At 71.5% G+C, this 47,788-nt stretch carries 47 protein-coding genes; 24 read left to right on the forward strand and 23 right to left on the reverse strand.

The annotated features are described in order from the left end of the window. The first annotated feature begins 397 nt into the window (after positions 1-397). Positions 398-1,612: a phosphoserine phosphatase SerB gene (gene serB, locus ACZ5PB_RS27440; RefSeq protein WP_468694589.1), complete on the forward strand. Its 1,215-nt coding sequence runs from the start codon at positions 398-400 to the stop codon at positions 1,610-1,612. 109 nt (positions 1,613-1,721) lie between these two features. Here serB and ACZ5PB_RS27445 read toward each other — a convergent pair whose 3' ends face one another. From ACZ5PB_RS27445 to ACZ5PB_RS27460, 4 genes are all read right to left on the reverse strand, one after another. Continuing rightward, positions 1,722-2,240, reverse strand: a complete 519-nt coding sequence (locus ACZ5PB_RS27445) for a SixA phosphatase family protein (RefSeq protein WP_468694591.1) — start codon at positions 2,238-2,240, stop codon at positions 1,722-1,724. A gap of 77 nt (positions 2,241-2,317) precedes the next feature. After that, entirely contained in the window at positions 2,318-2,524 is a 207-nt protein-coding gene (locus ACZ5PB_RS27450; protein WP_468694592.1) for a hypothetical protein, read from the reverse strand. Positions 2,525-2,690: 166 nt separating this feature from the next. Next, positions 2,691-2,807 (reverse strand): SGM_5486 family transporter-associated protein, encoded by a 117-nt coding sequence (locus ACZ5PB_RS27455; RefSeq protein WP_468694594.1) that lies wholly within the window; start codon positions 2,805-2,807, stop codon positions 2,691-2,693. A gap of 62 nt (positions 2,808-2,869) precedes the next feature. Then, positions 2,870-4,231: a CynX/NimT family MFS transporter gene (locus tag ACZ5PB_RS27460; RefSeq protein WP_468694596.1), complete on the reverse strand. Its 1,362-nt coding sequence runs from the start codon at positions 4,229-4,231 to the stop codon at positions 2,870-2,872. A gap of 78 nt (positions 4,232-4,309) precedes the next feature. Here ACZ5PB_RS27460 and ACZ5PB_RS27465 point away from each other — a divergent pair, with 78 nt between their 5' ends. Further along, positions 4,310-5,008 (forward strand): FadR/GntR family transcriptional regulator, encoded by a 699-nt coding sequence (locus tag ACZ5PB_RS27465; protein WP_468694598.1) that lies wholly within the window; start codon positions 4,310-4,312, stop codon positions 5,006-5,008. On the opposite strand, the gene ACZ5PB_RS27470 is transcribed toward ACZ5PB_RS27465, so the two are convergent. Further along, entirely contained in the window at positions 4,986-5,408 is a 423-nt protein-coding gene (locus tag ACZ5PB_RS27470) for a hypothetical protein (RefSeq protein ID WP_468694599.1), read from the reverse strand. The two genes, ACZ5PB_RS27465 and ACZ5PB_RS27470, sit on opposite strands and share 23 nt — an antisense overlap. A gap of 215 nt (positions 5,409-5,623) precedes the next feature. On the opposite strand from ACZ5PB_RS27470, the gene ACZ5PB_RS27475 reads away from it, so the two are divergent. The 10 genes from ACZ5PB_RS27475 (at position 5,624) to ACZ5PB_RS27520 (ending at position 19,643) form a co-directional block, all read left to right on the forward strand. Then, on the forward strand, positions 5,624-7,036 hold the full coding sequence (locus tag ACZ5PB_RS27475; protein ID WP_468694601.1) for an amidohydrolase family protein: 1,413 nt from the start codon (positions 5,624-5,626) through the stop codon (positions 7,034-7,036). 180 nt (positions 7,037-7,216) lie between these two features. After that, a complete protein-coding gene (locus tag ACZ5PB_RS27480) occupies positions 7,217-8,659 on the forward strand; it encodes a nucleobase:cation symporter-2 family protein (RefSeq protein WP_468694603.1) in 1,443 nt (480 codons plus the stop codon). A gap of 46 nt (positions 8,660-8,705) precedes the next feature. Continuing rightward, positions 8,706-9,452: a GntR family transcriptional regulator gene (locus ACZ5PB_RS27485; RefSeq protein WP_468694605.1), complete on the forward strand. Its 747-nt coding sequence runs from the start codon at positions 8,706-8,708 to the stop codon at positions 9,450-9,452. Positions 9,453-9,558: 106 nt separating this feature from the next. Next, complete coding sequence (locus tag ACZ5PB_RS27490) at positions 9,559-11,799, forward strand: molybdopterin cofactor-binding domain-containing protein (RefSeq protein WP_468694607.1); 2,241 nt, start codon at positions 9,559-9,561, stop codon at positions 11,797-11,799. A gap of 89 nt (positions 11,800-11,888) precedes the next feature. Then, positions 11,889-12,839, forward strand: coding sequence for an amidohydrolase family protein (locus ACZ5PB_RS27495; protein ID WP_468694608.1), 951 nt, complete (start codon positions 11,889-11,891; stop codon positions 12,837-12,839). A 116-nt stretch (positions 12,840-12,955) separates the two neighbouring features. Then, positions 12,956-13,702, forward strand: coding sequence for an aspartate racemase/maleate isomerase family protein (locus ACZ5PB_RS27500; RefSeq protein WP_468694610.1), 747 nt, complete (start codon positions 12,956-12,958; stop codon positions 13,700-13,702). Further along, positions 13,689-15,065: a UbiD family decarboxylase gene (locus tag ACZ5PB_RS27505; RefSeq protein ID WP_468694613.1), complete on the forward strand. Its 1,377-nt coding sequence runs from the start codon at positions 13,689-13,691 to the stop codon at positions 15,063-15,065. Before ACZ5PB_RS27500 ends, ACZ5PB_RS27505 begins: the two co-directional genes overlap by 14 nt. 90 nt (positions 15,066-15,155) lie before the next feature. Continuing rightward, entirely contained in the window at positions 15,156-15,905 is a 750-nt protein-coding gene (locus ACZ5PB_RS27510) for a 3-hydroxybutyrate dehydrogenase (RefSeq protein WP_468694616.1), read from the forward strand. Positions 15,906-15,974: 69 nt separating this feature from the next. Continuing rightward, positions 15,975-17,390 (forward strand): MFS transporter, encoded by a 1,416-nt coding sequence (locus ACZ5PB_RS27515; RefSeq protein WP_468694617.1) that lies wholly within the window; start codon positions 15,975-15,977, stop codon positions 17,388-17,390. 303 nt (positions 17,391-17,693) lie between these two features. Further along, a complete protein-coding gene (locus tag ACZ5PB_RS27520; RefSeq protein WP_468694619.1) occupies positions 17,694-19,643 on the forward strand; it encodes a helix-turn-helix domain-containing protein in 1,950 nt (649 codons plus the stop codon). A 79-nt stretch (positions 19,644-19,722) separates the two neighbouring features. Here the strand turns inward: ACZ5PB_RS27520 and fabI are convergent, their stop codons facing one another. Next, positions 19,723-20,484 carry an enoyl-ACP reductase FabI gene (gene fabI, locus ACZ5PB_RS27525; protein WP_468694620.1) on the reverse strand — a complete coding sequence of 254 codons (762 nt, stop codon included), beginning with the start codon at positions 20,482-20,484 and terminating at the stop codon, positions 19,723-19,725. A 5-nt stretch (positions 20,485-20,489) separates the two neighbouring features. Further along, on the reverse strand, positions 20,490-21,206 hold the full coding sequence (fabG, locus tag ACZ5PB_RS27530) for a 3-oxoacyl-[acyl-carrier-protein] reductase (RefSeq protein ID WP_468694621.1): 717 nt from the start codon (positions 21,204-21,206) through the stop codon (positions 20,490-20,492). A gap of 186 nt (positions 21,207-21,392) precedes the next feature. Here fabG and ACZ5PB_RS27535 point away from each other — a divergent pair, with 186 nt between their 5' ends. The 3 genes from ACZ5PB_RS27535 to tyrS all read left to right on the forward strand — a co-directional run bounded on the left by ACZ5PB_RS27535 (position 21,393) and on the right by tyrS (position 25,717). After that, positions 21,393-22,946 (forward strand): TldD/PmbA family protein, encoded by a 1,554-nt coding sequence (locus ACZ5PB_RS27535; RefSeq protein WP_468694622.1) that lies wholly within the window; start codon positions 21,393-21,395, stop codon positions 22,944-22,946. Further along, positions 22,943-24,337, forward strand: a complete 1,395-nt coding sequence (locus ACZ5PB_RS27540) for a metallopeptidase TldD-related protein (protein ID WP_468694624.1) — start codon at positions 22,943-22,945, stop codon at positions 24,335-24,337. Before ACZ5PB_RS27535 ends, ACZ5PB_RS27540 begins: the two co-directional genes overlap by 4 nt. A 111-nt stretch (positions 24,338-24,448) precedes the next feature. Further along, positions 24,449-25,717 carry a tyrosine--tRNA ligase gene (tyrS, locus tag ACZ5PB_RS27545; RefSeq protein WP_468694626.1) on the forward strand — a complete coding sequence of 423 codons (1,269 nt, stop codon included), beginning with the start codon at positions 24,449-24,451 and terminating at the stop codon, positions 25,715-25,717. A 275-nt stretch (positions 25,718-25,992) separates the two neighbouring features. On the opposite strand, the gene ACZ5PB_RS27550 is transcribed toward tyrS, so the two are convergent. Further along, the gene (locus ACZ5PB_RS27550; RefSeq protein ID WP_468694627.1) at positions 25,993-26,271 is read right to left on the reverse strand and encodes a GlsB/YeaQ/YmgE family stress response membrane protein; all 279 of its coding nucleotides are present in this window, start codon (positions 26,269-26,271) and stop codon (positions 25,993-25,995) included. A gap of 213 nt (positions 26,272-26,484) precedes the next feature. Here ACZ5PB_RS27550 and ACZ5PB_RS27555 point away from each other — a divergent pair, with 213 nt between their 5' ends. Both ACZ5PB_RS27555 and ACZ5PB_RS27560 read left to right on the forward strand, forming a co-directional pair. Further along, positions 26,485-26,850, forward strand: a complete 366-nt coding sequence (locus ACZ5PB_RS27555; protein ID WP_468694915.1) for a DUF3099 domain-containing protein — start codon at positions 26,485-26,487, stop codon at positions 26,848-26,850. 198 nt (positions 26,851-27,048) lie between these two features. Further along, positions 27,049-27,276: a hypothetical protein gene (locus ACZ5PB_RS27560; RefSeq protein WP_468694629.1), complete on the forward strand. Its 228-nt coding sequence runs from the start codon at positions 27,049-27,051 to the stop codon at positions 27,274-27,276. Here ACZ5PB_RS27560 and moaA read toward each other — a convergent pair. The 3 genes from moaA to ACZ5PB_RS27575 all read right to left on the reverse strand — a co-directional run bounded on the left by moaA (position 27,273) and on the right by ACZ5PB_RS27575 (position 30,450). Next, positions 27,273-28,262 carry a GTP 3',8-cyclase MoaA gene (gene moaA, locus ACZ5PB_RS27565; protein WP_468694631.1) on the reverse strand — a complete coding sequence of 330 codons (990 nt, stop codon included), beginning with the start codon at positions 28,260-28,262 and terminating at the stop codon, positions 27,273-27,275. The two genes, ACZ5PB_RS27560 and moaA, sit on opposite strands and share 4 nt — an antisense overlap. 161 nt (positions 28,263-28,423) lie before the next feature. Then, positions 28,424-30,088 (reverse strand): solute symporter family protein, encoded by a 1,665-nt coding sequence (locus ACZ5PB_RS27570; protein WP_468694633.1) that lies wholly within the window; start codon positions 30,086-30,088, stop codon positions 28,424-28,426. After that, complete coding sequence (locus ACZ5PB_RS27575) at positions 30,085-30,450, reverse strand: DUF485 domain-containing protein (protein ID WP_468694635.1); 366 nt, start codon at positions 30,448-30,450, stop codon at positions 30,085-30,087. The genes ACZ5PB_RS27570 and ACZ5PB_RS27575 overlap by 4 nt, the downstream gene beginning before the upstream one ends. 243 nt (positions 30,451-30,693) lie before the next feature. On the opposite strand from ACZ5PB_RS27575, the gene ACZ5PB_RS27580 reads away from it, so the two are divergent. Then, positions 30,694-32,223, forward strand: coding sequence for a S8 family serine peptidase (locus tag ACZ5PB_RS27580; RefSeq protein ID WP_468694637.1), 1,530 nt, complete (start codon positions 30,694-30,696; stop codon positions 32,221-32,223). A gap of 68 nt (positions 32,224-32,291) precedes the next feature. On the opposite strand, the gene ACZ5PB_RS27585 is transcribed toward ACZ5PB_RS27580, so the two are convergent. From ACZ5PB_RS27585 to ACZ5PB_RS27625, 9 genes are all read right to left on the reverse strand, one after another. After that, positions 32,292-33,335, reverse strand: a complete 1,044-nt coding sequence (locus ACZ5PB_RS27585; protein WP_468694639.1) for a zinc-dependent alcohol dehydrogenase family protein — start codon at positions 33,333-33,335, stop codon at positions 32,292-32,294. Between the two features lie 18 nt (positions 33,336-33,353). Beyond that, the gene (locus tag ACZ5PB_RS27590) at positions 33,354-34,091 is read right to left on the reverse strand and encodes a lysoplasmalogenase (protein ID WP_468694641.1); all 738 of its coding nucleotides are present in this window, start codon (positions 34,089-34,091) and stop codon (positions 33,354-33,356) included. Then, positions 34,088-35,002 (reverse strand): sterol desaturase family protein, encoded by a 915-nt coding sequence (locus ACZ5PB_RS27595; protein WP_468694642.1) that lies wholly within the window; start codon positions 35,000-35,002, stop codon positions 34,088-34,090. Before ACZ5PB_RS27595 ends, ACZ5PB_RS27590 begins: the two co-directional genes overlap by 4 nt. A 70-nt stretch (positions 35,003-35,072) precedes the next feature. Continuing rightward, positions 35,073-35,345, reverse strand: coding sequence for a Clp protease N-terminal domain-containing protein (locus ACZ5PB_RS27600; protein WP_468694644.1), 273 nt, complete (start codon positions 35,343-35,345; stop codon positions 35,073-35,075). 75 nt (positions 35,346-35,420) lie between these two features. Next, positions 35,421-36,146 carry a VIT1/CCC1 transporter family protein gene (locus tag ACZ5PB_RS27605; RefSeq protein WP_468694646.1) on the reverse strand — a complete coding sequence of 242 codons (726 nt, stop codon included), beginning with the start codon at positions 36,144-36,146 and terminating at the stop codon, positions 35,421-35,423. 25 nt (positions 36,147-36,171) lie between these two features. Continuing rightward, entirely contained in the window at positions 36,172-37,422 is a 1,251-nt protein-coding gene (locus ACZ5PB_RS27610) for an amidohydrolase family protein (protein ID WP_468694648.1), read from the reverse strand. Beyond that, positions 37,422-38,723, reverse strand: a complete 1,302-nt coding sequence (locus ACZ5PB_RS27615) for an amidohydrolase family protein (protein WP_468694650.1) — start codon at positions 38,721-38,723, stop codon at positions 37,422-37,424. The genes ACZ5PB_RS27610 and ACZ5PB_RS27615 overlap by 1 nt, the downstream gene beginning before the upstream one ends. A 21-nt stretch (positions 38,724-38,744) precedes the next feature. Beyond that, the gene (locus ACZ5PB_RS27620) at positions 38,745-39,629 is read right to left on the reverse strand and encodes an SDR family NAD(P)-dependent oxidoreductase (protein WP_468694652.1); all 885 of its coding nucleotides are present in this window, start codon (positions 39,627-39,629) and stop codon (positions 38,745-38,747) included. Next, positions 39,629-40,429 (reverse strand): acetoacetate decarboxylase family protein, encoded by an 801-nt coding sequence (locus ACZ5PB_RS27625; protein WP_468694654.1) that lies wholly within the window; start codon positions 40,427-40,429, stop codon positions 39,629-39,631. The genes ACZ5PB_RS27620 and ACZ5PB_RS27625 overlap by 1 nt, the downstream gene beginning before the upstream one ends. Before the next feature lie 116 nt (positions 40,430-40,545). Between ACZ5PB_RS27625 and ACZ5PB_RS27630 the strand changes: the two genes are divergently transcribed. From ACZ5PB_RS27630 to ACZ5PB_RS27655, 6 genes are all read left to right on the forward strand, one after another. Next, the gene (locus tag ACZ5PB_RS27630; RefSeq protein WP_468694656.1) at positions 40,546-41,190 is read left to right on the forward strand and encodes a TetR/AcrR family transcriptional regulator; all 645 of its coding nucleotides are present in this window, start codon (positions 40,546-40,548) and stop codon (positions 41,188-41,190) included. A 73-nt stretch (positions 41,191-41,263) separates the two neighbouring features. Then, on the forward strand, positions 41,264-42,289 hold the full coding sequence (locus ACZ5PB_RS27635; RefSeq protein ID WP_468694658.1) for a DEDDh family exonuclease: 1,026 nt from the start codon (positions 41,264-41,266) through the stop codon (positions 42,287-42,289). A gap of 65 nt (positions 42,290-42,354) precedes the next feature. Then, positions 42,355-42,588, forward strand: coding sequence for a hypothetical protein (locus ACZ5PB_RS27640; RefSeq protein WP_468694659.1), 234 nt, complete (start codon positions 42,355-42,357; stop codon positions 42,586-42,588). A gap of 89 nt (positions 42,589-42,677) precedes the next feature. Next, on the forward strand, positions 42,678-43,493 hold the full coding sequence (locus tag ACZ5PB_RS27645) for an SURF1 family cytochrome oxidase biogenesis protein (protein WP_468694660.1): 816 nt from the start codon (positions 42,678-42,680) through the stop codon (positions 43,491-43,493). Between the two features lie 101 nt (positions 43,494-43,594). Then, the gene (locus ACZ5PB_RS27650; protein WP_468694662.1) at positions 43,595-45,439 is read left to right on the forward strand and encodes a glycoside hydrolase family 15 protein; all 1,845 of its coding nucleotides are present in this window, start codon (positions 43,595-43,597) and stop codon (positions 45,437-45,439) included. Between the two features lie 4 nt (positions 45,440-45,443). After that, on the forward strand, positions 45,444-46,199 hold the full coding sequence (locus ACZ5PB_RS27655; RefSeq protein ID WP_468694664.1) for an SDR family oxidoreductase: 756 nt from the start codon (positions 45,444-45,446) through the stop codon (positions 46,197-46,199). Positions 46,200-46,265: 66 nt separating this feature from the next. Here the strand turns inward: ACZ5PB_RS27655 and amaP are convergent, their stop codons facing one another. The 3 genes from amaP to ACZ5PB_RS27670 are packed head-to-tail and all read right to left on the reverse strand — an operon-like array spanning position 46,266 to position 47,672. Then, positions 46,266-46,844 (reverse strand): alkaline shock response membrane anchor protein AmaP, encoded by a 579-nt coding sequence (gene amaP / locus ACZ5PB_RS27660; RefSeq protein WP_468694665.1) that lies wholly within the window; start codon positions 46,842-46,844, stop codon positions 46,266-46,268. A 16-nt stretch (positions 46,845-46,860) separates the two neighbouring features. Further along, positions 46,861-47,481 carry a DUF6286 domain-containing protein gene (locus tag ACZ5PB_RS27665; RefSeq protein ID WP_468694667.1) on the reverse strand — a complete coding sequence of 207 codons (621 nt, stop codon included), beginning with the start codon at positions 47,479-47,481 and terminating at the stop codon, positions 46,861-46,863. Next, entirely contained in the window at positions 47,478-47,672 is a 195-nt protein-coding gene (locus tag ACZ5PB_RS27670) for a hypothetical protein (RefSeq protein WP_468694669.1), read from the reverse strand. The genes ACZ5PB_RS27665 and ACZ5PB_RS27670 overlap by 4 nt, the downstream gene beginning before the upstream one ends. Between the last annotated feature and the right edge of the window lie 116 nt (positions 47,673-47,788).

The raw sequence follows: 47,788 nt of genomic DNA on the forward strand, positions 1-47,788 counted from the left end.
TGCCCCTCCCCGCCCCTTCCCTAAACCGCTCCGCGGGGCCAGGGGTTGTTAGCAGCGGGTCGAGTGTGGTTGCTCGCGCAGTTCCCCGCGCCCCTAACTACGAGTACTCAGGGGCGCGGGGAACTGCGCGGCCAGCCACGCACACACCCGCACATGACCACCGGCCGTGGCCGGGCCCGCCACCTGCCCAACCCCGGGGGCCGGCAGCCCACCCACCCCCGCCCGGCCGCACGGGCCGGGGTCTGGGGCAGCGCCCCCACGCGGCGGAGCCGCAAATGTCACAGCCGGGAAGGGGCGGGGAGGGGAAAAGCCCCGCGCAGCGGAGCCTCGTTCCGGGTGTCCGGTGGGCGGGACGGTGGGTGAAGGTACGGGTGGGGGCCGATACGGTGGGGGCACCATGAGCGTATTGCCGAATGCCGACGTCCCCACCCTTCTCGTCAAGATCTTCGGGAAGGACCGCCCCGGGATCACCGCCGGGCTCTTCGACACCCTCGCCGCCTACTCCGTCGATGTCGTCGACATCGAGCAGGTCGTCACCCGTGGCCGCATCGTCCTGTGCGTCCTCGTCACCGAGCCCACCGTCGCGGCCGCCGGTGAACTCCGGGCGACCGTGCACAGCTGGGCCGATTCGATGAAGCTCCAGACCGAGATCATCTCGGGTACGGGCGACAACCGGCCCCGTGGCAGCGGCCGTTCGCACGTCACCGTGCTCGGGCACCCGCTGACCGCCGAGTCGACGGCCGCCATAGCGGCCAGGATCACCGACACCGGCGGCAACATCGACCGTATCTTCCGCCTCGCCAAGTACCCGGTCACCGCCGTGGAGTTCGCGGTGTCGGGTGCCGAGACCGAGCCCCTGCGGACCGCGCTCGCCACCGAGGCCGCGGAGATCGGGGTCGATGTGGCCGTGGTCTCCGCCGGGCTGCACCGGCGGGCGCGGCGGCTGGTGGTGATGGACGTGGACTCGACGCTCATCCAGGACGAGGTCATCGAGCTGTTCGCCGCGCACGCCGGGTGCGAGGCGGAGGTCGCCGCCGTCACCGAGCAGGCCATGCGCGGCGAGCTGGACTTCGAGCAGTCGCTCCACGCGCGCGTGGCGCTGCTGGCCGGGCTGGACGCCGCCGTAGTGGAGAAGGTGCGCGCCGAGGTGCGGATGACGCCCGGCGCCAGGACCCTCGTACGTACGCTCAAGCGGCTCGGGTACCAAGTGGGGGTCGTGTCCGGAGGGTTCACCCAGGTCACCGACGCGCTCAAGGACGAGCTGGCGCTCGACTTCGCCTCCGCCAACACGCTGGAGATCGTGGACGGCAAGCTCACCGGGCGGGTGGTCGGCGAGATCGTGGACCGGGCGGGCAAGGCGCGGCTGCTGCGCCGGTTCGCCTCGGAGGCCGGTGTTCCGCTCGATCAGACGGTGGCGATCGGCGACGGGGCGAACGACCTCGACATGCTCAACGCGGCGGGTCTGGGTGTCGCGTTCAACGCAAAGCCGGTGGTCAGGCAGGCTGCCGACACCGCCGTCAACGTGCCCTTCCTGGACACCGTCCTCTATCTCCTCGGGATCACTCGTGAAGAGGTCGAGGCCGCGGACGGGGATGTCGTTCATCTGCACTGAGTGAGTGCGAGTGAGTGAGCGAGTGAGTGAGTGGGTCAGGGCCCCGGCTGCGTACGCTGCCGGGGCCCTTGCTGGTTCCTGGTTCGGTGCGTGCCTGCGTGCCTGCGTGCTAGTCGTGCGGTGCCCAGTAGTCCGTCAGCCTGCCCACTCCGTGCTCCACGGACTTCCACGATCCGGTGAACTCGATCACCGCATACGTCGCCGTGGGGAAGCCGCTCTTGGTCATCCGGGCCAGTGCGTCGGGGTCCGCCTTGCCTGCGAGGGCGTCGGCGACCGCGTGCATTCCGGGGTTGTGGCCGATGACCAGGAGGTCGGCGACCTCGTCGGGCACCTCGTTGAGCAGGGCGAGGATCTCGCCGAGGGATGCCTCGTACAGCCGGTCCTCGTAGACGGTCTTGGGGCGTTCCGGCATCTCCTGCACGGCCAGCTTCCAGGTCTCGCGGGTCCTGGTGGCCGTCGAGCACAGGGCCAGGCCGAAGGGGATGCCGGTGTCCGCCAGTTTGCGGCCTGCGGTGGCGGCGTCCCTGCGGCCCCGGTCGGCGAGCGGCCGGTCGTGGTCGGACACCTGCGGCCAGTCGGCTTTGGCGTGCCGGAGAAGGACGATCCTGCGGGGTGTATCGACGCTCATGCATCCCAGCTTCGCACGAAATGCACTCGGGGGCCCGGGGTGTTGGCGGGCTCCCCCGGCACGGGTGAATAGGGGGATCAGAGGGAGAGGACCGCGAGGATCCGGTCCAGGAGGTACGCGACGCCCGGGGCGTGCGCCGGACCCGCCGAGGCGCTGGCCTGACCCGAACCTGCCATCAGGACGAACAGCGCGACGAAGGCGACGACCGGCAGCGCGACCGCCCACCACGGCAGGCGCTTGCCCGCTTCGGTGGTGCGGTGTGCGGTGTGCATGGGGGCCGACATGGCCGCCTCCGAGGGTGAGCGGTATCCGAACGGGACACTTCGAACCTACGGAGTCCGGACGCTCGGGCCCATCCGGTGAACTCCCCACTTGACCCTGATCCCAGCCCCCTAGGGGATGGTGGGGACAACCCCACCCCCACGCCCGTCCCCGGGGCCGGGGCCTGGTCTACGGAGAGGCCAGCATCGCGATCACGGCGATGATCACGGTGACGGCGAGCATCGCGCCGAGCACGATCAGGAGCTTCTTGTGGCCGTTCTGGGGGTTCGGGTCGAGCACAGGCATGGGGTCAGTCTTGCACCCTTTGCCCCAGCCCGTGCCGAGCCCGCCCCCCCTGTTCCCCGGGGTCAGGCGGCGAGTTCCGCCTCGATCGTGCGGTTGCGGCCGGCCAGCACGCCGACCACCATCTGCGGCACCATCAGCGCCGCCATCAGCGCGATCGGTACGCCCCAGCCGCCGGTGGCGTCGTGCAGCACGCCGATGAGCAGCGGGCCCGGGATGGAGAGCAGGTAGCCGACGCTCTGCGCGAAGGCGGACAGCTTGACCACGCCCTGGTGGCTCTTGGCGCGCAGCCCGATCATGGTGAGCGCGAGGGGGAAGGCGCAGTTGGAGACGCCGAGCAGGAGTGCCCAGGCCCAGGAGCCGCCCGCCGGGGCGAAGTAGAGACCCGCGTATCCGGTCAGTCCGCACAGTCCGAGGACCAGGACGACCGGGCCCTGGTTCGGGAGCCGGGTGGCGACGCGGGGGATGACGAAGGCGAGCGGGATGCCCATCGCCATGGTGAGGGCCAGCAGGACGCCCGACGTACCGGCGGAGATGCCGGCGTCACGGAAGATCTGCGGCATCCAGCCCATGGTGATGTACGCGGCGGTGGCCTGGAGGCCGAAGAAGAAGGCGAGCGCCCAGGCGGTGCGGCTGCGGACCATGGACAGGGCCGGTGCGGCGGTACGGGCCGGGGTCTCGGCAGCCGATTCGATGGCCTCGACGTCGGGGGTCTCGGCCTCCGCCTTCCTGCCCGCGGCACGCTTGTCACGGCCGTGCCGCAGCGCCAGCGGCAGCCAGGCGCAGAGTGCGAGCGCCGCGAGGCTGCCCCAGACGGCGAGGCCGGTCTGCCAACTGCCGCCCAGCGCCTTGGTCATGGGCACGGTGGTGAGTGCGGCCAGCGAGGTGCCGATGGCGAGGGCCATCGAGTAGAGGCCCGTCATCGTGGAGACCCGGTCGGGGAACCACTGCTTGACGATGGCCGGCAGCAGGATGTTGCTGACGGCTATGCCGACGAGGGCGAGGGCGCTGGCGGCGAGGAAGCCCGCCGTGCCGCCGGCGAAGGGGCGCAGGACCAGGCCGATCGCGATCGCGGCCATGCCCGCGCAGACGATGGACGCCGGGCCGAAGCGCCGGGCCAGCCGGGGGGCCATGATCCCGAAGACCGCGAAACAGACGGACGGTACGGAGGTGAGCAGGCCTGCGACGGTGCCGCTCATCCCGAGCCCCTTGCGGACCTCTTCGAGGAGGGGGCCGAGGCTGGTGATGGCGGGGCGGAGGTTCAGCGCGGCGAGCACCAGGCCGACGACCATGAGCCGGACGAGCCAGACGGACTGCGGGGCCGTCTTCTTCTCGTTCTGGCGCACGGCTGCGGCTGCGGGGGCGGTGCGGGGCTTCTGTGCGGTGCTGGGCTCTGGGCTCAGGGTCCGGGTTTCGTCGACAGGCATGGAACCATCATAGAATCATGGGATGATTGGTTGTCCAATCGGAAACCGGTCACAGATCACCACCGAACGAGGAGCACCATGACGCTGACCTCTCCCCGGCGTTCCGCACTCTCCGACCAGGTCATCAGCGCCCTGCGCAACCAGATCACCTCCGGCGAGTGGCCCGTGGGGTCACGGATCCCGACCGAGCCCGAGCTGGTCGAGCAGCTGGGTGTGGCGCGGAACACGGTCCGCGAGGCGGTGCGCGCGCTCGCGCACAACGGGCTCCTGGACATCCGGCAGGGCTCGGGGACCTACGTACTGGCGACGAGCGAGCTGGCGGGGGTGATGCACCGCAGGTTCGCGGACGCCGATCCGCTGCACATCGCCGAGCTGCGTTCCACGCTGGAGTCGTCGGCCGGGCGGCTGGCCGCGCAGCGGCGCACCGAGAAGGACGTGCGGCAGCTGGACGCGCTGCTCGCGCGGCGCGAGGAGGCGTGGGCCTCGGGGAACACGGAGCAGTTCGTCACGGCGGACGCCTCGCTGCACCTGGCGGTGGTGGCCGCCTCGCACAACGACGTACTGATCGGGCTCTACGCCGACCTCGGTGACCTGCTGCGGGACTGGCTGCGCGTCGACATCGGGCACGAGCTGCGGCCGGAGGAGCACATGGACCACAGCCGGCTGATCGAGGCGATCCGGGCCGGGGACGCGGAGACCGCGGCGTCCGAGGCGGCCGGGTACTCGCTGAAGTGCCTGGCCGACCGCGGGGTCCTCACCGAGGCCGCTCGGGACTGAGGCCGTGCGCGGGCCCCTTGCCCGGTGTCGCCGGGGTGCGGGAGTGGCTGACCCAGGTGCTGCCGATCTCCTTCCAGCAGCGGCCGGTCAGCCGTACGGTCTGGGCGGGGCCCACTTCCTTGTGGGCGGAGTCGCTGTCGATGTCCCACCAGCGGGTGCACTCGGTGTGCAGCTGGACGTGGTCGGGCTCGGGGTACGGGTTGTGGCAGTACGAGACGACCTGCGAGCCCTCCACCGAGGTCCGGCAGCTGGAGCCGAACGGGGCGGGGGCCGGTGCCTCGGCCCGGGGTCCGGGGTCGCGCTCGCCGGGAAGCGCCGCGTAGGAGGCCGCCCCGGCGAGGGCGACCGCCAGGACCGAGGACACCACGAGCGCCGCGCCCCTCCTGCCGTGACCGGACACCGTGCCCCACCTCCTCCCCTGCGCACCGCGTAGCGGCCGGGATGATCCCGGTTTGCTCAGTCTGCGGTGATTGCGTGGGGTTTTCGACTTGGAGGGCTCCTGACGAGCACGTTCCGTCGGAGAGGGTTGACAGGCCGACTGGCCTGAATACGTTACATGCAACATTGAGCATGTCGCCGACCTCTCGGAGGACCTCCATGCGTCCCACACGCCCCGTGGCTCACTCAAGCCCCCTGGAATGCGATCTGCTGCTGTCGGGCGGGCGGGTGCTGACCGTCGACGGGCGGCGGTCCGTGTACGAGCCGGGCTCGGTGGCGATCGCGGGCGGCCGGGTGGTGGCGGTCGGCCCGGCGGCCGAGACCGACGCCCAGTGGCGGGCGCGGCGGACCGTGGACTGCCGGGGCCGGGCGGTGCTGCCGGGGTTCGTCGACGGGCACTCGCACCTGTTCCAGGCGCTGGCCCGCGGGATGGGCGAAGGGCTCTCCATCTGGCCCTGGCTCTGCGAGTTCATGTGGCCGTACTCGATAGCCGTGGACCCCGAGGACGCCCGGGTGGCGGCCACGCTCGGGGCGGTGGAGGCGGTGCGTTCGGGCATCACCACCGTGATCGACAACCACTACGCGCCGACCGACCCGGACACCGTCCTGGCGGTCGCGCGGGCCGTCGAGGCGGTGGGGCTGCGGGGCGCGATCGCGCGCGGCATGCTCGGCCGCAAGACCGGGGTCGCCGTGTCGCGCGGCCTCCCGGACGCGCTGTACCGCTACTCCACGCAGGAGGAGCTGGACATCACCCGGGATTGCATGCAGAGCCGCCCGCCGCGGACCTCGATGGTCGAGATCTGGCCCGCGCCGCTCAATCTGAGTTACGTGGACCAGGACCTGGTCCGCGGGGCGGTGGAGCTCGCCGCCGAGTTCGGCACCCGCTGGCACACACACTGCTCGGAGGGGGCCAAGGACCCGGCGAGCTATCTGGAGGCGTACGGGGTGCGGCCGGTGGAGTGGCTGGCCAGGGAGGGGCTGCTCGACGAACGGGCCACCCTGGCGCACGCCGTCTGGCTGGACGACGCCGAGGTCAAGCACGTCGGCGAGCGCAGGGCCGGGGTGTCCCACAACCCCACGTCGAACGCCTATCTGGCCTCCGGGGTGATGCGGCTGCGCGCACTGCGGGACGCGGGCGCGGTGGTGTCGCTGGGCACCGACGGGCCGAGCGCGGGGCACCGGCAGGACATGTTCGAGGTGATGAAGCAGACCCTCTTCGGCCAGCGGCAGCACCATCTCGACCCGGCGTCGGCACGCTGCGAGGAAGCCCTCGAACTGGCCACCCGCGAGGGCGGCAGGTACGCCGGTACGGGCACCGGCACGCTGTCCGTGGGCGCGGCGGCCGATGTCGTGGTCGTGGACCTGGACCGGCCGCACCTGCGCCCCGTCCACCGCACGGTCGCCACCCTCGTCTACTCGGCGCGCGGCAGCGACGTGGAGATGACGATCGTCGACGGGCGGGTGGTCTTCGAGGAGGGCCGCTGCACCCTCGTCGACGAGTCCGCGCTGCTCGAAGAGGCGCAGGAGCGGGCCGAACGGCTGGTCTCCCGCGCCGGGTTCGACGCACTGCGCAGTTCCTGGCGGCACTGAGTCCTTCCGTAACTCCTGCCCCCCCCACAGCCCACCGGCCACCTCCCGGGCCCCACAGACCTCCCGAGCACCACAGCCTCCCGAGATTCGCAGGACCCACGGCTGCCCGTCCGCGGCCACCGTACGTGCGCATACAAGGACCCCTGCCGTCACGGGCGGCAGGTGGAGGGAGAACGCACAATGTCCCGCACCACAGCACAGGGCTCATCGGAACAGGAGTGGACGGACGACCGGTCCGCCGACCCGGTGGAGGCAGTGCCCTCCGCCTGGCGGCTCGCCGTCTACGGGTTGCAGCACGTGCTCGCCTTCTACGCCGGCGCGGTCGTCATGCCGCTGCTGGTCGCGCAGGGAGTCGGCCTGCCGGACAAGGACATCGGGATGCTGGTCAACGCGTCACTGCTGACCTGCGGCATCGCCACGCTGATGCAGGCGGTGGGCTTCAAGGGGGTCGGCATCAAACTGCCGATCGTGCAGGGCACCTCGACCACGGCGGTGCCCTCGCTGGTCTCGGTGGGGCTGGCGGCCGGCGGCGCGAAGGCCGGGATGCCGACCGTACTGGGAGCGGTGATCGCGGCGGGGCTCGCCCTGTTCGTGATCGCGCCGGTCTTCAGCAAGCTGGTGAAGTTCTTCCCGCCGCTGGTCACGGGCACCATCGTGACGATCGTCGGGATCACCCTGCTCGCGGTGGCCGCACGCCAGGTGGGCGGCGGCGACCCGAGCGCGAAGACCTTCGGCTCGCCGGCGCAGCTGGGTCTCGCGGCGGTGACGTTCGTGGTCATTCTGCTGCTGTACAAGTTCTCGCGCGGCTTCATGGCCACCATCGCCGTCCTGGCGGGTCTGGTCATCGGCACCGCGGTCGCCGCGATCCTGGGGAAGACGGACTTCTCGAAGATCGGTGACGCCTCCTGGTTCGGCATGGCCGCACCGCTGCACTACGGCGTCGAGTTCGACAGCCTCGCGATCCTGGCCATCTTCATGGTGATGATCATCGTGGCGGTGGAGTCCATCGGGCAGTTCTTCGCGGTCGGCGAGATCGTCGGCCGTGAGGTGGACGGCAAGGGCGTCACCCGGGCGCTGCGGGCGGACGGGCTGGCCACGGCGATCGCCGGTGTCCTCAACTCGTTCCCCAGCACCGTCTATTCGCAGAACATCGGGCTGATCCGGCTCACCCGGGTCAAGAGCCGCTGGATCATCGCGTCGGCCGGCGTGATCATGATTCTCTTCGGGCTGGTGCCCAAGATCGGGGCGATCGTGGCCTCGATGCCCGCCTCCGTGCTCGGCGGCGCCACGATCGTGCTCTTCGCGACCATCGGCGTCGTCGGCATCCAGATCCTGCTCCAGGCGGACCTCACCGACCAGCGGAACACCATCCTGGTGGCCGCGAGCCTGGGCATCGGGTTCCTGCCGACCGCGTTCCCGCAGTTCGCCGAGCAGATGCCGACCAGGCAGCTGCATGCACTCTTCGAGAGCGGCATCATCCTCGGCACCCTCACCGCTGTCCTGCTGAACCTCTTCTTCCACCATCTGCGGCTGCCGGGAAGGAGGAAGGAGGCTGCCGGACCCGTTGACCCACCGGAACATTACATGCAACATGAAGACCGCACGGAGAAAGACCCCGTGTAGCACCGACCGACACAGGACCGACTGACACAGGGATGGGGAGGCGAGGATGGCGACCGACAAGGCGATGAACCAGGCGATGAGCCAGGCAGTGAATCCGGTCGCGGCCGGGAGTCTGCTGGCGGACCGTGCGTACGACGAGCTGAAGGCCGCCGTGCTGGCGAACCGCCTCCGGCCCGGCGACGCGCTGTCCGTCCCGGCACTCGCCACGCAGATGGGCATCAGCCGCAGCCCCGTCAGGGAAGCCGTGCAGCGGCTGATCCACGACGGACTCGCCTCCCACGTCCCGCACCGGGGCGCCGTGGTCTCCACCGTCGACCTGGAGGACGTACGTCAGCTGTACGTGGTCCGCGAGGTCATGGAGGGACTGGCGGCGCGCCTGGCCACCGAGCGGCTCGACGCCACCAAGGTCGGCGAGCTGCGCGAACTCCTCGAACAGCACGAGCGCGTGGTCACCTCCGACTACGACGAGCGCGCCCACATCGAGATGGACATGGCGTACCACCGGCTGATCCGCGAGGTGGCCGGAAACACCCACCTCACCTCCGCCCTCGACACCATCCAGGGCAAGGCGCACCTGGCGCTGCACTCGCTGTGGCGCAGCCCGGAGGCGCCGAGGCTGGCCGTGGCCGAGCACCGCAGGATCTTCGAGGCGATGACGGCCGGCGATCCGGACGCGGCGGAGCTGGCGGCCCGCGAGCACATCAGACGGCTGCGCATCCGGCTCTCCCAGGCGGTGGCCGCGGGCCCCGACCAGGACGGCACGACCGGGCCGGACATCCACCCGGTCGCGTAACACGCACCACAAGAACGCACCACAGAGCGCACCACCCGCACTACGCACCACACGCACCACATCGCACCACCCCAACCCCCATGACGTGGAAGGGAAGTGACGAAACGTGCGCACCGCAACCGGAATCCGGAACGGGGTGGGCGAAAGCGTCCGGCGGCCCGACGGGCGGCTGAAGGTGAAGGGGGACTTCGCGTACTCCTCCGACCTGCACGCGGACAACATGGTGTGGGGCGCGACCCTGCGCAGCCCGCACCCGTCGGCCCGGATCGTACGGTTCGACGCGAGCAGGGCACTCAAGTTGCCCGGGGTCGTCGCCGTCCTCACCCACGAGGACGTGCCGGGCCATCCGCTGTACGGCATGAAGGTCGCCGACCAGCCCGTCCTGGCCAAGGACGTGGTCCGCTACCAGGGCGAGCCGGTGGCCCTGGTGGCCGCCGACCATCCGGAGACCGCCCGCCGCGCCCTGCGCCTCATCGAGGTCGAGTACGAGATACGGACCCCGCTGACCGTCCCGGAACTGGCGGTCACCGGGGAGGGCCCGCGCGTGCACGAGCGGCGGGTGGACGGCAAGGACGAGCTGGGCAACGTCGTACGTCACGTGCGCATCCGGCACGGTGACATGGCCGAGGCCGAACGGCTCGCCGAGGTGGTCGTCTCGGGCACGTACGACGTGGGCATGCAGGACCAGGCGTTCCTAGGCCCGGAGTCGGGGCTCGCGATACCCGCCGAGGACGGCGGCGTCGACGTCTACGTGTCGACCCAGTGGCTGTACGACGACCAGCACCAGATGTGCTCGGCGCTCGGGCTCCCCCCGGAGAAGGTGCGGCTGACCATGTCGGGCGTGGGCGGCGCCTTCGGGGGCCGCGAGGACGTCTCCGTACAGATCCACTCGGCGCTCCTCGCCCTGCACACCGGCCGCCCGGTGAAGATGAGCTACAACCGCGAGGAGTCCTTCTTCGGGCACGTGCACCGCCACCCGGCGAAGATGTGGTTCGAGCACGGGGCGACGCGCGACGGCAGAATCGTCTACGTCAAGGCGCGGCTGGTCTTCGACGGCGGCGCGTACACCTCCACCTCGCAGGTCGTCATCGCCAACGGCTCGTACTTCGCGGCCGGGGCGTACGAGGTCCCGCACGTGGAGATCGACGGGTACTCCGTCTACACCAACAACCCGCCCTGCGGGGCGATGCGCGGCTTCGGTGCCGTCCAGTCCTGTTACGGCGTGGAGTCCAACCTCGACAAGCTGGCCCGTGAACTGGGCATCGAGCCGGTCGAGTTGCGGATACGGAACGCCATGACGACCGGGACGATGCTGCCGACCGGGCAGGAGGTGGACGGCCCGGCGCCCGCGGCGGAACTGCTGGAGCGCCTGCGCGACCGGCCCCTCCCGCCGTCCGGCGAGGGCGTCTTCGGCCTCCCCGGCGGGCTCAACAACACCACCCACGGCGAGGGCATCAAGCGCGGTGTCGGCTACGCGATCGGCGTCAAGGCGATCGGCTTCTCGGGCGGTGTCGACGACCGGTCGGTGGCCCGGGTCAGGCTGTCCCTCGCGGACGGCGAGCCGGTGGCGCAGGTGCACACCTCGGCGGCCGAGTGCGGCCAGGGCATCGTCACCATCCAGGCACAGATCGTACGGACCGAACTAGGCGTCCAGCAGGTCACCGTCCTCCCCGCGGACACCCGGGTCGGCGACGCCGGCTCCTCGTCCGCCTCGCGCATCAGCTGGATGAGCGGCGGCGCGGTGCAGGGGGCGTGCAAGGCCCTCAAGGAGCGGATCACCGAGCTGGGCGGCGACGGCGATCTCGCACAACTCCTGGCCGCGCACGGGTCGTTGGAGGAGGAGTACGAGTACTCCCACCGGCGGACGTATCCCGTCGACCCGGAGTTCGGGCAGGGCCGGGCGCACATCGCCTTCGCGTTCGCCGCGCACCGGGCCGTCGTCGAGGTCGACACCGACCTCGGGCTGGTGAAGGTGGTGGAGCTGGCCACCGCCCAGGACGTCGGCAAGGCGATGAACCCGCTCGCCGTGGAGGGACAGATCGAGGGCGGCAGCGCCCAGGGGCTGGGGCTGGCCCTGATGGAGGAGCTGCACGTGAAGGACGGCAAGGTGCGCAATCCCTCCTTCACCGACTACCTCATCCCCACCATCGCGGACATGCCGTCCGTCCCCATAGACCTTCTCGAACTGCCGCACCCCGACTCGCCGTACGGCCTGAACGGGGTGGGCGAGCCGCCGACCCTGTCCTCCACGCCCGCCATCGCGAACGCCCTGCGCGACGCGACGGGGCTGGAGCTGGCCAGGGTGCCGGTGCGGCCCGACGACTTCATCCACAGCGAAGGGAGGTGAGGCGGGCCCTGCCCTGGGTCCCCCAACGGTTCACCGAGGTCCACACAGGCGCCACGTACGACCAGAACCAGCAGGGAAGGAACAGCACCTTGATCATCGACACCCACATGCACCCCACCAACATCGTCGACCAGGCATGGAGGCACGACGGCACGCCGTTCACCGGCGAGCGCACCCTGGAGATGATGGACGGCCCCTACATGATCAACGGGAAGCCGCGCCGGATCGACATGGGCTGCATCATGCCCCCGCCGGGCAACTCGGTGTGGCAGGACGGGATGCGCGGTGGGCGCGAGGGCATCCGGGACTACATGGCGTACATCACCCACCTGGTGACGACGTACCCGGACCGCTTCATCGGCAACTTCATGTACAACCCGCGCTTCGGCCCGGAGAACGGCGCGGCGGAGCTGCGTCACCACGTCAAGGAATACGGCTACAAGATGGTCAAGCTGCATGCCAACATGCACGCTTACCGCCCGGACCGGGCGCTGGACTGGCTGCGTCCGGTGCTGAAGGTCTGCGACGAGCTCGGCATTCTCGTCCTGATCCACACCGGTGACGGGCCGTACTCGATTCCGACGCAGTTCTACCCGATCATCCGCGAGTTCCCGAACGTCAACTTCATCCTCGGCCACTTCGGTGTGCAGACGGGTGGCGTGTACTGCTTCGAGGCGCTCTACATGATCCTCGACTCGCCGAACGTGTACGGCGAGTCCGGCTGGCTCCTCCAGTCGCGCATCGTGGAGTTCGCGCAGCAGATGGAGAAGCACCAGCTGGTCTTCGGGACCGACTCGCCGCCCAACGAGCCCGGCATGTGGGCCCGTGAGCTGGAGGTCCTGATGGGCCCGCCGCCGCAGGGCATGAACCTCTCCGAGGAGCACCTGGAGGGGTACCTCGGCAACAACGTGGCGAAGCTGCTGGGCATCGACCCGACGCCGCCGCCGCGGGACGTGGAGGAGGCGCAGCTGCGCCTGAAGAGCTCGTTCGCGACGCTGGAGAATCCGTCGGCCAAGTCGGCCGCGGAGATGCGTCCGTAGCTCCCGGGACCGGGGCGGCTCCGATGCTCGGGAGGCTCGGGGCCGCCCCTTCTCCGTACAACTCTCCTTGTCGGTACGTAGCTCCCTCTTCTTCGCCTGAGAAAAGTGGTGTCGCCATGCAGCAGCGCATCGGTCATCTCGTTCCCTCCACCAGCGTCGGCGTCGAGCGCTGGGTGGCCCAGATCTGCAAGCCGGTCTCCATCGAGGTGACCCATCCGATCGCCCGCGCCTCGCTCCCGGAAGTGCTGAGCGGCCCGGCGATCGCCCCGGCGCAGTCCGGTGAACTGACGCGCGCGGCCTCACAGTTGGCGGATGCCGGGGTGAGCGCGGTGGTGTGGGGCGGCAGCTCGGCGGACCTGCACGGGGCGGCACACGGGCGGGCGATGGCACGCTGGGTGGAGGAGGTCACGGGGGTACGGGCCTCGACGGTCACGCTCGGCCAGATCGATCTGCTGTCGCGGCGGGACATCGTGTCGCTGGCACTGGTGTCGGCGGGCAACGAGCAGACGGCGGGGCGGCTGGCGGACACGTATCTCGCGGCCGGGTTCAAGATCGCGTCGGTGACGGCGCTGGGTCTGGCGACCGCACGGGAGGCGGCTGAGCTGCCGGTGTCGCGGGTGCGCAGGGCGCTGAAGGAAGCGGACTCGCTGGACGCGCAGTGCATCGTGGTCGCGGGGACGGAGCTGCCGGTGGCACCCGTGGCGGCCCTGGTGGAGCGGGAGTTGGGAAAGCCGGTGTACGACGGGGCGCGGGTGGCGATCCGTACCGGACTGGAGCTGCTGGGGCTTGTCGTCGTGGCACCCGAGTGGGGCGAGATGTTCGGCGCGGAGAAGCCGGCCGGGGTGTGCTGTGACACGCACTGAGGTCTCGCAGGACCTGCGGGAGTTCCTGCGTACGTACGAGGCGGAGCACCCGGAAGACGTCCTGACCGTCGAGGAGAAGCTGGACGGCGAGGACGTGGCGGCGCTGGCCATGGAGCTGGCGGCACGGGGGCGGGAGGAACTGCTGGTCTGCCGGGACGTGGCGGGGCTGGACACCCCGGTCGTCACCAACGTCTTCGCCTCGCGGCGGCGCGTCGCCCGGCTGCTCGGTACGGACCCGGCGGGGTTGCACGCGGCGTACCAGGCGGCTTCGGCGCGGGCCTGCGAGCCGAAGGTGGTGGCGGACGGTCCCGTCCTGGAGGTGGTCGAGTCCGGCGACGACGTCGACCTCGCCGCGCTGCCGCTGATCCGGCACTTCGCGTCGGACCGGGCCCCGTACATCACCAGCGGGATCATCGCGGCGGAGGCCCCCTCCTACGCGCCGCCCGGCCGCGCGGGCAATCTGAGCTACCACCGCTCGATGGTGCACGGCCGCGACGAACTGGCGACGAGCCTGCACTCGCGCGGCCACCTGTGGCAGTTGCTGCGGATGGCCGAGGAGCGCGGGGAGCGGCTGCCGGTGGCGCTGGTGCTGGGCGGGCATCCGCTGTTCATGCTGGCGGCGTCGGCGCGGCTGGGGGCGGACCAGGACGAACGGGACGTGGCGGGCGGGCTGTTCGGCGCGCCGCTGGAGGTCGTACGGACGCCGGAGTACGGGATACGGGTGCCGGCGAGCGCGGAGATCGTCCTGGAGGGGTACCTCGATCCGGCGCGGCACGCGGAGGAGGGGCCCTTCGGGGAGTTCTCGGGGTACTCCTCCGACCGGTCGACCAATGACGTGCTGACGGTGCGGACGGTGCTGCGGCGGGCCGACCCCCTGCTGATGGACGTGGTCGGCGGGAACACGGACGAGCATCTCAACCTGGCCCGCATTCCGCGCGAGTCGGAGATGGCGCAGAAGCTGCGGGAGCGGTTTCCCGAGGTCACGGCGTTGTACTACCCGACGTCGGGGACGCACTTCCATGCGTATGTGGCGATGCGGGCCTCGCGCCCCGGGCAGGCCAGGCAGATCATGCTGGGGCTGCTGGGCTGGGACCCGTATCTGAAGACGGTCGTGGCGGTGGACGAGGACGTGGACGTCACCCAGGACGCGCAGGTGCTGTGGGCGATGGCCACGCATCTGCAGCCGCACCGCGACGTGTTCGTGGTCGACGGCCTTCCCGGGAGCCCGCTCGACCCGTCGTCGACGGCGAACGGGACCACCTCGCGGATGGCGCTGGACGCGACGCGCGGCCCGGACTTCCACGGCGTACGGATCCGGGTCGCGGAGGAACGGGTGGCCACGGCACGGAGGCTGCTCGGGTAGAGGCCTGGTGCCTGCCGCCATACCGCGCCCCGTCATTGTGGGGTGCCGCACCATGGGAGGCGGTCTGGGGCGCCCCTACTGTTTCCGGCCATGACGAGCATATTCAGCGGCCGGAGTGCCCTGGTGACCGGTGGTGGCAGTGGCATCGGCCGGGCCTGTGCCCTCGCCCTCTCGCGGGCGGGGGCACATGTGCACGTGGTCGACCGGGACGCCGAAGCGGCGAAGGCGGCCGCCGCCGAGTGCGGCGGGTCCGCCCACGTGGTGGACCTCGCGGACCCCCGGGCGATCGAGACCCTCCCCGCCGAGGTCGACATCCTGGTCAACAACGCCGGGCTGCAGCACGTCGCACCGCTCACCGAATTCCCGCCCGAGCGCTTCGAGTTGATCCAGCGGGTGATGGTCACCGCGCCCTTCCTGCTGCTGCGCCGGGTGCTGCCGCACATGTACGGGGCCGGCTGGGGGCGGGTGGTGAACATCTCCAGCGTGCACGGCCTGCGCGCCAGCCCGTACAAGAGCGCCTACGTCACCGCCAAGCACGCCCTGGAGGGCCTGAGCAAGGTGACCGCCCTGGAGGGGGCGCCGCACGGGGTGACCAGCAACTGCGTCAGCCCCGGCTATGTGCGTACCCCCCTGGTCGAGGGCCAGATCCGCGACCAGGCGACGGCGCACGGCATCAGCCCCGACGAGGTGCTCTCCGACGTGCTCCTGGCCCGCACCCCCGTGAAACGGCTGCTCGACACGGCGGAGGTGGCGGCGGCGGTGCTGTGGCTGTGCGGGCCCGACTCCGGTTTCGTCAACGGGACTTCACTGCCGATGGACGGCGGCTGGACCGCCGGCTGAGTACCTGAGCTCCACACCCTCTCGCTCCCCTCCCCGCCTACTGGCCCACTGCGAAATCCGGTGACTTCCATGACTGACGCCACGACCGCCCCGGCACCCGCCGGGCGCGGCGGCATCGCCCGTATCGTCGGCGCGAGCCTGATCGGCACCACCATCGAGTGGTACGACTTCTTCCTCTACGGGTCGGCCGCCGCCCTGGTGTTCAACACCCTGTTCTTCCCGACCTCCGACCCCCTGGTCGGCACCCTGATCGCCTTCGTGACGTACGCGATCGGCTTCGCCGCCCGGCCGCTCGGCGGGATCGTCTTCGGGCACTTCGGCGACCGGATCGGCCGTAAGAAACTGCTGGTCGTCAGCCTGCTGCTGATGGGCGGCGCGACCTTCGCGATGGGTCTGCTGCCGACGTACGGGTCCATCGGCGTCGGCGCCCCGGTCCTGCTGACCGTGCTCCGGCTGGTGCAGGGCTTCGCGCTCGGCGGCGAGTGGGGCGGGGCGGTGCTGATCGTCTCCGAGCACGGCGGCGACAAGCACCGTGGTTTCTGGGCGAGTTGGCCGCAGGCCGGAGCGCCCGGCGGCAACCTCCTGGCGACCGGTGTGCTGGCGCTGCTGGCGGCCGTGCAGTCGGAGGAGGCGTTCCTGTCGTGGGGGTGGCGGATTCCGTTCCTGCTGTCCGGGGTGCTGGTGGTGATCGGGCTGTGGATACGGGTGTCCGTGTCGGAGTCGCCGGTCTTCCTGGCCGCGAAGGCGGAGGCGGACGCACGGGCCGCGCGCGGTGAGGCGGTCGAGGAGAAGGCGCCGGTGGTCGAGGTGTTCCGGCGCAGCTGGCGCGAGGTGCTGGCGGCGATCGGGGTCCGCTTCGGCGAGAACATCTCGTACTACCTCCTCACCTCCTTCCTCCTGGTGTACGTCACCACCCACCTCGGGCTCCCCAAGAGCACCGCCCTCAACGCGGTCCTGATCGGCTCGGCCGTGCACTTCGTGACGATCCCGTTGTGGGGCGCGCTGTCGGACCGGATCGGGCGGCGGCCGGTGACGCTGATCGGTTCGGTGGGGATGGCCGCCTGGGCGTTCGCCTTCTTCGCGCTGCTGGACAGCAGGTCGTTCCTGGTGATCACGGTGTCGGTGACGGTCGGACTGCTGCTGCACGGCGCGATGTACGGGCCGCAGGCGGCGTTCATCTCGGAGATGTTCGACACCAAGGTGCGGTACTCGGGGGCGTCGATGGGCTCCCAGCTGGCGTCGATCGTGGCGGGGGCGCTGGCGCCGATCATCGCGGTCGAGCTGCTGAAGGACTTCGGCTCCTCGGTGCCGCTGAGCCTGTACCTGTGTGCGGCGGCGGTGGTGACGACGGTGACGGTGGCGGTGATACGGGAGACCAGGGGGCGGGACCTGACGCGGGACGCGGCCGGTGCGGGTGGCGGTGCCGGGAGGAAGGTCGTGCCGGATTCCGCCGCGGTGAGCGCCACCGCCTCCGAGCGCACCTGACCGCGGGGGATTCTTCCCGGACCCGGACCCGGACCCGGGCGCGGGCGCGGCCACGGACCCCCGGGCACGCGCACGGGCACGGCCCCCCGGGCAGGGGCCCGGCCCCGGACTCGGGCACGGCCCGGACTCGGGCACGGACTTCGGGCCCGGGCACGGACTTCGGGCCCGGGCACGGGCCCGGATCGGAGCCGGACCGGACCCCGGTCTGCCGCTCGCGGGCGGAAGACGGCAGGCTGGGGCCGTCCGGGCCGGATCCGCCGGGCCGAGTCTCCGGGCGCCGACCACTGAGGAGAGCCCCGCGCCATGTCCGACCGCCCCTCCCCCGACGCCCCCGCGCCAGGTGCGCCCCCGCCCGGTTCTCCCGCCGCCGTCCTGCGCGAGCTGCTGGAGCTGCTCGCGGCCGGGGCCCCCGCCGAGCTCCTCGCCGGGCCCGCCGCGCGGGCCGTGCCCGGCACTCCCGCGGAGTCGGCCTGGCTCGCCGACGCGACCGGCACCGCCGTGTCCATCCGCCGCACCCTCGACCAGCACCTGCGGCGCGAGGCGGAACTGGCCGCCCTGTTCGACACGGCGGGGGACCTCGCGGCGCTGCGCGACCCGGACGCGGTGCTGCGCGCCATCGTGCGGCGGGCCAGGACCCTGCTGCGTACGGACGTCGCGTACCTGACGCTCAACGACCCGGCGGCGCACGACACTTACATGCGCGTCACCGACGGCTCCGTCTCCGCGGCCTTCCAGCAGCTGCGGCTCGGCATGGGCGACGGTCTCGGCGGGCTGGTCGCGCAGACCGCCCGCCCGTACGCCAGCCGGGACTACCGCACCGACCACCGCTTCCGGCACACCGACGCCATCGACCACGGGGTCGGCGAGGAGGGGCTGCGCGGCATCCTCGGAGTGCCGCTGCGGCTGGGCGCGCAGGTGATCGGGGTGCTGTTCGCCGCCGACCGGGCGCCGCGCGACTTCACCCCGGACGCCATCGCGCTGCTCGGCTCGCTCGCCGACCACGCGGCGGTCGCCATCGACGGGGCGCGGCTGATGGAGGAGACCAGGGCGGCCCTGGTCGGTCTGGAGGCGGCGAACGCGACCGCCCGCGCCCACAGCGAGGCCCTGCGCCGGGCGTCCGACGCCCACGACCGGCTGACCGAACTGGTGCTGCGCGGCGGCGAGGTGGGCGAGGTCGCGGCGGCCATCGCGGCGCTCCTGGAGGGCGGGCTCAGCATCCACGACACGGACGGCAGCGAACTGGCCCGGGTGGGCGAGGGCCCGGCCGCCCCGCCCGTTCGGGGCCTCGCCGAATCCCGCACCCACGGCCGTGCGGTGTACGCGGAGGGCGCCTGGACCTGTGCGGTCCTCGCCGGTGCGGAGCTCCTGGGCAGCCTGGTTCTGACGGGCCGCACCACTCCCCTCTCCGACGCCGACCTCCGCCTCTTCGAGCGGGCCGGGCTCGTCACCGCGCTGCTCCTGCTGCTGCACCGTTCGGTCGCGGAGACCGAGGACCGGGTGCGCGGCGAGCTGCTCGACGACCTGCTGTCCGAGTCCCCGCCCGGCGGGCGGACCGGCGCCGGTCTCGCGCTGCGCGCCAAGCGGCTCGGCGTCGACCCGGCGGCGCCCCACGCGGTGGCCGTACTGGACTGCGATCCGCCGGTGCGTTCCCGGCTGGCGGCGGACGTCGCACGGCGGGCCCGCGCACTGGGCGGACTGGCCGGGACGCGGGACGGTCTGGTGGTGCTGGTCGCGCCCGCCGGACCCGGGACACCGGCCCGCGAGCTGGCCGGGGAGCTGACGACGGCGCTGGGCACGCCCGTCACCGTGGGGGCGGCCGGGCCCGTCACCGGCGTACGGGAGCTCCCCCGCGCACACTTGGAGGCGCGCCGCTGTCTGCGCGCCCTGCACGCCCTGGGGCGTACCGGCGACGGCGCCGACCTGGCCGAACTGGGCTTCCTGGGCGTGCTGTTGGGCGACCGCGCGGACGTAGCGGCGTACACCGCGCGCGTGCTGGGCCCCGTACGGGACTACGACACGGAACGCGGCACCGAGCTGCTGCGCACCCTGGACGCGTACTTCGCGCACGACGGGAGTCCGTCCCGGGCCAAGGACGCGCTGCACGTGCACGTGAACACGGTGGTGCAGCGGCTGGAGCGGATCGGGCGGCTGCTCGGCCCGGACTGGAACAGCCCGGCGCGCGCCCTGGAGATCCAGCTGGCGCTGCGCCTGCACCGGCTGGCGGCGGGGGACGGGGAGCATGCCGGGCAGTAGCCGGACGCGGCCGTGGCCCGGCCCCCGCCCCGTACGGGGGAGGAGGACCGGGCCACGGCCGTACGACAGGGGTTGTCGCTCAGGCGCCCATGATGTGCACGCCGCCGTCGACGTGGATGATCTCGCCCGTCGTCTTCGGGAAGAAGTCCGACAGCAGGGCGACGATGCCCTTGCCGGCCGGCTCCGGGTCACCCATGTCCCAGTTCAGCGGGGAGCGGGTGTTCCAGATGTCCGCGAGTTCGTTGAAGCCCGGGATGGACTTGGCGGCCATGGAGCCGAGCGGGCCCGCGGAGATCAGGTTGCAGCGGATCTCCTCCTTGCCCAGGTCACGGGCGAGGTAGCGGCTGGTGGCCTCCAGCGCGGCCTTGGCCGGGCCCATCCAGTCGTACTTCGGCCAGGCGAACTGCGCGTCGAAGGTGAGACCGACGACCGAGGCGCCGTCGCTGAACAGCGGGCGGCAGGCCATCGTGAGCGACTTCAGGGAGTACGCGGAGACGTGCATCGCCGTCGACACGTCCTCGAAGGTGGCCTCCAGGAAGTTGAAGGCGCCCGGCGGGGCGAAGCCGATGGAGTGGACGATGCCGTCCAGTCCGCCGAGCTCCTCGCGGACGAGGCCCTCCAGACGGTCCAGGTGCTCCTGGTTGGTCACGTCCAGCTCGATGACCTTCGCCGGCTTCGGCAGTTTCTTGGCGATGCGCTCGGTCAGCGTCGGGCGGGGCCAGGCGGTCAGGATGACGTTGGCACCCTGCTCCTGTGCCACCTTGGCCGCGTGAAAGGCGATGGAGGACTCCATCAGGACACCCGTGATGAGGATGTTCTTGCCTTCGAGGATTCCGCTCATGGCGATCAGTGACCCATGCCCAATCCGCCGTCAACCGGGATGACGGCTCCAGTGATGTACGACGCGTTGTCGGAGGCGAGGAACTGCACCGCCGCGGCGATCTCCTCCGGCTTCGCGTAACGGCCGAGCGGCACCTGGGCGACGATGCCCTTGCGCTGCTCCTCCGAGAGAACCTGGGTCATGTCGGTGTCGACGAACCCGGGCGCGACTACGTTGAACGTGATGTTGCGCGAACCCAGCTCGCGGGCGAGCGAGCGCGCGAAACCGACCAGACCGGCCTTGGACGCGGCGTAGTTCGCCTGCCCGGCGGAGCCCAGCAGGCCCACCACCGAGGAGATCAGCACGACACGGCCCTTCTTGGCGCGCAGCATGCCGCGGTTGGCCCGCTTCACGACGCGGAAGGTACCGGTGAGGTTGGTGTCGAGGACGGACGTGAAGTCCTCCTCGGACATGCGCATCAGGAGCTGGTCCTTGGTGACGCCGGCGTTGGCGACCAGCACCTCCACGGGACCGTGCTTCTCCTCGATCTCCTTGTAGGCCTGCTCCACCTGCTCGGTGTCGGTGATGTCGCACTTGACGGCGAGGAAGCCCGCCTTCTCAAGGTCCGACGGATCACCCGAGCGGTACGTGATCGCGACCCTGTCGCCGTTGTCGGCGAAAGCGCGGGCGATGGCGAGGCCGATGCCCCGGTTGCCTCCGGTGACGAGAACCGAGCGGCTCAACGGATCACCCTTTCGATAGCGGTCTGGTCCTGATCGAAACTATCGGTATCCGGGCTCATACGGGGAATCGGCCCCTGACAGCGCCACCAGCCGACCGCTGTCGGGTCCCTACAGAAAGGCGCTGGGCATACCGGGCCCCGGCAGGACATGATCGGGTCGACCTCGTCTCGACGACAGGAGACATCCGTGCCGCTCCATTCGCCCCACCCCTCGCAGTCCCCCCACGACATCGACCCCTCGTTCCTCGCGCTGCCGCTGCGCGCCCTCGCCGACGCCGCGCTCGCGCGGGCCCGTGCGCTGGGGGCCGAGCACGCCGACTTCCGGTTCGAGCGGGTGCGCAGCGCCTCCTGGCGGCTGCGGGACGCCAAACCCTCCGGGTCATCGGACTCGACCGATCTCGGGTACGCGGTGCGGGTGGTGCACGGCGGGGCCTGGGGGTTCGCGTCGGGTGTCGACCTGTCGATGGACGCCGCGGCGCGGGTGGCCGGGCAGGCCGTGGCGATGGCGAAGCTGTCCGCGAAGGTGCTGAAGGCGGCGGGCTCCGACGAGCGCGTGGAGCTGGCGGACGAGCCGGTGCACGAGGACCGCACCTGGGTCTCCTCGTACGAGATCAACCCCTTCGACGTGCCGGGCGAGGAGAAGTCGGCGCTGCTCGCCGACTGGAGCGCCCGGCTGCTGCGGGCGGACGGGGTGGCGCACGTCGACGCGTCGCTGCTGACCGTGCAGGAGAACAAGTTCTACGCCGACACGGCGGGGACGGTGACGACGCAGCAACGGGTGCGGCTGCACCCGCAGTTGACGGCGGTGGCGGTGGACGGTTCGTCCGGCGAGTTCGACTCGATGCGGACGATCGCCCCGCCGGCCGGGCGCGGCTGGGAGTACCTGACGGGCACCGGCTGGGACTGGGACGGCGAGCTGGAGGAGATCCCCTCGCTGCTCGCCGCGAAGATGCGGGCGCCGAGCGTGCAGGCAGGGGCGTACGACCTGGTCGTGGACCCGTCGAACCTGTGGCTGACCATCCACGAGTCGATCGGGCACGCCACCGAGCTCGACCGGGCACTGGGGTACGAGGCCGCCTACGCGGGGACCTCCTTCGCGACCTTCGACCAGCTCGGCAAGCTGGCGTACGGCTCGAACATCATGAACGTCACCGGTGACCGCACCGTCGAGCACGGCCTCGCGACGATCGGGTACGACGACGAGGGCGTGGCCGCGCAGTCCTGGGACCTGGTGAAGGACGGCACCCTGGTCGGCTTCCAGCTCGACCGCAGGATCGCCAGGCTGACCGGCTTCGAGCGGTCCAACGGCTGCGCCTACGCCGACTCCCCCGGGCACGTCCCGGTGCAGCGGATGGCGAACGTGTCGCTGCAGCCCGACCCGGGCGGTCTGGCGACGGAGGACCTGATCGGCGGGGTGGAGCGCGGGATCTACGTGGTCGGCGACCGGTCGTGGTCGATCGACATGCAGCGCTTCAATTTCCAGTTCACCGGTCAGCGTTTCTTCCGCATCGAGAACGGGAAGCTGGCGGGCCAGCTGCGCGATGTGGCCTACCAGGCGACGACCACCGACTTCTGGGGCTCCATGGAGCAGGTCGGCGGCCCGCAGACGTACGTCCTGGGCGGTGCCTTCAACTGCGGCAAGGCCCAGCCGGGTCAGGTCGCGGCGGTCTCGCACGGCTGCCCCTCCGCCCTGTTCCGGGGCGTCAACATTCTGAACACCACGCAGGAGGCCGGGCGATGAGCCGCGCGAGCAGCAAGCCGTACGAGATCGTCGAGCGGGCGCTGGAGCTGTCCAGCACCGACGGGTGCGTGGTGATCGCCGACGAGGAGTCGTCGGCCAATCTGCGCTGGGCGGGCAACGCGCTCACCACGAACGGGGTGACCCGGGGCCGGTCCCTCACCGTGATCGCGACCGTCGACGGGGCGCAGGGCACCGCGTCGGGCGTGATCTCCCGGTCGGCGGTGACGGCGGACGAGCTGGAGCCGCTGGTGCGGGCCGCCGAGGCGGCCGCCAGGGCGGCCGGTCCGGCGGAGGACGCGCAGCCGCTGGTGTCGGGGGTGCCGGTGTCGGCGGACTTCCGGGACGCGCCCGGCGAGACGTCCTCGGCGGTCTTCGACGCGTTCGCGCCCGCGCTCGGCGAGGCCTTCGCCCGCGCCAGGGCCGGTGGCCGGGAGCTGTACGGCTTCGCGAACCACGAGATGACCACCAGCTACCTCGGTACGTCGACCGGTGTGCGGCTGCGCCACGACCAGCCGAACGGCACCCTGGAGCTGAACGCCAAGTCGCCCGACCGCACCAGGTCGGCGTGGGCGGGCCGCTCCACCCGGGACTTCAAGGACGTCGACCCGGCGGTCCTGGACGAGGAGCTGGCGCGCCGCCTGCGGTGGGCCGAGCGGCGGATCGACCTGCCCGCCGGGCGGTACGAGACGCTGCTGCCGCCCAGCGCGGTCGCCGACCTGCTGGTCTACCAGCAGTGGTCGTCGGGGGCGCGGGACGCGGTGGAGGGCCGGACGGTGTTCTCCCGGCCCGGCGGGAAGACCCGGCTCGGCGACACCCTTTCCGAGCTGCCGCTGACGCTGCGCAGCGACCCGGACGAGCCCGGTCTGGAGTCCGCGCCGTTCGTGCTGGCGCACTCCTCGGGCGGCGACTCCTCCGTCTTCGACAACGGGCTGCCGCTGGCCGCGACCGACTGGATCAAGGACGGCAGGCTGGAGCGGCTGATCAGCACCCGGCACTCGGCGGCCCTCACCGGGCTGCCGGTGGCGCCGGACGTCGGGAACCTGGTCCTGGAGGCGGGCGGCACCAAATCGCTGGAGGAGATGGTCGCCTCCACCGAGCGCGGACTGCTGCTGACCTGCCTGTGGTACATCCGCGAGGTCGATCCGGCGACGCTGCTGCTGACCGGTCTGACCAGGGACGGCGTCTATCTCGTCGAGAACGGCGAGGTGGTCGGTGAGGTGAACAACTTCCGCTTCAACGAGTCCCCGGTGGACCTGCTGTCCCGTGCTTCGGAGGCGGGGCGCACCGAGAAGACGCTGCCGCGCGAGTGGGCCGACTACTTCACCAGGGCGGCGATGCCCGCCCTGCGGGTGCCGGACTTCAACATGAGTTCGGTCAGCCGGGGCGTGTAGCGGCCGACGGTTCCTCCGGTCCTGGGGCCGTATCGCCGCGAGGCGTACGGCCCCGGTCGGCTAACCTCGGTCAGCGAAGCAATACGTACATCTTGAGGAGATACGAGAACCGTGACGGACATCGTCGACGAGCTGAAGTGGCGCGGCCTTTTCGCCCAGTCCACGGACGAAGACGCACTGCGCAAGGCGCTCGCGGACGGCCCCGTCACGTTCTATTGCGGCTTCGACCCGACCGCCGCGAGCCTGCACGTCGGGCACCTGGTGCAGGTGCTCACCATGCGCAGGCTCCAGCAGGCGGGTCTGCGCCCGCTGGCGCTGGTGGGCGGGGCGACCGGGCAGATCGGTGACCCCCGGCCGACGGCCGAGCGCACGCTGAACGACCCGGAGACCATCAAGGAGTGGGTGAACCGGCTGCGCTCGCAGATCGAGCCGTTCCTCGACTTCGAGGGCGACAACCCGGCCACGATGGTGAACAACCTGGACTGGACCGCCGGTCTGTCGGCGATCGAGTTCCTGCGGGACATCGGCAAGCACTTCCGGGTCAACAAGATGCTCACCAAGGACTCGGTGGCCCGCCGTCTGGAGTCCGAACAGGGCATCAGCTACACGGAGTTCAGCTACCAGCTGCTCCAGGGCATGGACTTCCTGGAGCTCTACCGCCGGCACGGCTGCACCCTCCAGCAGGGCGGCAGCGACCAGTGGGGCAACCTCACCGCCGGTCTCGACCTGATCCACCGGGTGGAGCCCGAGGCGGTCGTGCACGCGCTGGCGACCCCGCTGATGACGAAGGCGGACGGCACCAAGTTCGGCAAGACCGAGGGCGGGGCCGTCTGGCTGGACCCGGAGATGACGACGCCGTACGCGTTCTACCAGTTCTGGCTGAACGTGGACGACCGGGACGTCTCCAAGTACATGCGGATCCTCAGCTTCCGCAGCCAGGCGGAGCTGACGGAGCTGGAGCAGCAGACCGAGGAGCGCCCGCAGGCACGGGCCGCGCAGCGGGCGCTGGCCGAGGAGCTGACGACGCTGGTGCACGGCGCCGACCAGTGCGCCGCGGTGATCGCCGCGTCCAAGGCCCTCTTCGGGCAGGGCGAGCTGACCGACCTCGACGAGCCGACGCTGAAGGCGGCGCTCTCCGAGCTGCCGCACGCGCAGGTCGCCGGGCCCGGGCAGGTGGTGGACCTGCTGATCGCGGCGGGCCTGGCGCCCAGCAAGGGCGGCGCCCGGCGCACCATCAAGGAGGGCGGCGCCTACGTGAACAACGTCAAGGTGACCGCCGAGGACGCCGAGGTCACCGCCGACCAGCTGCTGCACGGCCGCTGGCTGGTGCTGCGCAGGGGCAAGAAGAACCTGGCGGCCATCGAGGTCACCGGCGCCTGACCCCGGCGCCTGACCCAACCCCGGACGCACGCGGCCGTGGGGGGGGGGGAGGGGGGGGGAGGGGGGGACGGAGCGATACCACGCGGACAGAGAGGGTGGGGTTGATGTGTTTTTTTTTTTGTTTTTGCGTCTTCCGCGAGGCTCCCCCCCCCCCCCCCCTACCCCCCCCCCCCCCCCCCCCCCCCCCCCCCCCCCCCCCCCCCCCCCTCCCCCCCCCCCCACCCCCCCCCCTCCCCCCCCCCCCCCCCCCACGGCCGTGAGTACGGGGCGGGTGCTCAGGTGGTTCTGCGTTTGCCGCCGCGCAGCGATGCGTAGATCGCATCGCCGACCCCGACCACGACCACGGCTCCGACCAGCTGGAGGGCGTGCCGGCCCCAGTCGACGCCCCGGGTCTCGTTGATGCCGAACTTGGTCGCCAGCCAGTTGCCGACCACGGCTCCGATGATGCCGAAGACGGTCGTCAGCCAGAGCGGGATCTGCTGTTTGCCCGGGATGATCGCCTTGGCGATCAGGCCGAGCACCAGCCCGACGATGATTGCCCACAACCAACTCATGTCGCCTCCTCGTAGCGGCGCGGATGTGCGCTGTGATCAAGTCTGGGGGCGTCCCCCGTACGGCGCATGTCGGACACCGCCGTACGCGGTACGCCGGTCCACGTCCGGTCGCACCGGGCCGCCCCCGCTCTGCCGCGCGTCGGAGCACGGGCGTACGGTGGACCAGGTCCGGACCGGGGAGTGTCCGGCGGGAAAAATCGGGTGGTGGATCGTATGCGGAAGCTGCGCGGAGCCGAGGTCGTCCGGATCACCGGGGCACGGCAGGGACTCGCCGATGACGTGCGGGGCAGGCAGCGCCGCTACATCATCTCGATGGGGATCAGGACCGTCGCGGTCATCGCCGCCGCGGTGCTGTGGAACGTGGAACGGCATGTGGCGATCGTGGCGCTCGCGCTGGGCGTGCTGCTGCCGTACGTCGCGGTGGTGATCGCGAACGCCGGACGGGAGACCGTGAAGGCGCTGCCCTCGACCTTCGTTCCCGCTCCCGTACGACCTGCGCTGGGGCCGCCGCTGGAGGGCCGGATCATGGACCCGGAGCCCGCCGAGTCGGTCAACGAGCCCCAGGGGCGGACTACTTAGCTCCACCCAAGCTCAAGAAAAGCTCAGATCAATCATGAAGTTCCGGTGCACGACACCCCGCACCCCGTGACATACTTCGTAGGCGCTCCGCATCCCCCGTCGGAGCGACGGACCGACGCCGGGCAGCTCCCCCCGTGGCTGCTCGGCGTCGCCTTTGTGAGGGCCCTTTTTCCGGTGGCCCCTGTTGGGAAATCTGCTGTGAGTGACGAAACCCCCATCTGTTCCGGCAAGGGCTGCCGTGCGCCCGCGGTCTGGGTGCTGGCCTGGAACAACCCGAAGCTGCACACCCCGGAGCGGCGCAAGACGTGGCTCGCGTGCGAGGAGCACCGCGAGCACCTGTCGCACTTCCTGGACCTGCGGGGCTTCCTGAAGGACGTCGTGCCGTTCGCCGAGTGGGAGCAGCCCGAGGGCTCTGAGAAGCCCTAGCCGCCGATCGCCGACATCGGGCGGTCGGGCTGGAGGAACGTCGGGTCGTCGAGGCCCGAGCCCGCCTTCTTGCCCCACATGGCCGTCTTCCACAGCTCGGCGATGTCCCCGTCGGTGGCGTCCGAGCGCAGGGCCGCCCGCAGGTCGGACTCCTCGCGGGCGAAGAGGCAGGTGCGGACCTGGCCGTCGGCCGTGAGCCTGGTGCGGTCGCAGGCCCCGCAGAACGGGCGGGTCACCGAGGCGATCACACCGACCCGGTGCGGCCCGCCGTCCACCACCCAGCGCTCGGCGGGTGCGGAGCCACGCTCGCGCTCGCCCTCCTCGGTGAGGGTGAAGCGGGTGCGCAGCGAGGCCAGGATGTCACCGGCGGTGATCATTCCGTCGCGCTTCCAGCCGTGCTGGGCATCCAGCGGCATCTGCTCGATGAAACGCAGCTCGTAGTCGTTCGCCACGGCCCAGGCGAGGAGGTCGGGGGCCTCGTCGTCGTTGAGCCCGGGCATCAGTACGGCGTTGACCTTGACCGGGGTGAGGCCCGCCTCGCGGGCGGCGGCCATGCCGTCCAGGACGTCCTGGTGGCGGTCACGGCGGGTGAGGGTCTTGAAGACGTCGGGGCGCAGGGTGTCCAGGGAGACGTTCACCCGGTCCAGGCCGGCCGCCTTGAGGGCGCCGGCGGTGCGCTTGAGGCCGATGCCGTTGGTGGTCAGCGACATCCTCGGGCGGGGCTCCAGGGCGGCGCAGCGCTCGACGATCCCGACCAGGCCGGGACGGAGCAGCGGTTCGCCGCCGGTGAAGCGGACCTCGGTGATGCCCAGGTCGGTGACGGCGATGCGGATCAGGCGCACGATCTCGTCGTCGGAGAGCAGCTCCTGCTTGCCGAGCCACTGGAGGCCCTCTTCGGGCATGCAGTACGTACAGCGCAGGTTGCACTTGTCCGTGAGTGAAACGCGCAGGTCGGTGGCGACCCGGCCGTAGGTGTCGATGAGCACTTCTGGCCCCCTCCCCGATAGGTGACTGTTGCTTTCGACACTACGCGACCGCACTGACAACGTTCGTGGGCCGATTGCCACGAGGCACCAGTGGGCCGCGTCGTAGGACTCTACGACGCGGCCCTGGAGGAGACGTACGAGAGACGTACGAACGGATCCGGTCAGTGCGCCCCGGTTCCGGTGAGGGACTTGACCTCCAGCTCGGCGTACTTGCCCTTGTCGGCGGTTTCCTTGGAGAGGACCGAGCCGAGCCAGCCGAGCAGGAAGCCCAGCGGGATCGAGATCAGGCCCGGGTTCTCCAGCGGGAACCAGGCGAAGTCGACGCCCTTGAACATCGAGGTCGGCTTGCCGGAGACGACCGGCGAGAAGAGCACCAGGAAGACCGAGGCGAAGAGACCGCCGTAGATCGACCACAGGGCGCCCTGGGTGGTGAACTTCTTCCAGAACAGGCTGTAGAGGATCGTCGGCAGGTTGGCGGAGGCGGCGACCGCGAAGGCCAGCGCGACCAGGCCGGCCACGTTGAGGTCGCGGGCGAGCGCGCCCAGGGCGATGGAGACGATGCCGATCAGGACGGTGGCCCAGCGGGCCGCCTTCATCTCCTCCTTCTCGGTGGCCTTGCCGCGCCGGATGACGTTCGCGTAGATGTCGTGCGCGAACGAGGACGACGAGGCGAGGGTGAGTCCGGCGACGACCGCGAGGATCGTCGCGAAGGCGACCGCCGAGATCACGGCGAGCAGGATCGCACCGCCGGTGGAGCCCGAGCCGCCGCCGATCTCCAGGGCGGCGAGCGGGGCGGCGGTGTTGCCCGCCTTGTTGGAGGCGGTGATGTCGCCCGGCTTGAGCAGGGCGGCGGCGCCGAAGCCCAGCACGATCGTCATCAGGTAGAAGGCGCCGATGATGCCGATCGCCCAGTTCACGGACTTACGGGCGGCCTGGGAGGTGGGCACCGTGTAGAAGCGGATCAGGATGTGCGGCAGTCCGGCGGTGCCCAGGACCAGGGCGATGCCGAGCGAGAGGAAGTCCAGCTTGGACATCCCGCTGACGCCGTACTTCAGCCCCGGCTCCAGGAAGGCGGCGCCCTTGCCGCTGTTGGTGGCGGCGGCGCCGAGCAGCTCGGAGACGTTGAAGTTGAACTTCAGCAGGATCAGGAAGGTGATCAGCACGGTGCCCGCGATCAGCAGCACCGCCTTGACCATCTGCACCCAGGTGGTGCCCTTCATGCCGCCGATGGTGACGTAGACGATCATCAGGACGCCGACCAGGGCGACGATGGCGATCTTGCCGCCGTCGCTGGTGATGCCCAGCAGCAGCGAGACGAGGACGCCCGCGCCCGCCATCTGGGCCAGCAGGTAGAAGATCGACACGACGATGGTGGAGGTGCCCGCCGCCGTGCGGACCGGGCGCTGCTTCATCCGGTACGCGAGGACGTCGCCCATCGTGTAGCGGCCGGAGTTGCGCAGCGGTTCGGCGACCAGGAGCAGCGCGACCAGCCAGGCGACCAGGAAGCCGATGGAGTAGAGGAAGCCGTCGTAGCCGAAGAGGGCGATGGATCCGGCGATGCCGAGGAACGACGCGGCGGACATGTAGTCGCCGGAGATCGCCAGACCGTTCTGGAAGCCGGTGAACTGCCGGCCGCCCGCGTAGAAGTCGGACGCGCTCTTGGTCTGCTTGCCCGCCCAGACGGTGATGACGAGGGTCGCGACGACGAACAGCCCGAAGAGGGTCATGATCAGGCCGCGGTGCTCGCCGGCCCCGCCGTCGGCGGCCAGCTGCCAGAGCGTGCCGTCCGGGGCGATGACCTGCCGGCCGATGTTCTGCGTGCTCATTCTCCGGCCTCCAGGCGCGACTTGATCGCTGCGGCCTTCGGGTCCAGCTTGGTCGCCGCGTGCCGCGAGTAGAACCAGGCGATGAGGAAGGTCGTCAGGAACTGGGCGAGTCCGAAGACGAGCGCCACGTTGATGTTGCCGAAGAGCTTGGTGCCCATGAAGCCGCCGGCGTAGTTCGACATCAGTACGTACAGCAGGTACCAGGCGATGAACGCGATGGTGAGGGGGAAGGCGAAGGAGCGGTGGGCACGGCGCAGTTCGCCGAATTCCGCGCTCTCCTGCACCTCGACGAACTGCTCCGTCGTGGGCCCGGCCGGGCTGGTCTCCGGGCCGCCCTGGGGCGGTGGTGCATCGCTGGTCACGGACTCTCCTCGCGACGTGGGTGTGGTGGTGGGGCTCGGCAAAATGACCTCACTGGAAGGGGTGGATGGTGCTGCCTCCCCCTGACAACGGCACGGCGCGCGCGGCGACTCGGTTCAGCCGACGCGTTTTCTTTTCCGAACTCATTGATGCGGTGCCCTGATCAGAGATAACTTCGCTGGTCATGTACCCGTCCAACCGCAGCTGTGCGGTGGGACGTTCGGCACGGATGATGTGGAGAACCCATGGCTCATCTGGGAACCAGACGGTCGCGCGCACTGGCGCTGCCCGTCGGTCTGGCACTGACTGCCTCGCTCGGCTTCCTGCCGATGACCTCGGCGACGGCCGCGCCCGCGGCGGACGCCCCGTCCGCCGCTCCCGCGCCCCGGGCCGACGGCCCGAAGCTGTCGTACGTCGTGAACGTCGAGGGCGGCTCGGCGAAGTCGGTCAAGAAGGCGATAGCCAAGGCCGGCGGCACCATCGTGATCAGCTACGACAAGATAGGCGTCATCGTCGCCACCTCCCAGAACCCGGAGTTCGGGAAGCAGATCCGCCAGGTACGGGGCGTGGAGTCGGCGGGCGCGACCCGCACCAAGCCGATGACGGTGGCCGCCACCACCGACGAGGGCGCCACCGACCGCCTGACGGCGAGCGAGGCGCAGGCCGCGGCCAAGAAGGCCACCAGGGCCGAGGATCCGCTGGAGCCGCTGCTGTGGGCGCTGCCCGCGATCCGCGCGGACAAGGCCCACCAGAAGACGCTGGGCAGCAAGAAGGTCAACGTCACGGTCATCGACACCGGCGTGGACGACACCCACCCGGACCTGGCGCCGAACTTCGACGCCAAGGGCTCCGCGAACTGCGTCGGCGGCGTCGCGGACACCACCCCCGGCACCTGGCGCCCGAAGACCGGCGAGTCCGACCACGGCACCCACGTGGCGGGCACCATCGCCGCCGCGAAGAACGGTGTCGGCGTCACCGGCGTGGCCCCGAACGTCCGGGTCTCCGGCATCAAGGTCGCCGACGCGAGCGGCTCGTTCTACACCGAGGCCGTCGTCTGTGCCTTCATGTACGCCGCCGAGCACGGTGCGGACGTCACGAACAACAGCTACTTCGTCGACCCGTGGATGTTCAACTGCAAGGACGACCCGGACCAGGGCGCCCTGGTGGACGCCGTCGACCGCGCCCAGCGGTACGCGTACAAGAAGGGCACCATCTCGGTCGCCTCGGCGGGCAACTCGAACTTCGACCTCGACAAGGAGTTCGTCGACAAGTCGAGCCCCAACGACGGGACGCCGGTCCCCCGGACCATCGACCCGAAGAAGTGCCTCGACATCCCGATGCAGCTCGATGACGTGGTGACGGTCTCGGCGACCGGCGCCAAGGGCATCAAGTCGTCGTACTCCAACTACGGCAAGGGCGTCGTCGACATCACCGCCCCGGGCGGCGACCAGACCAAGTACCAGGCGCCGGAAGGCCCCGCGGTCGACGGCAACATCCTGTCGACCCTGCCGGGCGGCGGCTACGGCTACAAGCGCGGCACCTCGATGGCGTCCCCGCACGTCTCGGGCGTCCTGGCGCTGCTGAAGTCGACGCACCCGAACGCCACCCCGCGCCAGCTGGAGCGGATGCTGACGACGCAGGCCGAGAGCGTGCCGTGCGGTGAGCCGTACGACATCAACAAGGACGGCAAGATCGACGCCGTCTGCGACGGCTCGACCAACGACAACGGCTTCTACGGAGCCGGCATCATCGACGCCCTGCGCGCGGTCCGCTAGGCGGTATCAGCAGGAAGAGGGGCCGACCGGCAGCACGCCGGCCGGCCCCTCCCTCGTCCCTCCGCGGGCTACGGCTTGACCAGCACCTTGAGTGCGGTCCGTGTGTCCATCGCCTTGTAGCCGTCCGGCACTCCGTCGAGGCCGACGGTGAGGTCGAAGACGGGCGAGGGGTCGATGGTGCCGTCGAGCACGTCGGCGAGCAGTTCCGGGATGTACGCGCGGACCGGCGCCACTCCCCCGCGCAGCGCGATGTTGCGGCCGAACATGACGCCCAGGTCGAGCCCGGTGGCGCTGCCGTGCGGGACGCCGACGTAGCCGATCGCGCCGCCGTCGCGGGCGATGGCGACGGCGGTGTGCATGGACTGTTCGGTGCCGACGGCCTCGATCACCGAGTGCACGCCCTCGCCGCCGGTCAACTCCCGTACGGCGTCGACCGCTTCCTCGCCGCGCGCGGCGACCACGTCGGTGGCGCCGAAGGTGCGGGCGAGGTCGGTACGGGTCCGGTGGCGGCCCATCGCGATGATCCGGTCGGCGCCCATCCGCTTGGCGGCCAGCACCCCGCACAGGCCCACCGCCCCGTCGCCGACCACCGCGACGGTCGCACCGGGGCGCACGGCGGCGCCGACGGCTGCGTGGTGTCCGGTGCCCATGACGTCGGCGAGGGTGACCAGCGCGGTCAGCAGCCGGTCGTCGGAGGCGGCGTCGGCGGGGAGTCCGACGAGGGTGCCGTCGGCGAGCGGTACCCGGACTGCCTCGCCCTGGCCGCCGTCGGAGCCGACGGAACCCCAGAATCCGCCCTGCGGGCAGGAGGTCATCAGCCCTTCGGCGCAGTAGTCGCAGGTTCCGTCCGACCAGACGAAGGGCGCCACCACGAGGTCACCGGCCTTGAAGGCCCGTACCTCGGGGCCCGCCTCCTCGACCACGCCCAGGAACTCGTGCCCGATGCGCTGCCCGGGCTGCCGGGCGGACTCGCCCCGGTACGCCCACAGGTCGCTGCCGCAGATACAGGCGCGCAGCACCCGTACGACCACATCGGTCGGCAGCTGGATGCGCGGATCGGGCACCTCCTCGATCCGTATGTCGCCGGGGGCATGGATGACGGTGGCCCGCATGAGGTGCGTCCTTGCTGGTCAGAGGGCAGTGCTCCGTTCACCGTACGCCTGGGTCGGCACCTCGGCGCGGCGGGTCCCGGCGGCCGGGGCCGACGCCGCCCCGAGCACGCCGAGGGCGAGCAGGAGCTGGGCGGCGGCGTAGGTGGCCATCACCCAGAAGTCCGGCGCGGGCAGCTGCGGCCACTCGGCGACACCGGTCGCGATGAGGGTGTCGGAGAGCAGGAAGAGGGCTCCGCCGATACCCGCCAGGCGCCCCAGCCCGCCGGACCGGAAGGCCATGACGGTCAGCAGCAGGCTGTACCCGGCGACCGGGACGCGCAGTTCGGCGGGGAGGTCGGGCCACAGCAGGGTCACCACCGCGACGAGCGCGACCGCGTAGCCGCCGCCGAGCGGGCGGCTCATCGCCGCGCTCCGGAAGAGGAGCAGGTAGCAGACGTGGCCGACGGCGAAGGAGCCCATGCCGATCATGAACGCCGGGTCCGCGTCGAAGAGCAGCGCCAGGTCGCCGCCCCAGCCGAAGAACAGCGCCGCCATCAGCAGGCGCGGGCCGCCGCGTGCGGCGACGTACCCGATGAGCAGCGGCATCAGCAGCGGCTTGGCGGCGGCGTGCACCGTCCAGACGCCCGAGAGGAGGCCCGCGAGGTCGACGGCCGTGGCGACGAGGAAGGCGACGAGGAGGGGGCGGACCAGCCGCTCGCGGCGCGCCGGGGCCGAAGCCGTGTCCGGGATCGCGGGCGGAGGCGTGGGCGCGCTCATGCGGCGGGCTCCGGCTGCTGGGCGGGAGCGGTCTCCGCCGGCCCGGCCGGAGCGGTCTCCGCCGGCCCTGCGGACGCCGTCTCCTTCGGCTGCCAGCCCGGTCCGCCGAAGACCCGTCCGCCGCGCTCGCGCCAGGTCTTCGCGTTGCGTACGTCGCGGGCGATGGCGGCGTACTCGTGGGTGGCGACGCGCAGCGGGTTGTAGGTGCCGATGTTCTTGGTCAGCCCGTAGACGGGGCGCTCGTCCTCGGCCACGAAGGAGCGGAAGACGCGGTCCCAGACGATCAGGATGCCGCCGAAGTTGCGGTCCAGGTAGCCGCCCTGCGAGGCGTGGTGCACGCGGTGGTGCGAGGGGGTGTTGAGGACGTACTCGAAGGGGCGCGGCAGCTTGCCGACCCGCTCGGTGTGCACCCAGAACTGGTAGACGAGGTTCGCCGACGAGCAGAAGGCGAGCGCCGCCGGGTGGACGCCGCAGGCGATCAGCGGCAGGTAGAACGGCCAGACGGTGAGCGACGTCCAGGGCTGGCGCAGCGCGGTGGTGAAGTTGAACTTCCGGCTGGAGTGGTGGACCACGTGGCAGGCCCACAGGATGCGGACGACGTGGTGGCCCCGGTGCGACCAGTAGTAGAAGAAGTCCTGGGCGAGCAGCATCAGCGGGATCGTCCACCAGAGCACCGGGATGCGGGCGGGCGTCAGCTCGTACACCGCGGTGTAGATCGCGACGATCGGGATCTTCCACAGGAGGTCGAACCCGATGCTGCCGAGCCCCATGGTGATGCTGGTGGCGGCGTCTTTGGTCTCGTACCCCTCGGCGTCCTCGTCGGGGTGCAGGCGGTAGCTCACTATTTCGAGCACGGTGAGCAGGACGAAGGCCGGTATCGACCACAGCACGACATCGGGCAGGTTCGGCATGCCCAGACGATAGAGCCGCGGGCGGGGGCCCGACTAGGGGTTGTTACCGACAAGTATGTAAGAGATTTCGTCAGGAGCGTGGCCGGTCCGTGTGCCGGTTCTCGTGGTACGTCGGCGAGGTGACGAGGTCGAGCAGCCGCTTGTCGATCTGGGCGGGGTCGGCCATCTCGGAGAGCACCTGGGTCGGTACGGCGTCGGGGTCGCGCAGCAGCGCCAGCATCAGGTGCTCGGCCCCGGTGTGACGGTGTCCGAGGCCGACGGCTATCCGGCCGGCCTCGGCGACCAGGGCGTCGAATCGCGGGGTGGGGTGGGGAGTTGTCTCGTTTCGCTCGTGGTTCGGCATACGTCCCATGGTGGCCGAACCGGGGCCGTGGCGGAACCGTGCGGACCGCCCCGGCTCCGGTGTGCGGCCGTGCCCTCAGGCGCCGACCGAGCCCAGCAGTGTGCCCACCAGGTACGTCACTCCCATCGCGACCGCGCCGCCCGCCATCGTCCGCCACACCGCCGGGCGCGGCGGGGCCGCTCCCAGGCGGGCGCTGCCCCAGCCCGTGCAGGCCAGTGCCGCCAGCACGGAGAGCACGGTCACCGGCAGCCGCCAGGTCTGCGGCGGCAGGACGATCGCGAGCAGCGGCAGCAGGGCGCCGACGGTGAAGGCGATGAAGCTGGCCCAGGCGGCGTGCCAGGGGTTGGTGAGGGCGTCGGGGTCGATGTTGAGCTCCACGCGCGCGTGGGCGCGCAGCGCGTCGCGTTCGGTGAGCTGCTGGGCGGCGTCGCGGGCCAGGTCGGGGGCCAGGCCCCGGTGTTCGAGGAGTTCGGTCAGCTCGTCGAGTTCCTGCTCGGGCTGTTCGCGCAGTTCGCGTTTCTCCAGGTCGATGGCGGCCTTCTCCGCGTCGCGCTGGGTGGACACCGAGACGTACTCCCCCGCCGCCATCGACAGGGACCCGGCGAGCAGCCCGGCCAGACCGGCGGTCAGGAGGGTCTCACGGGAGTCGGTCGCACCGGCCACGCCGACCACGAGGCCTGCGGTGGAGACGATGCCGTCGTTCGCGCCGAGGACCCCGGCCCTGAGCCAGTTGAGGCGGGAGCCGAGGTCCTGGTGGTGCGGTTCGAACGTGCCGCTGTCCTTGCTGGATTCGTCCGTCATGGCGGGGACGATGCCAGGTGGCGGGTCACCAGACGCGTACCGACCCACCGGGGGCGAAGGCGGGGCTGGTCGCGTCGGCCGGGACCTGCTCCAGGGGGCGGGCGATCTCCTCGACGGTCGGGCCCACCTTGGCGGCGACGGCGTCGAGGGCCGTCAGGTCGAAGCCGTAGACCCGGGCCGCGTTGCCGCCGACCATCGCGGCGACCTCCTGGGGCGGCAGCCCGGCGTACGCGATCCGCAGGCCTTCGCGGGAGTAGGGGGCGGTGCCCTCGTCGTGCGGGTAGTCGCTGCCCCACATGATCTTGTCGAGGCCGATCCGGTCCCGCAGCGGCACCTCGTGCGGGCGCATGAAGCTGGCGCCGACGAAGCAGTTGTCCCGCCAGACCTCGGTGGGACTGGCGCCCATCGAGGCGGCGAGGCCCGCCCCGAACTTGGACTCCGCGGTGGCCGCCTTCGACGCCGCCGAGACGAGCCGCGAGTGGTAGTAGTCGAGCATCTCGACGATGCCGGGGATCCACCCGGAACCCTGCTCAGTGAGGACCAGCCTGAGCCCCGGGTGGCGCTTGAAGGCGCCGCCGAAGATCAGGTGCCAGAGCGCCCGGTGCGAGAACCAGGTGGTCTCGACCATGAAGACGGCGCGGGCGGCCGGTTCGTCGCCCAGTGGCGGGGAGGCCGAGCCGCCGTGGTGGTTGACCGGGACCTCCAGTTCCGCGCAGACCGCCCATATCGGGTCGTACACCGCCGAGTAGAGCTCCGGGATGCCGGATCCCGGCGGCACCCCGGGCAGCAGGACACCGCCGGTGAGCCCTGCCTCCTTGGTGCGCCGGATCTCCCGTACCGCCTCGTCGACGTCGTTGAGGAGGATCTGCGCGACGCCCGCGCGGCGGCCCGGCGCGTCCGCGCAGAAGTCCTCCAGCCACCGGTTGTGGGCGCGCAGGCCCGCCCAGCGCTGCTCGTACTCGGCGCGGGTGGGCACCGGGGCCAGCAGGGAGGCGGCGGGGAAGAACGGCGGGATGGTGTTGGGGAAGACGACCTCGGCGACGATGCCGTCCGCCTCCAGCTCGGCGAGCCGGCGGGCGGAGTTCCAGTTGCGGTCGGCGGTGTCGGCGAGGAGGTCCTCGTAGGGGTTGACGTAGGTGGCCGCCCAGGCGTCAAAGTCGGCGTGGTGCTTCTTCTCCAGGTACGGCCTGTAGTCGAGGAGGTCGGCGCCGGCGTGGCAGTCGGCGGAGATGACGGTGTAGTGAGACGTCACGGCCCGGTCCGGGTTCCGGTCCATCACTCCACCCCCAGCCGCGGGAAGTCGTGGCCGGTCAGCCAGTGGCGGCCCACCTCACGGGATGTGGACCAGCTGAGTTCGACGCCCGCCTGGTCCTCGCTCTGGCCGAGTTCCTCGGGGGTGGGTCCGATCCGGCGGGCCAGCGGGGCCAGCTTGTCGGTGTCGAAGCCGAAGACGTCGGCGGCGGCCAGGCCCAGCATCCGGCGGGTCTCCGCCACCGGGATGTCGTGGAAGGTGTTCCTGAGCCATTCGCGGGTCTTGGGCCAGGTGCCCTCGGGGTGCGGGAAGTCGCTGCCCCAGAGGATGTTGTCGACGCCGATCTCGTAGCGCTGGGCGAGTTCGCGGCGCTTGGTGTTGGTGGCGCAGATGAAGACCTGCCGGTCCAGGTACTCGCTCGGCGGGCGCTTCAGCTCGGCGAACGGCGAGAGCTTCTTGCCGCCGTGCGCGCCGAGGTAGAGCCGGTCCATGAACCACAGCTGGTTGGGCAGCCACCAGCAGCCCGATTCCGCGATGCCGAACTTCAGCCCGGGGTGCCGCTCGAAGACCCCCGACCAGAGCAGGAACCACAGCGGGCGCGACGGCCACCAGGTGACCTCGCTGACGTAGATGCCCAGGTGGTCGCCGTACTCGTGGTGGGGCGCCGCCCCGGAGTGGGTGACCAGCGGCATCCCCGTCTCGGCTGCGGCCGCCCACACCGGGTCGTAACGCCGGTCGTGGTACGGGGCCTTGTCCACCCACATCGAGGGGATCATCAGTGCGCCGAGCCCGGACTCCTTGGCCCGGTGCACCTCGGCGACGACCTTGTCGACGGCGCCCGTGATGGGCAGCAGGGCGACCCCGCAGTGCCGTTCGGGGTTCTCGCCGACGAACTCGGCGAGCCACCGGTTGTGCGCCTGCGCACCCGCCATGCCGAGCGCCGGGTCCTGGTCCCCGGAGAGTCCGAGGCCGACCCCGAAGGGGGCCGCGGTCTGGCTGTCGACGGCGTCCGCGTCGGGGAAGACGACCTCGGCCGCCACCCCGTCGCCGTCCAGTTCCTTGAGCCGCTGGGCGGTGTCCCAGCCGCCCCGCAGTCCTTCCTCGTTGTCCGTGAACCACTTGGTGGCGAAGGCCTCGTTGCGGACCCCGAGCCGGGTCATCGACTCGCGGCGGGCGTCGCGCTGGCCGAGGAACTCGTCGAAGTCGCGGTGGTAGGCGGGGTCCAGATAGGGCCGGTAGCGCTCGGTGGGGAGTCCGGCGTGGCAGTCGGAGGAGATGATCAGGTACGGGTCATGTGCATCGTTTCGCAGCGGATCGTTCTGCATCGGATCTGTCCCTCGGTCGAGTCAGTCGAGGATGAATTCTTCGAGGTACGCCGGGTTCGCGCGGTCGAGCATCGACTGCGCGCGCGCCCGGATCTGCCGGTCGCTGTGCTCACCGGCCGGGAGCATCCAGAACCGGTCGGCGCGGATGCCGTCGACGACCTCCCCGGCGACGTCCTCGACCGGGGTGAACTCGATCTCCTGCCCGGCCTGTTTCATCGCCGCCTCCCACTGGTCGAGGCTGCGGTAGGGGGTCCTGCGCGGGCGTTCCTTGGCGTACCGGTCGGGCCGGTTGCGGTGCGACTCCCACAGTCCGGTGCGCAGCATGTGCGGCCCGGGGAAGAGCACGGAGGCGCCCACGCGCGCGTGCTCCGCCTTCAGATGGGCGTACAGCGACTCGGTCATGGTGACGACGGCCGACTTGGTGACGGCGTACACGGACGCGGTCGGCAGCGGGGCGATGCCGCCGTCCCCCGACGACGTGTTGACGACGTGACCGGCGTCGCCGCCCTGGAGCATGCGCGGGACGAAGGCCTGGATGCCGTGGAAGACGCCCCAGACGTTGACCGCGAAGGCCCACTTCCAGTCGTTGGGCTCGTGCTCCCACATCCGGCCCTCGGCGCCGGAGCCGACGCCCGCGTTGTTGCAGAGCACGTGCACCGCGCCGAAGGCGTCGTACGCCGCGTCCGCCAGCTCGCGTACGGAGTCGCGCTCGCTGACGTCGGTCACCCGGGCCAGCACCTGTGCGCCGTCCTCGCGGAGCCCGGCCGCCGCCTTCTCCAGCGCACCCTCCTCCACGTCGGCGAGGACGACCCTGAGCCCCTCGTCGGCGAACCGGCGCGCCATCGCGAGCCCGATCCCGCTGGCGGCCCCGGTGACGACGGCCACCTGCCCCTCGCGCAGCTCCATCAGACGCTCCCTTCCGGCGGGCCGTCCAGGATCTGCTGGGGGTCGTCGTAGCGCTGGTGGATGTACGGCAACAGGGCCTGCGCGCTGACCCGTTCGACCACCCTGCCGCTCTGGTCGCTGGTCTTCTCGCCGATGGTGATCTCGACCAGGCGCCGTACGGGGAGGTCGGCCACCGGGTCGTACATCGACTCGCGCAGCACCACGTCGCCGGAGATCCGTTCCAGCTTGCGGACCTTCTCGTGCCGGGTGCACTGCACGAGGACCGGGTCGGCGTCGAAGCCGCGCCCGTCGACGGCGGGCAGGAACTTGAAGTAGAAGTCGAACTTCTCGACCGCCTCCCCGGTGACCGGCAGCTCCTCGCTCACCGCGCCGCGCACCTCGACGAAGGCGATGCCGTGCCGGGCGAGTGCGGCCCTGACGACCAGCCCGTCGCGCTCGACGGTCACCTCGCCGAGCTTCTTGGGCTCGCCGAACACCTCGCGGCCGCCGATCAGGGCGCGTTCGTGGGTCATCGGCATGACCAGCGGGTACCAGCCCTCGATGCCCCCGTAGTGGGCGGCGACCGCCACCGAGCCCGCGCCGAGCGGATAGCCGGGGAGGTCGACCTTGCTCATGCTGGCCCGGACCAGGGGGCGCCCGGTGGGCTTGAGGGGCGGCGGCAGGACGGCCGCCACCGCGTCGGGGTCGCTCTCCCACACCGCGAGTACGCCGGTGGACCAGATGTCGGGGAGCTTGGTGCTCTTGGTGCGCGCCGCCGCGATCTCGGTCTCCGTGCGCGGTCCGTACCGTACGCGTGCCATGCCGTACCACCCTTCGTCGGACGTGCCTTCGTGGGTCGTGCCGGTGCCTGTAACACTGTTACAGCAGCGGCGATGAAGGGTAAAGAGCCTTGCGGGAAAGAGAGTTGGGGGATCACATGGCCAGAGGGACGCTCACCCGGGAAGAGGTCCTGGACGCCGCGGCGCGCCTGGTGGTGCAGCACGGCCCGCAGACCCTGACCATGCGCAAGCTGGCCGCCGAGCTCGGCACCGCCGTGACCTCCATCTACTGGCACGTCGGCAACCGCGAATCGCTCCTGGACGCGCTCGTCGAGCGGACCGTGCGCGAACTCGGCGAGATCCGCCCGCGCGGCCGGACCCCCGCGCAGCGCATCGTCTCCGTCGCCCGCGCGCTCCGCCGCGACCTGCGCGCGCACCCGCACCTGGTGGCGATGGTCCACGAACGCGGGCTCACCGAGCGGATGTTCCTGCCCGCCCAGCAGGCCCTGGCCCGCGAGGTGCACGCGGCGGGGCTGCGCGGGGCGCGCGCGGCCGAGGTCGTACGGGCGGTCCAGTTCCAGGTCGTCGGGTACGTCCTGGTGGAGCGCAACCGTGAGCGGGCCCCCGCCCAGCACCCGGCCGAGGAGGAGCTGTGGGACGCGCGGACCGCCGACCGCGACCCGGGTCTGGCACGGGCGCTGGCCCGGCCCGTGGACACGGAGAAGCTGTTCGTCGTGTCGGTACGGGCGCTCGTCGACGCGCTGTTGGAGAACGGTCCGGTGGACCCCGGGAGCGCTGCATGACGTACGTCACGCCCCTCGCACGCGGGGCAGACCTGGGCGAATAGGGGACTGTCAGTCCCGGCCCGTATTCTCTGTGACCATGCTCGATGACCAGACCACCGCGGCAGCAACCTGGCCGACCGCCTACCCGAACGGGTACGCGGTCGTCGACGTGGAGACCACCGGCCTCTCGCGTGACGACCGGATAATCTCCGCCGCCGTCTACCGGCTGGACGCGCACGGCGACGTCGTCGACCACTGGTACACCCTGGTCAACCCCGAGCGGGACCCCGGGCCCACCTGGATCCACGGGCTGACCAGCGAAGTACTCCAGAGCGCGCCGCTGTTCCCGGAGATCGTGGGCGAGCTGTCCGCGCGACTGGACGGCCGGGTGCTCGTCGCGCACAACGCGATGTTCGACTGGTCGATGCTGGCCCGGGAGTACGCGAGGGCCGGGCACACCGCCCCGGTGCGGCAGCGGCTGTGCACCATCGCCCTGTCCAAGGAGCTGGCGCTGCCGCTGCCCAACCACAAGCTGGCCTCACTGGCCGCGCACTTCGGCGTCGTACAGCAGCACGCGCACCACGCGCTGGACGACGCGCGCGTGCTCGCGGAGGCGTTCCGGCCGAGCCTGCACGCGGCGGCGCAGGGCGGGGTGCGGCTGCCGCTGCTGGAGTGCCGGCCGCTGACCGAGTGGTCGGACGCGCCCGCCAAGCCCCGGATCGGCTACCAGGCCGGGTACGGCGGGAGCGGCGGTGGCAGCGGTGGCGGCGGTCCGGCGAGCTGGCGGCCGTCCCGCAAGCGTCCTGCCTGCCCGTACCCCAACCCCGGCCGCTACCAGTCGGACAAGCCGCTGATGCAGGGGATGCGGGTGGCGTTCTCCGGCGACACCTCGGTCGACCGCGACCTCCTTGAGGACCGTACGGTCGAGGCGGGACTGCACGTCGCGTCGAGTGTGTCGCGGCTCACCAGTCTGCTCGTCACCAACGACCCGGACTCGGCGACCTCCAAGACGCTGAAGGCGAAGTCCTTCGGCACCCCCGTCGTCGACGAGGCCGCGTACACGCATCTGCTGCGCGACGTGGCGCCCTCGGCGAAGGGCGCACCGTCGGACGGGTGACTGACGGGTGGCCGACGGGCGTGCCCTGCACGCCCCGCGACACCCCGCACTGCACCCTGTGGCGCATGGCACGATGCGAGGTTTGCGGAAACGACTACGGCATGTCCTTCGAGGTGCACGCGCAGGGCGCGGTGCACGTCTTCGACTGCTTCTCCTGCGCCATCCACCGGATGGCCCCGATCTGCGAGCACTGCCGGTGCCGCATCATCGGCCAGGGCGTGGAGGTCGAGGGCCAGTGGTACTGCGGTGCGCACTGCTGCCGCGCGGAGGGGAAGGTGGGCATCGTCGACAAGGTCTGACCGCCCGCACCTCCCCGCACCTCACTCCCCCGGCCCCCGACGGGCAACCCGCCCACCGGGGGCCTTTCCACGCCAGGTACCGTCAAAGCGTGTACCGCTTCCTGTTGTCCCGGCAGTGGGTGATCCTCACCCTCCTGGTCCTGGTCCTCGTTCCCACGATGGTCGAACTCGGCTTCTGGCAGTTCCACCGTCATGAGCACAAGGTCGCCCAGAACGAGCTGATCGCCGGGAACCTCAAGGCGAAGCCCAAGCCGGTGGGCGAACTCACCTCGCCCGGCCACACCGTCCCGCGCGCCGACTACTGGCGCACCGTGACCGCGACCGGCACCTTCGACACCCGGCACGAGGTCGTCGTACGGCGCCGGACGTCGACGGACGACAAGGTCGGCTACCACGTACTGACCCCGCTGGACCTCAAGGGCGGCGGCACCGTCATGGTCAACCGGGGCTGGGTGCCGTTCGGCTCCGACCAGCAGACCTTCCCGCACATCTCGGCCCCGCCCAAGGGCGAAGTGACCGTCACCGGGCGCCTCAAGGCCGACGAGACGACCTCCGGCAGCGGCATCAAGGACCTCGCGGGACTGCCGCCCCGGAACGTCATGTTGGTCAACAGCGCCCAGCAGTCGAAGCTGCTCGGCCGCCCCGTCCTCGGCGGCTACGTCGAACTGACCGACCCCGCCCCGGTGGGCGGCACCCCCGAGACGATCGCCGAACCGGACTCGGAGTCGATCGGTCCGCACATGGCGTACGCGATCCAGTGGTGGCTGTTCGCGGCGGCGGTGCCGGTCGGCTGGGTCATTCTCGTACGACGCGAGAAGCGCGACCGGGAGGCGGCAGCAGCGGGCCTGGCCGCCGACGCGGCGGCGGCACCGGCGGCGGAGGAGCCCGCGCCCACCTCGGCGTAACCCCTGCCGCGGGGGCGGCCGGAGCCCCGCCTCTGGGGCGCACGCGCCCGCCCCTCGGTCGTACCGCTTAATCCCGGCCGACTTCGGGAAGACGCCTGAGCGTGACCCAACGCATCGAGGACTACGCGCTCATCGGCGATCTCCAGACCGCCGCCCTGGTCGGCCGCGACGGCTCCCTCGACTGGCTCTGTCTGCCCCGGTTCGACTCCGCCGCCTGTTTCGCGGCGCTGCTCGGCGACGAGGAGAACGGCCACTGGCGTCTCGCCCCCGAGGGCGCCGGCCAGTGCACCTCCCGCTCCTACCGGGGCAACTCGCTGGTCCTGGAGTCGGTGTGGGAGACCCGCTCCGGCACCGGCTCGGGAGGCCGGGTGAAGGTCACCGACTTCATGCCGCAGCGCGACGCCGCACCCGATGTGGTGCGCATCGTCGAGGGCCTGTCCGGCGAGGTCACCATGAACTCCACCCTCCGGCTGCGCTTCGACTACGGCAACATCGTCCCCTGGGTGCGCCGCACCGACGGCCACCGGGTCGCGGTCGCGGGCCCCGACGCGGTCTGGCTGCGCACCGTCTCCCGGCCCTGTGAGGTCAAGGTCAAGACGTGGGGGCAGCAGTACAGCACCCGCTCCTCCTTCACCGTCCGCGAGGGCGAACAGGTCGCGTTCGTCCTCACCTGGCACCCGTCCCACGAGCCCCGCCCCGGTCTCATCGACCCGTACGAGGCGCTGGAACACAGCCTGGAGGACTGGGAGAAGTGGGCGGACACCTGTGTGTACGCGGGGCCCTACCAGGACGCCGTACGCCGCTCCCTGATCACTCTCAAGGCCCTCACCTACGCCCCCACCGGCGGCATCGTCGCCGCCCCCACCACCTCGCTGCCCGAGGAGGTCGGCGGCGTCCGGAACTGGGACTACCGCTACTGCTGGCTGCGCGACTCCACCCTCACCCTCGGCTCACTGCTCTCCGCCGGGTACCTGGACGAGGCCGCCGACTGGCGCGACTGGCTGCTGCGGGCCGTCGCCGGTGACCCCGCGGACCTGCGGATCATGTACGGGCTGGCCGGTGAGCGGCGGCTGCCGGAGCTGGAACTGCCGTGGCTGCGCGGGTACGAGGGCTCCGCCCCGGTCCGTATCGGCAACGTCGCCGCCGACCAGCTCCAGCTGGACGTCTACGGCGAGGTCATCGACTCCCTCTACGTGGCCCGCAAGTCGGGGCTCGCCGCCCAGCCGCACGCCTGGAACCTCCAGCTCAGCCTGCTCGGCTTCCTGGAGAGCAGGTGGCGCGAGCCGGACGACGGCCTGTGGGAAGTGCGCGGCCCGCGCCGCCACTTCGTGCACTCCAAGGTGATGGCCTGGGTCGCCGCCGACCGGGCGGTGCGCACCCTGGAGGAGGACCCCTCGCTGCCGGGCGACGCGGCGCGCTGGCGGGCGATGCGCGACGAGGTGCACCGCGAGGTGTGCGAGAAGGGCTACGACCCGGAGCGCAACACCTTCACCCAGTTCTACGGTTCCGCCGAACTCGACGCCGCGACCCTCCTCATCCCCCAGGTGGGCTTCCTGCCGCCGGACGACCCGAGGGTGGTGGGCACGGTCGAGGCGGTCCGCGCCGAACTCGGCCGGGAGGGCGGCTTCGTCCGCCGCTACAGCGCGGACAGGGGCGCGGACGGCCACCGGGTGGACGGGCTGCCCGGCGGCGAGGGCGTGTTCCTGGTCTGCTCGTTCTGGCTGGCCGACGCGCTGCTGCTGACCGGCCGGGTGAAGGAGGCCCGCGAACTCTTCGAGCGGCTCCTGGCGCTGCGCAACGACGTGGGGCTGCTGGCCGAGGAGTACGACCCGGCGGCCGGCCGCCAGCTGGGCAACTTCCCGCAGGCGTTCAGCCACATCGGTCTGGTGGGCACGGCGCTGGCACTGGCCCGGCACGAGGCGCGCGAGGCGGAGGGTGCAGGATAGCGGCATGGATCTTGGACTGAAGGACCGCGTGTACGTCGTCACCGGAGCGAGCCGGGGCCTGGGCCTCGCCTCCGCCCGCGAGCTGACGGCGGACGGCGCGAAGGTACTCATGACCGCCCGCGACGAGCAGGCCCTCGGCAAGGCCGCCGCCGAGCTCGGCCCGAACGCCGAGCCGTTCGCGGCCGACAACGCGGACCCGGAGACGGCGGAACGCCTGATCGCCGAGGCACGGGCCCGCTTCGGCGGCTTCGACGGCATCCTCATCAGCGTGGGCGGTCCGGCGGCCGGCTCCGCCGCCGACAACACCGACGCCCAGTGGCGGGACGCCTTCGAGTCGGTCTTCCTGGGTGCGGTCCGCCTCGCCCGCACGGCCGCCGCCGCCCTCACCGAGGGCGGCGTCATCGGCTTCGTCCTCTCGGGCTCCGTCCACGAGCCCATCCCCGGCCTGACCATCTCCAACGGTCTGCGCCCGGGCCTGGCCGGGTTCGCCAAGTCCCTCTCCGACGAGCTGGGCCCCCGGGGCATCCGCGTCGTCGGCCTGCTGCCCGCCCGCATCGACACGGACCGGGTCCGCTCCCTGGACGCCCTGGCCCCCGACCCGGCGGCGGCCAGGGCCCACAGCGAGTCGCTGATCCCGCTCCGCCGCTACGGCACCCCGGAGGAGTTCGGCCGCACGGCCGCGTTCCTGCTCTCCCCCGCCGCGTCCTACCTCACGGGGACGATGCTGCCGGTGGACGGCGGTGCACGGCACGGTTTCTGACGCCGGTCCCGCAGGACCGACCCCGGCGGGGGGGGGCGGGGGTCGGCGTGGGGCGCGGTGGCCCGGTCAGAGCACCCGTCGGGCGCGGTGGCTCCTGCCCCGTACCCGTACCTCCGCCGGGAGGCGGGTCAGCCGGACCGAGTCCCTGGCCCGCGCCACCCCCACCCTCGCCAGCTCCGCCACCGCCTCGGCGGGCGGCACCGACTCGGCCAGGGTGACCCCCACGCGCACCCGGGGCGCGTCCCGCCGGCCCGTCAGCGAGACCTCGGCCCGCTCGACGCCGGGCACGGCCTCCGCCTCCTCGCCGAGGACCCGTTCCAGGGCCCGGCCACGGACGAGCACCGCGTCCTCGTCGGCGCCGGGCACCCGCACCGCGCCCAGCCTCCCCCGCCGCAGTTGCCCCACCAGCCACCACAGCGCCAACAGCACGCACACCACCAGCCCGCCGATCACCACGGGCCACCACCAGCCCTCGGCACGCCACCGCGTCCGCTCCGCCGTGCTCAGCACCACGTCGTCCCGGCCCGCGAAGGGCCACCACGACGGCACGTCCGCCCCGAGTCCGGCCGCCAGTGCCGCACCGCCCAGCGCGATCAGCACCAGTCCCAGCAGGCCCAGCAGCACCCGGTTCACCTTGGTCAGCACGACGCATCCACCCCGTTCACCGTTTTCCGCCCGGCGTGACCCGTTCCACCCGCACCGCGAGCGCGGGTTCGCGGGCCAGTCCGAGCTCCTCGACCCCGGCCCGCATCGCTTCCCCCAAGTCCTCGCGTACGTCGTCCAGTTCGCGGAAGTGCGAGACCGCGCGCACCGTCACCCGGCCGCGCCCGACCCGCACTCTGGCGCCCTGCACCCCGGACACTGCCATTGCCCGGTCCCGCAGGAGCAGCGCGGCGGCACCCCGCTGGAGACCGGCCCGTACGTCCGGTTCGGCGGCGTCCGCGCGCATCGGGAGCAGCGAGCGCAGCCCCGGGGTCACCGCGAGCACCACCAGCCACAGGCCGAGCGCGACCGCCAGTCCGGCGCCGACCTGGACCCACGCCTGGTCGAGCGGGCGCTGGGCCAGTTCCTTGGCGAGTTCGCGCCGCCAGCGCATACCGGGCCGGCCGGACCGTACCGCCAGCACGTCGTACAGCAGCAGGCCGAAGGCGCCCAGCAGTACGACGGCGGCGAGTGCGGCCGGGACGCGCCGCGCGGACCAGAACCGCTTGCCCGGGGTGGCGCCGCGAGCCCCGGTCCCGGGTTTCTGTTCGGGCCCCAGCGTGGGTACGTGCTCGCTCACCGCGTCCTCCCGCTCTCCGGGGCTTCCCGGTGCAGCCGTTCGACGACCACCGTCACCACGGACACCTCCATGCCCGCCAACTCCCGTACCCGCGCGGCGACTTGGCTGCGCACCCGGGCGCACTGCCCGGCCACGTCCGACGGGAAGGCGAGCTCGACGCTCACCCGTACCGTCGCCACGTCGTCGCGCACGGCCACCTCGGCGGGGGGGGGGGCAGCCTCCTCCGGGGGGGGGGGAGGGGAGTCTCGGGAAGGATGGTTTTGGGGGGTGTTGGGGAAACAGGTTGTCGGGCGCAAGGTGGACACTT

Source organism: Streptomyces sp. NPDC032721 (assembly GCF_055579625.1).

What these genes read in the sequence shown, in the direction of transcription:
- serB (WP_468694589.1), top strand. Translation starts at nt 398, where the DNA reads ATGAGCGTATTGCCGAATGCCGACGTCCCCACCCTTCTCGTCAAGATC.
- ACZ5PB_RS27445 (WP_468694591.1), bottom strand. Translation starts at nt 2,240, where the DNA reads ATGAGCGTCGATACACCCCGCAGGATCGTCCTTCTCCGGCACGCCAAA.
- ACZ5PB_RS27450 (WP_468694592.1), bottom strand. Translation starts at nt 2,524, where the DNA reads ATGTCGGCCCCCATGCACACCGCACACCGCACCACCGAAGCGGGCAAG.
- ACZ5PB_RS27455 (WP_468694594.1), bottom strand. Translation starts at nt 2,807, where the DNA reads ATGCCTGTGCTCGACCCGAACCCCCAGAACGGCCACAAGAAGCTCCTG.
- ACZ5PB_RS27460 (WP_468694596.1), bottom strand. Translation starts at nt 4,231, where the DNA reads ATGCCTGTCGACGAAACCCGGACCCTGAGCCCAGAGCCCAGCACCGCA.
- ACZ5PB_RS27465 (WP_468694598.1), top strand. Translation starts at nt 4,310, where the DNA reads ATGACGCTGACCTCTCCCCGGCGTTCCGCACTCTCCGACCAGGTCATC.
- ACZ5PB_RS27480 (WP_468694603.1), top strand. Translation starts at nt 7,217, where the DNA reads ATGTCCCGCACCACAGCACAGGGCTCATCGGAACAGGAGTGGACGGAC.
- ACZ5PB_RS27485 (WP_468694605.1), top strand. Translation starts at nt 8,706, where the DNA reads ATGGCGACCGACAAGGCGATGAACCAGGCGATGAGCCAGGCAGTGAAT.
- ACZ5PB_RS27500 (WP_468694610.1), top strand. Translation starts at nt 12,956, where the DNA reads ATGCAGCAGCGCATCGGTCATCTCGTTCCCTCCACCAGCGTCGGCGTC.
- ACZ5PB_RS27510 (WP_468694616.1), top strand. Translation starts at nt 15,156, where the DNA reads ATGACGAGCATATTCAGCGGCCGGAGTGCCCTGGTGACCGGTGGTGGC.
- ACZ5PB_RS27515 (WP_468694617.1), top strand. Translation starts at nt 15,975, where the DNA reads ATGACTGACGCCACGACCGCCCCGGCACCCGCCGGGCGCGGCGGCATC.
- ACZ5PB_RS27520 (WP_468694619.1), top strand. Translation starts at nt 17,694, where the DNA reads ATGTCCGACCGCCCCTCCCCCGACGCCCCCGCGCCAGGTGCGCCCCCG.
- fabI (WP_468694620.1), bottom strand. Translation starts at nt 20,484, where the DNA reads ATGAGCGGAATCCTCGAAGGCAAGAACATCCTCATCACGGGTGTCCTG.
- ACZ5PB_RS27540 (WP_468694624.1), top strand. Translation starts at nt 22,943, where the DNA reads ATGAGCCGCGCGAGCAGCAAGCCGTACGAGATCGTCGAGCGGGCGCTG.
- ACZ5PB_RS27550 (WP_468694627.1), bottom strand. Translation starts at nt 26,271, where the DNA reads ATGAGTTGGTTGTGGGCAATCATCGTCGGGCTGGTGCTCGGCCTGATC.
- ACZ5PB_RS27555 (WP_468694915.1), top strand. Translation starts at nt 26,485, where the DNA reads ATGCGGAAGCTGCGCGGAGCCGAGGTCGTCCGGATCACCGGGGCACGG.
- ACZ5PB_RS27570 (WP_468694633.1), bottom strand. Translation starts at nt 30,088, where the DNA reads ATGAGCACGCAGAACATCGGCCGGCAGGTCATCGCCCCGGACGGCACG.
- ACZ5PB_RS27580 (WP_468694637.1), top strand. Translation starts at nt 30,694, where the DNA reads ATGGCTCATCTGGGAACCAGACGGTCGCGCGCACTGGCGCTGCCCGTC.
- ACZ5PB_RS27585 (WP_468694639.1), bottom strand. Translation starts at nt 33,335, where the DNA reads ATGCGGGCCACCGTCATCCATGCCCCCGGCGACATACGGATCGAGGAG.
- ACZ5PB_RS27590 (WP_468694641.1), bottom strand. Translation starts at nt 34,091, where the DNA reads ATGAGCGCGCCCACGCCTCCGCCCGCGATCCCGGACACGGCTTCGGCC.
- ACZ5PB_RS27595 (WP_468694642.1), bottom strand. Translation starts at nt 35,002, where the DNA reads ATGCCGAACCTGCCCGATGTCGTGCTGTGGTCGATACCGGCCTTCGTC.
- ACZ5PB_RS27600 (WP_468694644.1), bottom strand. Translation starts at nt 35,345, where the DNA reads ATGCCGAACCACGAGCGAAACGAGACAACTCCCCACCCCACCCCGCGA.
- ACZ5PB_RS27605 (WP_468694646.1), bottom strand. Translation starts at nt 36,146, where the DNA reads ATGACGGACGAATCCAGCAAGGACAGCGGCACGTTCGAACCGCACCAC.
- ACZ5PB_RS27610 (WP_468694648.1), bottom strand. Translation starts at nt 37,422, where the DNA reads ATGGACCGGAACCCGGACCGGGCCGTGACGTCTCACTACACCGTCATC.
- ACZ5PB_RS27615 (WP_468694650.1), bottom strand. Translation starts at nt 38,723, where the DNA reads ATGCAGAACGATCCGCTGCGAAACGATGCACATGACCCGTACCTGATC.
- ACZ5PB_RS27620 (WP_468694652.1), bottom strand. Translation starts at nt 39,629, where the DNA reads ATGGAGCTGCGCGAGGGGCAGGTGGCCGTCGTCACCGGGGCCGCCAGC.
- ACZ5PB_RS27625 (WP_468694654.1), bottom strand. Translation starts at nt 40,429, where the DNA reads ATGGCACGCGTACGGTACGGACCGCGCACGGAGACCGAGATCGCGGCG.
- ACZ5PB_RS27630 (WP_468694656.1), top strand. Translation starts at nt 40,546, where the DNA reads ATGGCCAGAGGGACGCTCACCCGGGAAGAGGTCCTGGACGCCGCGGCG.
- ACZ5PB_RS27640 (WP_468694659.1), top strand. Translation starts at nt 42,355, where the DNA reads ATGGCACGATGCGAGGTTTGCGGAAACGACTACGGCATGTCCTTCGAG.
- ACZ5PB_RS27655 (WP_468694664.1), top strand. Translation starts at nt 45,444, where the DNA reads ATGGATCTTGGACTGAAGGACCGCGTGTACGTCGTCACCGGAGCGAGC.